The organism is Megamonas sp., assembly GCF_986095205.1.
Genome location: NZ_CFQVBI010000011.1, coordinates 1 through 57671, shown reverse-complemented (window position 1 = coordinate 57671; position 57671 = coordinate 1). Strand labels below are relative to the sequence as shown.

Below are 57671 nucleotides of genomic sequence, written 5' to 3'. Positions count from 1 at the left end.
TCATCAGTAACTTCCATACGAGAAAGTACATCTTTTGTAATTTCTACAGCAGAAATTTCTTTATTTACAAGCATATCATGTAATTCATGTGCTGTTTTTTCAAATAAATTCACGTAAAAGCCTCCTCAATTTAATCAAAGTAATTAAAATAAATTATTCTTCTAAAATTTTAGGTACACGGAAATAACCATCTTCTTGTTGTGGAGCATTAGATAATGCCAATTCACGATCAAGGGAAGGTTTTACTACATCTTCACGAAATACATTTTGTACAGGCAATACGTGTGCAGTAGGAGCTACATTTTCAGTATCTACTTGTTGTAATCTATCTACATATTCAAGAAAATCATTAAGCTCGCTTATATTTTTATCCATATCTTCATCTTTAATGCTAAGACGAGACAGAAGAGCTACATTTTCTACATCTTCTCTAGTAACTTTCATATCTTCACCCCATTTTCAAAATAAACTGTTTACATTTTATCATATTTTAGACAATGATTGAATAGTATTGTTACTTTTCCCCATAAAATATAGCTGACTTATTTTATCTTCTATGTTAAAATGTCTTAAAAATTAATAATAAAATAGGTGATTTCTTACATATGGACAAAACTAAACAAAAAATTGCATTTTCCTTTCTCATTGCAATATTTCTAGCTGCATTTGAAGGTGTTGTTGTATCTACTGCCGCACCTGTGATTGTTAAAAGTTTGCATAATTTCAAAATGATTAGCTGGATTTTTTCTATTTTTCTTTTGACCTCAGCAATTTCTACTCCTATTTACGGTAAATTGGCTGACCTTTATGGGCGAAAACGAATTTTTATGATTGGCATTTCCATTTTTCTTTTCGGTAGCTTATTAGCTGGATTATCTCAAACCATGCACCAATTAATTATTTTCCGTGGCATTCAAGGCATTGGTGCTGGTGCTATTTTTACCATTGGTTTTACTATGATTGGTGATATTTTTACCCTAGAAGAACGCTCTATTATTCAAGGAGCTATCAGTACTATTTGGGGAATAGCTGGTCTTGTAGGTCCATTACTTGGTGGATTTCTCATAGATTATCTTTCATGGCAATGGATATTTTTTATAAACATTCCCTTTGGTCTTTTATCAGTCTATATACTCGCTAAATTTGTACATGAACAAAAGCCTGCTACTAATCCTAAAATAGACTACCTTGGAACTATTTTACTTTCCATTGCCATTGGCAGTCTTTTATATGGTGTAATGAGTTTAGATGAAGATTTTTATTTAGGTGTAATTTTATTAGTTATCACTTTGATTTCTTCTATCCTTTTTTATCTCCAAGAAGCCAGAACTTCTGAGCCTATTGTTCCTTTATTTATCCTCAATAAATCTTCTATCATTGTAAATATCATAACTTTTATCAGCTCTTTCATATTGATTGCTTGTTCTGTTTATTTACCATTACATATTCAATCAATTATGGGTTACAGTGCTACTATCGCTGGTATTTCTTTGATAGGAACTTCTATTGCTTGGTTTATGAGTTCGATTTCCATTGCTAAATTAATGAAAAAATATCCTACAAATATAATTGTTATGTTTTCTTCATTAATTTTAATTTTCAGTTCTTGGTTATTAACACAATTAACTATAGATACACCACTTTGGCACTTATCTATTTATGTATTTTTCTTTGGCTTTGGTTTTTCAGGCACTTTAAATACACTAACTTTCATAGTCCAAGACTCTGTAAAATACAATCTACGTGGTGCCGCTGTTGGTTTAAATATGCTCACTCGTACACTTGCTCAAACAATTGGTGTTACCGTTCTCGGTGCTGTGTTAAATGTTTCTACAGCAGATTTTATCCAAGCTCATAATTTAATAAATATCACTATGCAAGATTTTTATGATAATACTGCTCCTCAATATCATGAACTTTTACGCCAGGCTTTATTTTATAGTCTAAATAATATTTACTATATTTTAGTTGGCAGTAGTGTACTTTGTTTAATCTTGTCTTATTTCGTACCTAAACATCAATCACAAAAATAATCCAAAATATTAGACTCATATCTTTATATAATTATAAAAACTATGCTATACTATTATTTATTTTATATCTAAAATTTAAATTTATTTACTATTTCGGAGGAATATAATGAAAGATCATTTAGTAAAAGCTGTCGCTGATGGTGTTCGCGTTCATGCTGCTATTACAACTAATCTTGTAAATGAAGCTGTATCTCGTCATGAATGTTATCCTGTAGCTGCTGCTGCTCTTGGTCGTACTATGACAGGTGCTTTACTAATGGCAGCAAACCTTAAAAATAAAGAATGTATCACTATAAAATTTAATGGTAACGGCCCATTAGGCTCTGTTGTTGCTGATGCTAATCCTGAAGGATTTGTACGTGGTTATATCGCCAATCCTCATGTTAATTTACCACTCAATGAAAAAGGTAAATTAGATGTAGGCGGTGGTGTCGGTCAAGGTATTTTATCCGTAACTCGTTTCACTGGTCTTAAAGACCCTATTACTAGTAGCTGTGAAATCGTTTCTGGAGAAATTGCTGAAGACCTCACAAATTATCTTTATACTTCTGAACAAACTCCTTCTAGTGTAGGCTTAGGTGTTCTTGTAAATCCTGATTTAAAAGTAGCTGCAGCTGGTGGTTTTATCCTTCAATTATTACCAGATGCTACAGAAGAAACACTTACAAAATTAGAAAATAACCTCGCTAAAATTCTCCCAGTTTCTACCATGGTAAAAGATGGTTTAGATGCTCGTGGTATTATTGCTGAACTATTGCAAGGTTTTGATAAAGTTGATTATTTAACTACTACAGATTTAGCATTTAAATGCCAATGCTCCAAAGAACGTATTGAAGATGTACTCATCAGCTTAAATGAACATGATTTAAAATCTCTAGTTGATGATGGTCATGCTGAAGTTTGCTGTCATTTCTGTGGTGAAAAATATCAATTCAATAAAGATGAACTCACTGCTATTTACAATGTATCTCAAAAATTAAAAGACAATAAAGCTAATAATTAAATAATATCAATAAAAAAGCATTTTAAAATGGAATTATTACTCAATCCATTTTAAAATGCTTTTCTTTTATAAATTAATTTTCTTTAATCATTGCTAAAAATTCTTGTTCAGTAATGATTTTTACACCTAAACTTTCAGCTTTTGTAAGTTTACTGCCTGCATTTGCCCCTGCAATTACATAAGATGTCTTTTTCGATACAGAACCAGAAGCTTTTCCGCCTAGAGATTGAATAATTTCACTAGCTTCACTTCTGCCCATGGTTTCTAATGTTCCTGTCAATACGAAAGTCAACCCTTGGAATTTATCAGATGTTTTTTCTGTCTTTTCCTCTGCCATATTGACATTTGCTTCTTTTAATTTATTTAATAAAGCAATATTTTCTTCATCATGGAAAAATTCATATACAAGTTTTGCACTTATTTCTCCAATATCCGCCACTTGTTTTATCTCTTCTTCTGTAGCTTTAGCTATATCATCAAAAGAATAAAAATGATTTATCAAGGAACGACTTGCTGATTTACCTATATTCAAAATGCCCAGTCCTGTAAGCAATCTCCATGGTGCATTTTGCTTACTTTTTTCAATTGCATTTAAAAGTTTATCAGTATTTTTTTCCTTACCAATCAAGCCTTTTGCTATTAATTCATCTCGATAATTGTGTAAATAATATATATCTGCTGGATCTTTTAAATATCCATTTTCAATCAAAGTTTTTATATACATCATGCCAAAACCTTTGATATCCATAGCATCTCGACCGACAAAATTTATTATCCAACGTTCAATCTGTGCTGGGCAATGTGGATTACTACAACGAATATCTGCTTTATCATCGCGAATAGTATGAGCATTACATACAGGGCAAGTATCGCCAATGATAAAAGGCTTGCTATCTTGAGGTCGTTTTTCTTTGATTACACAACGAACTTTCGGAATAATTTCCCCTGATTTATATACTTTTATCGTATCACCAATGCGTATATCTAAATCATCAATAAAATCTTGATTGTGCAATGTAGCTCTTTCTACTTTTGTTCCACAGAGCCAAACTGGTTCAAATACTGCTGTCGGCGTAATTCTTCCTGTACGACCTACGGATAATTCTATATTTAATAATTTAGTTTCCTTTTCTTCTGGTGGATATTTATAAGCTATTGCCCATTTAGGAACTTTAGATGTTGCTCCTAATTTTTCTCTTTGTGCAAAATCATTTATTTTTACAACAGCCCCATCAATATCATAATCTAAATCACCACGACGATTTCCAATTTCTTCTATAGCTTGTAAAACTTCTTTTTTAGTTTTACATACTTTATATGAATGTATAATCTTCATTCCTTGTTTGTGCATAAATTCATATGCCTGCGTATGCGATTTTAATTCTATACCTTCTACCTTTTGCAAATTAAAAATAAACATGGACAAATTGCGTTCTTTAGTGATTTTACTATCTAATTGGCGAAGTGTACCTGCTGCACAGTTTCGAGGATTAGCAAATAATCTTTTCCCCAATAATTCTTGTTTTTCATTCACTAAGGAAAAAGCTTCTCGCGTCATATATACTTCTCCACGAACTTCAAAATAAGGCAATTTTTCTTTTAGTTTTTTCTTAATATCTTTTATCTGCATAGCATTAGCTGTTACATCTTCACCCTGTACAACACCATCACCACGAGTAACAGCTAATTTCAATTCACCATCTACATAACGAAGTGCTAAAGACAAACCATCTATTTTTTCTTCTACTACAAATTCTGGATTATCTAATTCTTTTTGCATATTATCTACAAAAGTTTCCACTTCTTCAGCAGAAAATACATCTTGCAAGCTAAGCATTGGCACATCATGTTTTACGAGAACGCCAGCTTCACGCTTTGCCACTCCGCCTACTTTTTGCGTTGGTGAATCTTTTGTAATTAATTCTGGATTTTCAGCTTCCAATTTTTTTAATTGTCGCATCAATTCATCATATTGAGCATCTTCTATTTCTGGATTATCTTGATTGTAATATAAATCATTATGATATAAGATTTTTTTCTTTAAATCATCTATTTGTTTTTTTATATCTTCCATATTTTCACCTTTTCAAATATTAATTTTACTATCTCTACTATCTTAAATCTAATTTTTATATTTATCTTCTATATTTTATCTTTATCAAAATAATAAGTCAGCTATTACTATTTTATTGTTAATAGTAGCTGACTTATTTATATTATATCAAATTTTATTTTTAGATTAAATCTTATACTTTAATAATAGGAGCATATTTTTGCATCAAAGCTTTTATGCCCTGACCTGGAAAAGCTATTTTTAATTCTACTTCTTCACCAGTTCCTTTTACAGATACAATTGTACCAATTCCCCATTTATTATGTTTAGCCTTATCACCAACTTTCCATTTTATGGATAAATCTGGACGAATTACATTACCTGCTGGCTTAACTGTTTGAGCTTTTTGCGTAAAGCCTCCACCTAAAAGTGAATTTGGTCTGCCTGTAGAATTATTATTACCTAAAATACTTCTGCCAAAATTATTTCTACCACTTTGACTATATCCTGAGCCATAATTATTCATACTGCCCATGCCAAAGCCAAATTTATTTTTTGCTTCACGTTCTTCTAAATATTCCGCAGGAATTTCACTAATAAATCGTGAAGGTTCATAAGATAATGTTTTGCCATAAATCATACGAGCTTTTGCATTTGTAATATATAATTTTCGCTCAGCTCTAGTTATACCTACATAACAAGTACGACGTTCTTCTTCAATTTCAGTTTCATTCATCAAAGTTCTAGCATGTGGAAATAATCCTTCTTCCATGCCAGCTAAAAATACCACTGGAAATTCTAGCCCTTTAGCTGAATGCATAGTCATGAGTGTAACTCTCTCGTCTTCCATATCTGCATTATCAATATCAGAGACTAAAGACACTGTACTTAAAAAGTTTTCCAAAGTTGGTTCTTCATTTGTCTTTTCAAAATCTTTCGCTACACTCAATAATTCTTTGATATTTTCTAAACGAGTCTGATTTTCGACTGTATTTTCTTTTTCCAATTCAGCAATATATCCAGATTTATGCATCACTTGTTCAATTAAATCATGAACTGATAATACCACTGAATTATTCAACATTTCTAAAATAAATTCAGCAAAATTAGCCAAAGATTGTTTTGCTTTTGGTGTGATTGGTGCCGTTTCTGGAGCAGATATAGCATCAAATAAAGTCATATTGTACATATCAGCAAATTCAGCTAATTTATTCATAGTTACAGCACCCAATGAACGCTTAGGCACATTGATTATACGCATTAAACTTATTGTATCTTCTGGATTATAAATAACTCTCAAATAAGCTAAAATATCTTTAATTTCTTTTCTATCATAGAATTTCAATCCGCCAACCATAGTATAAGGAACGCCAGCTTTCATGAAACCTTCTTCTAATGCACGAGATTGAGCATTTGTACGATATAATACTGCCATATCTCCATAAGATACATTGAATAATGTTTTTTGTTTTACAGCTTCTTCTGTGATAAATCTAGCTTCATCACGTTCATCACTTGCCGTATAGTGAATTATTTTTTCACCTTGAGGATTATTCGTCCATAATTTTTTAGGTTTACGGTCAAGATTATGTTCAATAACCATATTAGCAGCATTTAAAATAGTTTTTGTCGAACGATAATTTTGTTCCAATTTTATAACTGTAGCTTCTGGATAATCTTTTTCAAAATCCATGATATTTCTGATATCAGCACCACGCCAACCATAAATAGATTGGTCTGCATCACCTACGACGCAAAGATTGCGATACATTCCAGCTAAAAGTGAAGTCAATTGATATTGTGCTCCATTTGTATCTTGATACTCATCAACTAAAATATATTGGAAACGCTGTTGATATTTCATTTTTATATCTTCATGTTCTTTTAAAACTTTAACTGCAAGCATTAATAAATCATCAAAATCTAAAGCATTATTTTCAATTAATTTTGCTTGATACATAGTGTAAATTTCTGCAATTTTTTTAGCAAAAAAATCACTTGCTGATTGTGTATACTCTTGTGGAGTTGTCATCATATTTTTAGCATTAGAAATAGCTGACTGTACTGCATATGGTGCATATTGTTTTTCATCAAGATTTAATTCTTTTAAACAATTTTTTATTAAAGTCAAAGCATCTTGTGTATCATAAATGACAAAATTTTTCTTATAAATGCCTAAAGCTTCGATTTCAAAACGCAAGAATTTCGCACAAAATGAATGAAATGTGCTGAGCCAAACATATTTTGCTTTCTCGCCAATCATTCTATCTACACGTTCACGCATTTCTGTTGCAGCTTTATTAGTAAATGTTATCGCTAAGATATTATATGGAGATACTCCTTTATCTAATAAATTAGCTATTCTACAAGTCAATACTTTCGTTTTTCCAGAACCAGCGCCTGCCATGATAAGAAGAGGCCCTTCTGTATGAGCTACAGCTTGAGCTTGTGCTGGATTTAAACCATCATATATATTCAAAAGAAAATCCTCCCAAACAAAAACAAAATAAAAAATTACTCATTCTATTATCTAAAATATTAGATTAGATGTCAAAATATATATTATTAGTTATAAAAAATTAAAATCTAAACAAAAAATTAGAAATTAATCAGATTTAAATCATATTTTTCTTTTTTTATTTATATTAAAATTTACATGAAATCTTATTATTTAAGGAGATTTTTATGTATATATTTGATTTTATTTTACAACTTTCATTTTCAATCACTCTTGGTTTTATAATTGGTCTTGAACGGCAATTAACAGGTCATTTAGCAGGTATTCGCACTAATATTTTAATCTGTTTTGGCAGTTGCTTATTCATACAACTACCTTCAATCATCAATTTAGTTTCAGAAACAGCTCGTATAGAAAGTTATATTATTTCTGGTGTGGGTTTTTTATGTAGTAGCGTTATTTTTAAAGAAAAAGGTAACGTAAAAGGATTAAATACAGGTGCTACTTTATGGTGCAGTGCTGCCATAGGTGTTTTTGTTGGCGCAAATGAACTTATACTCTCTACCATTGCCACCATTATTTTAGTTATTGCCAATATTATTTCTCGCTCTATAGCACCTAAAGTATATCCTTTAAATACTGTCTATACAGAAAATAGACATTCATTTTGCATAAATATCACTTGTAAGGAAAGTGAAGAATTTTCTATTCGTTCCTATCTAGTAAACGACACTAAACAAGAAAAATTCTATCTTATAAGTTTAAATAGTACAGATATATCTCATAATAATGTCCACATTAAAGCTGAATATTTATGTTTCAATAAACAACCAATTATTGCTGTAAAAAAATTAATATCTAATTGCTTAAAAAATGATAAAGTCATCGCTGCTAAATGGGAGTCTTTACAAAATTAAGTACTAATTAAATTCTATTCATAAAAAAAATGCTGAAATAAAAATATTATTTCAGCATTTTTAATATTATCATCTATAAAATTTTATCTATTAAAGTTTTTTTACAGCTTCAGAAAGTGGTGGAATAATCTGTTTTTTACGGGACATTACGCCTGGTAAATACATAACAGATTTACTTGCATCTTGTTTGAATGCTTCACCGATTAAGTTTTTAGGTTCGCCACTGAAGAGTAAATAGCTACCTTCGTTGATGATATCAGTAACGATAACGATAGACATTGCATAACCTTCTGCAGTGCATACACGAGCCATTTCAGCTAAGATTTCATCTTGCATAGCCATTACTTGGTCTGTATCCATAACGGATAACTGGCTGATGAGCATTGGATAGTTACCAATCTGGAATTCTTTGGAGTCATTTTTAACGATTTGAGCAGGAGTCATATCGCCGATATCTGCACCAGCTTTGAGCATTGCCATACCATATTCTTTATAATCTACACCAGTGATTTTTGCTAAATATTCTACAGCATCTTTATCTGTTTGTGTGCAAGTTGGGGATTTGAATAATACTGTATCAGAAATAATAGCGGACATTAAAAGACCTGCAATTTCTTTTGGAATTTCTACGCCATATTGTTGATACATATTAGTTACGATTGTACAAGTACAACCAACTGGGCGAACATTGATAAAAATAGGATCGCTTGTTTGTAATCCACCGAAACGATGATGGTCAACAACTTCGATAATTTTTCCAGATTCAATACCTTCAACAGCTTGAGCTAATTCATTGTGGTCTGTTAAAATAATCTGTTGTTTTTCAGGCATCATGAATTTATCTTTATTTACGATACCAACTAATTTACCATTTTCTACTACTGGATAATTGCGGTATTCATTTGCTTCTAATACACCTTTGATATCACTTAACATATCAGATGGTTTGAAAGAAATTACATCTGTAGTCATAATGCTAGAAATTGGGGCACATTGGCTGATAAGACGAGCTGTGCTATAAGTGTCAAATGCTGTAGATAAAATCATTACATTTTCAGCTTTTGCTTTAGTAACTACTTCATCAGAAATAGTTGTATTTCCTGTGATGATTACACAAGCAACTTTTAAATCAATGCATTTAATAAATGCAGATTCTGGTCTATTGCCGATGATTACTACATCGCCAGCTTTGATGCTTTCTGCAACTTTTTCCATGCAAGCAGCAGCTACTTTGATTTCGCCATTGATTTTGCCTTCGTTATTGCCAGCAACTAAAACATCAGCTTCAATAACATTAGCAATATCGTTGATGCAAGCACCAGAAGCAGATACACTATCTAATGTGATTTCTTGGAAATAAGCTTTTGCTAAATCACTAACGCTAGCCATACCAATTAATTTATTTTCATCATCAACTACAGGTATAGAACGAAGATTGCATTCTTTCATAGCCATACCTAAAGTACGAAGATTATCTGTTGCTTTTACAGATTTTTGTACTTTAACAGCAATATCTTTAACTCTTGGATAAATATCACTTACAAGCTGAGGAGCTTCTACACCGAAATATTCTAAAGCATATTTAGTTTCTTTGTTTACACTACCTGCACGAGCTGGTACAACATTTTCACAGCCCATATTGCGTTTTAAATTTGCATATGCTATTGCAGAACAGATGGAGTCTGTATCTGGATTTCTATGACCAATAGCATAAATTACTTTTTGTTCACTCATAGGTTGAAAAACCTCCATTACAAATTAATAGCTTTGTTTTCTATTATAACAATATTACATAAAATTTAAAAGCTATGATTGATAAAAGATATTATCTTTTGTATAATTCATTTATCCTACCTTTTATCTATTATTTATTTAAATAAGACAAACTAACTATTTATCAAATATTTATTATAAGAAAGGATTTTTTTATGCAACCCTTACCTAAAGAATATTTAAGTCGCATAATCCGTGCAGTTGTTGAATTTCAATTAATTGAAGATAATGATAAAATCCTAATCGGTCTATCTGGTGGCAAAGATAGCCTATTTATGGCATACGCTTTAACAGAATTAAAAAATACTTTAAAGAAAAATTTCACACTAGGAGCAATCACCATAAATCCTATGTTTACTAAAGATTTTTCTTGCAAAGCTATGCAAAAATTCTGCGATAAATTAAACATGCCTTACCATATTCATGAAGTAAATATCGCTGAAACTATCGCTAATCAAGATAATAAAAATGCTTGTTATTCCTGTGCTTTCTTTCGCCGTGGTGCAATCAATGGCTATGCCAAGGAACACGGTTATAATAAAATAGCCTATGCTCACAATCATGATGACGCAGTAGAAACTTTCTTCATGAATTTATTTTATTCTGGTCAATTAAAGACTTTCATGCCATCTACTTATTTAAGCCGTTCTGATGTAACTGTAATCAGACCACTGCTTTATTTCCGTGAAGAAGAAATAAGAAATGCCATCTCACTTCATGGTCAAGAACCTTGTGCTCCACCATGTCCATTCAATGGCAATACAATGCGTCAAAAAGCTAAAAATTTAATTGAAGAATTATCTAAAGAAAATCCTCTTTTATATGAACATTTAAGTGCTGCTATGCGTACAACAGCTATTGGCGATTTATGGCCACCTATCAAAAATCGCAAAGAAATGAAACCTTATTATTATCAATTCTTTAAAAATCAACAAAAATAAAAAAATCTCTATGTTTAAAAATGGAAAATTATCAACCAAATTTAAGCATAGAGATTTTTCTTTCCGGAGGCACTTTTTTATTTAAAGAACACTTATAAAAATTATGTTTAAAGATTTCTTTCATTTTATTTTGCATAGATTTTATCATAACCATTAAATTTTTAGACATCAAATCCATTGCAGCTAGTTTTCTTCCTTTAAACATAATATAATCCCTCACAATCATTATAAGTTTAAAAACTTAATACCACAAAATACTTATAAATTATTTTAACTAACTACATTATAAATAATCTTTGTGAAATTCAAATTTTAAAATTATAAAATTTAATTAAAAATCTCATCAAAAAAGGCTGTAATAATTTATCACATTCAATTATTACAGCCTTTATAAATTCATCTATTATTTTAAAATATCTAATAAACCACTGATATCTCTAATAATATATTTCGCACCAGCATCTTGATATACAGATACTACTTTTAAATCTATTTCATTTTTCTTATCTTCAGATAGTGCTTCATATTCTTCTTGACTTAAGCCCATCAAAGAACTGCCTTCGATGATACCTACAGTATCAATACCAGCATTAACGCCTTCTTTAATATCTGCAATAGTATCACCAACTTTTAATACTTTATCCACAGAAGTTAATTCTAAAACTTCCATATTGCGGAAAATCATATAAGGATATGGACGACCTTTACTATTTACCATATCAGGGCTAATCCAAAAATCTGGAGTATATCCTTGCTGTTTTGCTCTATCTGTTACGATTTTCATCATATCACTTGTATAACCTGTAGTAGAACCAATTTTTAAGCCTTTATTTCTAATTTCAATAATTGTTTCTAATACATGTGGTTTTATATCTGTATATTTATCTAAAACTTCAAAGATTTTACGTTCACTGATTTCATAGATTTTTTGTACGTCATCTTCTGTCCAATCTCGATTATATTTTTCTTTCCATAAATTATTAATGCGTTCCATTTGAAGCATTGTTCTTACATGGTCAATTTTTAACATTCCCATTGGTTTTCTGATTTCTTCCATTGTAGGTTCAATGCCAAAAGATTTAAAAGCTTCATCAAAAGCTCTCACTGGTGCCATACAACCATAATCTACTGTAGTACCTGCCCAATCAAAAATAATACCTTCGTATTTCATTAATAAAAATTCTCCTTACTTAATTAAATCTCCACTAAAATTAAAATCTCAACTACAATTATTTTTTACTATTAAGAAAATCTGTCATAATGCTAGATAATTTATACATATCTTCTGGATAAATTTCCCCAATAGTACCAATGCGGAAAGTCTGAATGTCTGTTACTTTACCTGGATAAATAGCATATCCTCTGTCTTTAATATATTGATACATTTCAGCAAAATCAAAATTACTATTTTCTGGATAATAGAATGTAGTAATGATTGGACCTTGATGAGTGCTTTCAATATATGGTTTTATACCAAGTTTTGCCATTTCTTCGATAAGAATGCGATTATTTTCGCTATAACGTTTATTTCTAGCTACAATACCGCCTTCTGCTTTTAATTCTTTAATAGCTTGAGCAAAAGCTAATACTACATGTGTAGGTGAAGTAAATCTCCATTTACCATCTTTGCTCATAGTTTCCCATTGTTCATATAAATCTAAAGAAAGACTTCTTGCTTTACCTTTAGATTGCATTAATTTTTCACGATTGCAAATGATAAAGGAAAAACCTGGCACACCCTGAATACATTTATTTGCACTACTGATGATAAAATCAATGCCTAATTTTTCAACTTCAATATCCACACCACCAAAGCTAGACATAGCATCAACTATTAAAGTTTTTCCATATGCTTTAACTACTTTTGCCACAGCTTCAATATCATTTAAAGTACCAGAAGTTGTTTCACTATGAACTATAGAAACATGTGTAATTTGTGGATTTTCCTGCAATAATTCTTCTACAACTTTTGCATCTGGAATTTTATCAAAATCTTGTAAATACATTTTATAAGTTATTTTGGCATGTTGAGCAATCTCTGCCATACGTTTACCATAAGCGCCATTTGCACAAATTAATAAACAATCATCTTCGCCAACAACAGAAGTAAGTACAGATTCTACACCAAAAGTTCCACTGCCCTGCATGAGAATTGCTGTATATTTTTCTTTATCTACATGTGCTAATTCTAATAAATCATCAATGATGGATAATGTAATTTTTTTGTAATCATCGTCCCATGTGCAATGGTCAAACATCATTTCTTTTTTCACTGTTTCAGTAGTAGTGAGTGGCCCTGGAGTTAATAATTTATAATTTTTCATTTTTATACACCTTTCTTTATAATCATGTTAACTAAAAATATCAAACTGTCCTCTACATTAAGAAATTTCCTAATACTAAAGATTTTCTCTTTGTATTAAGAAATTTCTTATTCTGCATATTAATTGTATTTAACTACATATACCCTAAAATAAATCATTAAAATTAAAGTTGTTTAGCTGCTTCAGATAAATCTTGATGTTTTTTCAATAAATCAACAGATAATTTTTCAACAAAAGTTTTTGGATATGCTGATTTATTTACAGAATCAGAAGCTTCACCTTCATAAATTGGATTTGGATAAGATTTTAATAAATCTACTCTAGCATTGTGAATAATACATTCTGCCATTTGCATTGCAAGTGGATTTGTTTTATCGCCCTTATCTACAACTGCAATAGATTCAGTCAAAGAGAAATTACCTTCTGTTGGATCTACAAAATCAATAGGTAAACCTTTTAATTTATCAGCAACAGCCTGCTGTCTTAAACCAAAACCGATAGCCACTTCACCAGCACGAACTTTTTTAAGTGGTGCAGAACCAGAATTTTCAATATGTGGACCTGCATTTTTATAAATGCCACCTAAAATATTTTTAGCTTCTTCATCACCGTAAGCAGAAACTAAACCTTGAATTAATAACCAAGCTGTAGATGATGCTTTTACATCTGTTACAGAAATTTGGTCTTTATAAATAGGATTTGCTAAATCTTTGATGCTTTTTGGCATTGGAAGATTTGCTTCTTTTAATTTTTCAGTATTTACAATGATAGTGCCTTCTTGAGAAGTGATTGGTGCATAGAAATTAACTTTTTCAGTTAATGGTTTATAATCAAAAGTTAAATCTGTGAACATTTTATTTTTTTCTTGTGCACTATCTAAGTAGAAAGAACTCATAGTTACTACATCAGCTTCAATATTTTTACCTTCTACCATTAATTTACCGCCAAGTTCAGAAGTACCGAAAGTCTGGAACATATATTTATCTTTAAAACCATTGTTATCTAATGCTTTTTTCATAGCATCTACTGCTTCATCATCTGCATTAGAATAAATAACTACTTTTCCATCATTTCCACTAGATGCACTATCGCTACCAGATGTACCACAACCACCAAATAGCATAGACGCACATAATGCCGTACCTGCTAATAACATTGATAAGATTTTTTTCTTTTTCATACTATAGCCTCTCCCTTTGTTATCATTTCTTTTTTCTCTTTTTTCACACTAATTTTCTTTTTAGCTAATACAGTCAATAGACCTTTTACAATTAAATTTGTAGCTAAAATCAGCATGGATAATACGAAGATTTCATTAAATTTACCAAAATACTGTAATTCTTTTATTTTGGCTGTAATAACCATAGTCTGAGCACCAGCTATAAAAATAACTGCACTAATAGTTACCATGGCATTGATAAAGTAATAACCTAATACTTCAAAAATAGTAGTTTTTATATTTGGTGTGATAATTCTATATAATGTTTTAAACCAACTATCGCCCATCAACAAAGCTGTATTTTCCCATGATTTATTTAATTTTTCTAAGGAATTTTTAAGCATTAAATATGGTGTGGAGAAGAAGTGAATTACATTACAAATGATGATTAAAGCAAAAGTATTTTGTAGTGTAGTTCCTGAAAAAAACATCATATAAGCAATACCAATTACCATACCTGGAATTGTATTTGTAATCAAAGCAATCGCTTCAATGGCAAATTTCTTTTCATTGATAAAATTACTTCTAGCAGTGATTAAAGCTGCACCATAAGATACAACAAGTCCCACTACAGCAGATAAAGTAGCCACTAATAAGGAATTTGTATATACATCAATAATGCTAGAATCATTTAAAATTTCTACAAGATGTGCTGTTGTAAATTGCATACGATATGGCCATTCATCAATAAATGGTATCATGAAGATTACAACGAACATGGATAAAATCATCACTAAAATAACAGTAGATAATCCGCCCCAAACAAAATCACGTACTTTGTTTACTTTCAATTCCACCTGAGAAATTTTGTTATAACGCACATTATAACGTTGTAGATAACATAATAAAGCAATACTGATAATTGATGGTAATAACATCACAATAGCTACTACAGCACCACGATTAAAATCAGGAATACTTCCCATCATTTCTTCATATAAAACTGTAGCAATTACCTGATATTTACCACCGACTGAAGCTGGAATACCATAATCTGTGAAACATAAGAAAAAGCATTGTATAAATGAAGCTGCAAGTGTTCCTAATAATGGTCTAATAAGTGTCTGTCTAAAAGTTTTAAATAAACTATCGCCCATGATTTTTGATACAATCATGAATTTCTTATCGATATATTTCATAGCATTATAAATGAGTAAAAATGCTATTGGCATGGTGTAGATTATATAACCTATCAACAAACCATTAAAACCATAAATATCAATTTGTATATTGAATACTTTTGTTAAAAAACCTTGTTTTCCTAAAGAATAAATTATTGCAAATCCATATGTAATTGTTGGCAAAAACATAGGTGCTATAGCCAATATTTGAATTAAACGCTTAGCTGTTTTATTTATATTTGTATAATGGATAGTATAGGCTAAAATAAATGCTAATAACGTACTTAAAATCGCACTAGTTGAAGCAATTGCTATACTATTGCCAAAAGCCGTAGCGAATTTATCTTCATCTAACATTGTGGCAAAGTGTTTTAAGCCTACACCATCACCTACTGCTATAGATTGATATAAAATTTCTATAAACGGTAGTAATAAAAATCCTGCAAAAATTATAATTACAGCTATAAAAATCATCTGTAATTCTTTTTGTTTAGTTTTTAAAATATTCATCATTAACCCACCTGAAGAATCTCTTTTCTATCTCTATTGTTACCATCCCAAAATAATTCTAAGATATTATTTCGTTTGATTTCTAGCTGACGTAAAATAAATTCACTAACAAAATCATTTGCAGGTTTTTTGATAATTTCCTCTGGTGTACCAAATTGAGAAATCTGACCTTCATTTACAATCAAAACTTTATCAGATAAAGTCAATGCTTCTTCTGGGTCATGTGTAACTATGATTGTAGTCAATTTAAAATCACGAGCTATTTCTTTAATTTTCTGTTTGATAGATTCTTTGATAACACCATCTAAAGCAGATAATGGCTCATCTAATAATAAAATTTTAGGTTTCATAACCAAAGTTCTAGCAAGTGCAGTTCTTTGTTTTTGCCCACCAGATAATTCTTCGATTTTCTTTGTTAAATGTTTGCCTAAACCTAATAAATTGATTAAGTCTTGAACTTCTTTTGTTGTAGAAATATTTGGCTTATTTTTTAATCCGTAAACAATATTTTCATATACATTTAAATTAGGGAATAACGCATAATCCTGAAATACGATATTAAAACCACGTTTTTCCATTGGCATCTGTGTTATATCTTCACCATCAAAAATAATTCTACCTTCACTCACTTGAGTAAGCCCTAAAATTAAATTTAATAAAGTAGTTTTACCACAACCAGATGGTCCCAAAATAGAAACGATTTCTCCTTTTTCTATTTTTAAATTAATATTTTTAAGAACTTCTATTCCTTCATATGATTTCCTAATCTTTTTTAACTCTAACATTTTTTACCCTCATTCAATTAATTTTTAATCTTAATAACATACTTAATTCAACATCATCTATTTAACCAAAATTTAACTTTTACCTCTATCATTATCTTGTAATAATTTTATGAAAATCTTGTAAATTTATATAAACTTTGTAAAAACAAGCAATATATATGCAAAAATAATGTAAAAACAGTAAAAAATCATACTATAAACAGCAAAAAAAAATCCCCAATACAGCAAAATGCCGTATTAGGGATTTTTCTATTATTTATCTTTTATTTTTTATTTCTGTATCATAATCCATACCATCAAAGATACGAGGTCTTTGTGCATTGAATTTATCATTTACAATGCTTCTTGTAGGGTCAAATTCAGCTGTTTTTATATCTGCTAAATCCATAACAGTATGAATCATATCATCTGTCATATAAGGTCTATCAGCAGCTTTTTTGATTTGCTCCCATTTTTCAGGATATTTTGCTCTGAATTTTTCTGATGCCCACATAATAACTGGTATTTCAATCATATGATGTGTAGGATTTTCTTCAATATGACCAGACATATCTTCGCCTTCATCATATACAGCTTCACCGTGGTCAGGAACATAAATAACTAAAGTTTCACTATCACGGAATTTATCAATAATACTGCTTACTATATAATCATTATAATAAAGCGCATTATCATATTGAGCTACGATTTCTTTTTTACCATCTGTAATTGGTAAATTGATATCATCTTTACTAAATTTACTAAAACTATAAGGGAAACGATTATAATATAATCCATGTCCGCCCATCAAATGAACTACATAGAAATTTTTATCTTCACTTCTATTTGCTATAGCATCATCAATAAGAGGGAATAATTCGCCATCAACGATACCATAATCTTCTCTTGAATCGCGAATACGAGTGAATGCACTCACATCACTATGAGCTGCATAAATCTGAGCTACATTGCCCCAAACACCTGAAGTTTCCTGATTAGATAACCAATATGTCTTATATCCTGCAGCATTCATTACATCAATTAAATTATTGTAATGATACCATTCTTGGTCTGATTCACGATTACAAAATGTAAATAACTTACTCAATACAGCAATTGTAGTAGAATGAGGACTTACTACATCGCGGAAAACACTGATTTCACCTTTTTCATTTAAAGCATCAAGATTTGGTGTATTCGGTAAATAATATCCATAAAGATGCATATGATTTCTATTTGTAGACTCACCTAAAATAAATACAATATTTTTTATTTCACTCTTATTTTCTGTGAGTTCTACCTTACTATTTACTTGAGAAGAAAGCTCTCTATACGCCTGCATATTTCTTACAGCGACAGAAGTAGAAGCATATACCCTTTGCACTGGTAAGACTTCATCGTCCCAAATAAAGTCTGTATATACAGTAAACATTCTTATAGTATAAAACACACTTAAAACCATCAAAGTACATACTATACCTGATTTTGTCTTTTGTTTTAAAGTGATTTTTTTCAGTGGATTATATTTATATAAACCTACAATTAAAGCAATTAAAACAATGACAGAAGCCACTCCTGAAAAACCTATATACATAGAGAAAAATTCTGTAGCTTCTCGCATATTTGTTTCAAGTGCAGAATTTATAATACCTGTGCCAATCAAAGCCTTATAGCAATACATTGTAAAAAATTCACCGATAAATATAAGCCCTATTGGTATGACCAATACCGTTTTTACAATTTTTTGCAAAAATCGTTTTGGCAATAAATCAATAAGACAAGTTATTATCAATGAACCTAGCCATACAGAAAAAATATATCCAATCGCCACGTCAATTTTATCTTCATCAAAAAGTGACCACGCTGTAGTTAAACTATTAATTATAAATAAAATCATGATAAACATAAAATGTTCATCAAAAATTCTTTGTAAATAACCTGTAAGTTTTCCTATAAAACCTTTATTTAACAACACAAAACGCCCTTTCTTAAGTCTATTTATTTTATATGTAAAATTTTTGTAAATAACTAAAATAAATATATACTATAAAAATTATTTTGGCAATAAAAAAGAATATTTTTATGACAAAAACCTCAAGAATTATTATATAACTCTTGAGGTTTTACTTATTTTTATATTATGCAATTAAAAATTATTTACCTACACCAGCACCATAGACAACAAATTGATTTTCTCCATCAAAACCGAGATTTTGATTTAAAACTTCATCATCAAAAGCACCTAATGCACATACTTTTATATGCATTGTCTGTGCTGCTAAATATAAGTTTTGGCAAACATGTCCAGCATCTAAATAAATATAGCGATATGCTCTTTCACCAAACATGCAATCCATTCTTTCATAAACAGCTGTCCATAAAAATACTACAGCTGCATTATTTGCTACACCTACTGTAGAGAATTGGCTACAGATTTTTTCTTCAATATCTTCTGCATCAGATACTAATAATAATTTATGCTCTAATGGTAAAAAGCGATATAAACCTGGTTTTATGCCTTCAACACGGCGAATATATAAAAACGTTTCTAATGCATTTCTACCGCCAGCAGATGGTACATTTCTAATAGTCTTTGTCTGCATTACCATTTTTACGCCCTGAGTACACCATAAAAGATATGATAATTCTTTATTAGATAACTCTTTCGTATCATCATATTGACGAAGTGTAGCACGAACTTCTATCATTTCCAAAAAATTCACCTGACTATCAGGTAAAATATCTGGATCTACAAGGTCAACTAATACAGCATCTTTTGCATATGGCAATTCAAATGGTGGCAATTTATCTATTTTTTTTGCAGTACCACGCTTCCATGCAGAATCTTTCATATAATCAAGCCTAGCTTGTCCCATTATTAATTCTCCTCATCAAGATTTATTTTTTTTGATTTCTTTTTTGCCAAATCTATGATATTCTCCACCATTTCTTCTGCTCATCAATTCAGCTAATAAATCATCTGGAGTAATATTATGATATGCCAATAAAACAAGACAATGATACCATAAATCGCTCATTTCATAAAGAATTTCTTCTTTATCCATATTTTTAGAAGCAATTATTGTTTCTGTACATTCTTCGCCTACTTTTTTCAGGATTTTATCTTGACCTTTTTCAAATAAATAATTAGTATATGAACCTTCTACTGGATTTACTTGACGGTCTTTAATTGTTGCATATAAATCATTTAAAACTTTAGCAATAGAAGTATTATCCTGTGGTTGAGCCATAGGTACTAAATCTTTACTATCTGGAAATAATCTGCGGTCAGTAAAGCAAGTATATGTGCCAGTATGACAAGCCATACCTGTTTGATGAACTTTTACCAACAAAGTATCACCATCACAATCATAATAAATTTCACTGACAGATTGTTTATTGCCAGAAGTTGCCCCTTTATTCCAAAGTTCTTGACGAGAACGACTATAAAACCATGTATATCCTGTTTCTATAGTTTTTTGTAGTGATTCTTTATTCATATATGCAAGCATCAAAACTTTACCATTAGCTTCCTGCACTACAGCTGGCACCAAGCCTTTTTCATCAAATTTTACTTTGTCGATATCTATCATTACAATCTAACCTCCACACCACGAAATTTTAAGTATTCTTTTACTTGGCGAATACTAAATTCTCCATAATGGAATACTGAAGCAGCAAGTACTGCATCAGCTTTTCCTTCTGTTAATACTTCGTAAAAATGTTCTAATTTTCCTGCTCCACCTGAAGCAATTACTGGTACATTTACAGCTTCTGAAACTGCACGCGTAAGTAGTATGTCATAACCATTTTTTGTACCATCAGCGTCCATACTTGTGAGCAAGATTTCACCGGCTCCCAAAGAAACTGCTTTTTTCACCCATTCTAAACAATCTATTCCCGTTGGTGTTCTACCACCATTTATATAAACTTCCCAAGAATTTTCGCCATTTCGTTTAGCATCTACAGCAAGCACGATACATTGATTGCCAAATTTTTCTGCTCCTTCTTTGATTATAGAAGGATCTTTTATCGCTGCTGTATTCATAGATACTTTATCTGCACCAGCCTTGAGCATTTTGCGCATGTCTTCTACAGTTCTAATTCCTCCACCAATGGTAAATGGAATGAAAACTTGACTTGCACAATCATTTGCTACTTTTACAATAGTATCACGTTGTTCATTAGAAGCTGTTATATCTAAAAAAACAAGTTCGTCAGCCATTTCTTTATCATATACAGAAGCAAGTTCTATAGGATCGCCTGCATCGCGCAAAGAAACGAAATTTGTTCCTTTAACAACTCGTCCTGCTTTTACATCAAGACAAGGGATTATTCTTTTTGTGTACATTATTTATCCCTCCTTAGCTATTTTTATAGCCTCTTGTAAAGATAAATTATCTGTATAAATAGCTTTACCTACGATTACACCTTCAATACCATCTTGTTCATAGCCTTTTAAAATTTTAATATCTTCAATAGAAGATACTCCGCCAGAAGCTACTACTTTTACTCCACTATAACTTGCAAGTTCTGCTGTCGCTTTTGCATTTACACCAGATAAAGTACCATCACGAGAAATATCTGTATAAATAATATGTTTTACACCAGCTTCAGCCATTTTTTTAGCCAATTCTTTCGCTTCCACATTGCCAGATACACCCCAGCCATCAACGGCTACAATGCCATCTTTAGCATCAATACCTACAACAATGCGTTCACTGCCATATTTTTTACAAGCCTCTTTTACTAATTGCGGATCTTTTACAGCTACAGAACCCAAAATAACACGACTAACACCCATATCTAAAACTTGTTTGATATTTTCCATAGTACGAATACCGCCACCAAGTTCTACAGGGATATTCACTGTTTTTAATATCATTTCTACAACATCTAAATTCTGTGATTTTCCCTTTAAAGCTCCATCTAAATCAACTAAATGAAGGTACTGACCGCCTTCATCTTCCCATTTTTTTGCCATGATTTCTGGACGTTCAGAAAATACTGTTTCCTGATTAAAATCACCTTTTACAAGGCGTACACACTTACCATTTCTAATATCTATCGCTGGAAAAATAATCAATCTTCATTCACCCTTCTACAAAATTTTTAATAATTTTTAAACCAATATCACCTGATTTTTCAGGGTGAAATTGTGTCGCTACTACATTATCTTTTCCTACAGCAGCTACCAATTCTTCGCCATAACTAGATTTAGCTAAAATTATGGATTTATCTTCTGGACAAGCCTGATAGCTATGTACAAAATAAACATATGGTTCTTCTTTCAATCCTGCAAATAAATTAATATTTACATTCTGATTATTTTCTTCATCTATAACAATAGAATTCCAACCCATATGCGGAATTTTTAGCCCAGGAGCATTTATTTTTTTTACCATGCCTTTAAAAATTCCTAAGCCTTTTACTTCTGGTGACTCTTCACTGCCTTCAAACATGATTTGTTCACCTACGCAAATTCCCATTACAGGTTTTCCTTGTTCAATAGCTTCTAAAACAGAATTTTTTAAGCCTGATTGCTCAAAATTTTTCATGCAATCACCAAAAGCACCTACACCAGGAAGTACAATTTTATCGGCTTTTTCTATTACTTTTGCATCACTTGTAAGCACTACATCTGGAGAAAATTTCAAAAATGCTTTCTCCACACTAAATAAATTGCCTACACCATAATCCACAATTGCAATCATTAGAATAACTCCTTTAACTAAAAATTTTTATCTTATTCTAATACTCCTTTTGTTGAAGGAATTTTATCTAATGCTCTCTGGTCAAATTCTACAGCTTGTCTTAAAGCATGACCTAAAGCTTTAAATACACCTTCTACTTTATGATGAGAATTTTTTCCATACATCACTTTTATATGCAATGTAATTCCAGCATTAAAGGCAAAAGCTCGCATAAATTCTTCGACAAGTTCTGTATCAAAATCGCCAATCATCGGAGCTAATTCACCCATATCACATACTAAATAAGGTCTACCACTTATATCTAAAGACACCAAAGCTAACGCTTCATCCATAGGAACATAAAAAGTTCCATAGCGATTTATACCACGTTTATCACCAATAGCTTCTTTAAATGCCTGCCCTAAGGCAATACCACAATCTTCTACACTATGATGACCATCAACTTCTATATCTCCATCACAGAAAATATCCATATCTATCAAGCTATGCGCTGATAATAAAGTCAACATATGGTCAAAAAAGCCTATTTTAGTCTTAATATTTGATTTTCCTGTGCCATCAAGATTTAATTTTATATCAATAGCTGTTTCTGCTGTAGTGCGTTTTATAGCACCACAGCGTTTTTTATTTAAATCCATACCATTCAATCCTTTTAATTTTGACTTTCTACAAAATCTTTTATAGCTTTATACACAACATCATTTTCTGGTCTAGTTCCCATAGAAATGCGCAAGCAATTTTCAAGTCTTGGAGCATTGCCAAAAGAACGCACACCAATACCGATATTTTCAAGATATTCATTTAAAGCTACAGCTTTATCATATTTTATCAAAATGAAATTTGTTGCAGATGGATAAACTGTTATTCCATCAATTTTGCTCAACTGTTCGCTCATGCGGTTTCTTTCTGCCACTGTCATTTGAATGCGTGGAATATATTCGTCTCTCATTTGATACACTATATCAGCAGTGATAGCAGATAATACATTTACATGATATGGCATACAAGCTTTGCCTACCATTTCAATGATTTTTTTATCAGCAATCAAATAACCAACTCTAGCACTAGCTAAACCATAAGCTTTAGAGAAAGTTCTTGCAATCATCAAATGTGGATAATCTTTTAAAAATCTCATTGCAGACTTGCCATCAAATTCTACATATGCTTCATCAATGACTAAAGCACAATTAATATTTTTAGCTACATATTCAATATCTGCCATAGGAATTTTTGTACCAGTAGGATTATTTGGGGAACAAATGACAGCAAGAGAAGCTTTATTTTCTTTTACAGCATTGACAAAATCACTTGCATTGAACGTATAATCATCATTTAAATCCACAGGTACACCAATGGAAGCGCTAAATTTGGCATAGATTTTATACATGGAAAAAGATGGTTGTGGATATACTATTTTTCTACCTCTACCGCCAAAAGCGAAGAATAATTTTTCCAAAATTTCACTTGAACCATTAGCGATTAAAATATTTTCTTTATCTAATCTAAAATTATCAGCAATCTGTTCTGCTAATAATTCAACTTGTTCATTAGGATAACGGTTAAAAGCTACAGAAGCTAATCGTGCCATCAATCTATCTTCAATTATTGGTGGCAAATTCATATTAGACTCATTTGCATTTACCTTTATATCCCAATCACGCTCCACTACATCATAGCTAGGCATATCTTTTAAACCAGTTCTATATTTTAATTTAATCAATTTTTTCACCTCTTAATTTTATTGCATTTGCATGAGCTTGTAATCCTTCTGCTTCAGCTAAACGAACGATATCAGAACTTACCTCTTGCAAAGCTTTTTGTGTATATGAAATTATGCTTGTACGTTTCATAAATGTTTCTGTATTCAATACAGAATAATAACGTGCTGTGCCACCTGTAGGAAGTACATGGTTTGGCCCTGCAAAATAATCTCCAAGTGGTTCAGGGGAATAAGCACCTAAAAATACTGCGCCTGCATGACGTACATATGGAAGTAAACTAAATGGATTTTCAGTCAAAATCTCCATATGTTCTGGTGCGGAGTAGTTCGCAAGTTCCATTGCCTGCATGAGATTTTCAGTCAAAATAATGCGACCGTTTCTTTCTAAAGATGCTTTGGCAATTTCTTTTCTAGGCAATTTAGCTAATTGTTTTTCTACTTCTGCCAAAACTTTATCTGCTAAGGTTTCATCATCAGTGAGTACAATACTAGAAGCGAGCATATCATGTTCTGCCTGACTTAACATATCTGCTGCTGTATATACTGGGTCTGCTGTTTTATCTGCTACAATCAAGATTTCACTTGGACCTGCTAGCATATCAATATCACAATGTCCATATACTGCTTTTTTGGCAAGAGTTACGAAAATATTACCAGGACCTGTGATTTTATCCACTTTCGGAATAGTTTCTGTACCAAAAGCCATAGCAGCTATAGCTTGAGCTCCACCTACTTTATAAATAGCATCAACACCTGCTTCTTTAGCAGCTATCAATACATATGGATTTAATTTTCCATCACGAGATGGTGGTGCCATCATGATGATTTCTTTAACACCTGCCACTTTTGCTGGCATTACATTCATCACTACAGAAGAAGGATAAGCTGCTGTCCCACCTGGAACATAAACGCCTACTCTATCTAATGGTATTACAGATTGCCCTAATATAGAGCCATGATTTCTATATGTAATCCATGAATTTGGTTTCTGTTCTTGGTGATATCTACGTACATTTTCAATAGCCTTACGCAAAGAATTTACGATATCTTCATCAGCTACTTCATATGCTTGAGCATATTCTTCTTGTGTTACTAAAAATTGTTCAGGTGTGAAATCTGCTCCATCTAATAATTTTGTATATTTGATTACAGCTTCATCACCATTATGGCGAACTTCATTTACAATGCGTTCTACAATCTGATTAGCTGTTAAATCTTCACCGTATAATTCTTTATTTTTTCCACGAATGCGAGGATTTAATTCCACTTCATCGAAAGCGGCTTTATCTAATTTTTTTTGTATTGCTTCTAAGCCTAATTCTTTTACTTTTAAAACTTCCATTTATTCATTAGCCCCTTCCAATTCCATTTCCAAAGCTTTTACTAATTTACTGATGCGGTCAAATTTTAATTTAAAACTTGCACGATTGGCAATCAATCTAGCACTAGCTTCAGCAATAAATGCTATTTCTTCTAAATTATTTTCACGAAGTGTAGTTCCTGTTTCCACTATATCGACGATACTTTCAGATAGACCTACGATTGGCCCTAATTCGATAGAACCATTCATTTTTATATATTCCATCTGCATACCTTTACTTGTGAAAAATTGTTTTGCCACATTAGGGAATTTAGTTGCTACACGTGTATGTGTATAATCTGTTAATTTTGCTCTTTTTTTATCTTTTGGCACAGCCATCATCAAATGACATCTGCCAAAACCTAAATCCAATAATTCATAAACATCTTTTTGAGCTTCCATCAACACGTCTTTACCAATAACACCTATATCTGCTGCTCCATGTTCTACATATGTAGGCACATCAGCCGTTTTAGCTATGATAAATTTCAATTTTAATTCTTCATTAGTTATGACTAATTTTCTTGATTTTTCTTCTAAATTGTCAGCTACAAAACCAACTTTAGCAAATAAATCTTTAGCTAAATAAAATAATTTGCCTTTTGGTAATGCTATCGTTAAATATTGCATATCGTCTTTTATCATAAAATCTAACCTCTTTTTATCAATTTAAACTATCCGCTAAACAAAGTATCTGTAGTTCACCACAAGCTTTACAGTCAACTTTTTCATGATGATATCTTATTATTTCAGCAATATCATTAAGACCTAATTCATTTAATTTTTCAGCGCCAAGTTGTGCATGATTGTAATAAATATACAAAGCATATCTTCTTTTTTGCCAAAAACTTTTTGATTTATTTAATTTTAGCTTTTCAGCTTCACTAGCCCATTGTTTACTCTTTTGTGGTAAAAATTTTCCTAAAAGTACACTTGTTACTTTATCCATTAAACAAATATCTTTAGCTGTTCTACCTACATCATGAAGTAAACAAGCTCTTATCAATAAATTGCAATCTATATTTTCATATTGATTTTGCTCTATAATTTTTTGTGCTGTATATGCCACATTCAATACATGACGTTGGTCATAGACTTGCATGGCAAAAAATAATTTTTGTTCTTCATCATTTAAATATTTATCAATAAATACTTTGTCTTCTACTGTCAATTTAGCTTTAATAGCTCGCCAAAATTGTCTTATACGCTTAATCATTATTCTAAATAAATTAATTCCTTAAATAATTTATTTTTGATATAAAGCTGTGCTTGCGCCTTAGTTTGATTTGTTAAAGCTAATTCCACAACTTTTCCTTCAGCACGCAATTCATTTACTAAAGCAATAGCATCATTTAATTTATCACTTGTATAGGCAACATATATATCCTTTTGATTTTCATCACTCGCAAATTCATCAATATTATTTTGTTTATCTAAAGCTAACATCAATCTTTCTATACCCATAGCAAAACCTGTAGCAGGGCAATCTGTGCCAAAATCAGATAACATTTTGTCATATCTACCGCCACCGCAAATTGGATAACCTATCATTGGTGCATATACTTCAAAAATCATACCTGTATAATAATCAAAATCACGAATAACACCTAAATCGAATTTTACAAAATCTGCTAAATTATATGCTTTCAATAAAGTGTAAATATCATGTAGATTGTCTAAAGCTTTTCTACTTTGCTCATTCAATGCCAAATTATTTGCAATCTCTAAAACTTCTTCTTTTCCCTGTAACATTGGAATAGATTTTAATGCTTCTTTTGCTTGTTTAGGCAATTTTGTATCTTCTACAGCATTAGTTAAATCCACTAAGTTTCTCTGTTCTAAAGCTTGTCTAATTTGTAATTGTTTTTCTTGAGATAATCCCATCTGTTGCATAATGCCATTGATAAAATCAACTTGACCTATACATACCTCAAAATTTTTCAAGCCAACTTTTTGTAAACTATCCACAGCTAAAGCAATTACCTCAGCATCACCTAAGGCTTCAGCTACCCCCATCAATTCTACGCCAGCTTGATAAAATTCACATTGACGACCTTCTTGTGTCTGTTCATAACGATATACATTACTAATATAAGAAAGTTTATATGGAAGAATATCATCACTCATTCTACTAGCTGCTACACGCGCAATTGGTGTTGTCATCTCATGACGAAGAGCTACTGTTTTATTATTTTTATCAAAAAATTTAAATAGATGAGTTTCTATGCCACTACGATTATTAATCGTTAAAGTATCTACATATTCAATTGTTGGTGTAACAATTTCATCATAACCCCAAAGACTAAAATTTTTTGCCAATTTAGATTCAATCTCACGTTTTACTTTTGCATCTTTTGGCAAAAAATCTCTTGTTCCATACGGTATTTCTAATAATAGACCTTTGTTCATAAAAAATATTCCTCCATTCATTGCCTTTGTTATTTTAAACGGTTCAATACCGTATCATAACCATCTGCTCCATAATTTAAGCATCGCTTTACTCGACTAATTGTCGCTGTACTCGCTCCTGTGCGTTCTACAACTTCTTCATAAGTATGACCAGCACGAAGCATTCTAGCTACTTCTAATCTTTGAGCCAAAGCTTTCAATTCACTTACTGTACAAATATCTTCAAAAAACTGATAACATTCTTCTGTATCCTTGAGTGTTAACATAGCCTTACATAACTGATCCGTTAAATTATCTCTTAATTTAGGATTTACCATTTTTATACTCCTTTTACTTTTTTACTTTATCACTTTAACTTACGAAAATTTTATATATATAATAATCCATCTATATCTAACTGTCAAGTATGAGCTAAATTACTATAAATTTAAACATTTAAGAAGAACTATCAGAAAATTCATATTTAAAATATTTTTTTTATTTTTGTGTTGACAATATGGGGGTATAAATGCTATTATATGGGTGTCGGAACAAATGAGATATATCATCACATATGTGATGATGCATGTTTAGACAGCTTAGTTTATAATAACTATAGATATTTAAACTTTAATATTTATATTTTGAAAAGAGGTCTTAACATGCAACCCGTATCTAGAAGAATTTTAGTCAAAGTCGCTCATATGTATTATGGAGCCGACATGAAACAAAGTGATATCGCTAAAAAATTAGGAATTGACCGCTCTACTGTTAGTAAATATCTAAAAAGAGCAAAAGAAACTGGTATTGTAAAAATCTTCATAGCTCAAGACAATTTTGAAACAATTGAATCTCAGTTAGAAGAAAAGTTTAATTTAAAAGAAGTCTATATCGTCCCATCTAGTGAAAATAAAGATGAAGTTTATTCCAATTTGGGTAAAGCCGGACTAAATCTATTAAAACGTCTAATCAAGGACAAAATGGTAATCGGCTTTAATTGGGGTCGTTCCATGGGGGCTATTGGCTATCAAGCAGCTATCGAAAATTTCCCAGCTGTTGATGCTGATTTCGTACCTTTGGTTGGTGGTTCTGAAAGCTTAGATGTTGACCTTCATGTAAATACAATTTGCTATAAGGTTGCAAATGCATTCCAAGCTAGAAGCCATTATCTTTATGCTCCAGCTATAACGAAAAATACAGAAACAAAAAAAGCAATTATAAATGATACTAATTATTTAAGAATTCAAGACTTATGGGATAAATTAGATGTAGCCTTTTTAGGTATTGGTTCTCCTACATCTGCTTCCAACGTAATTTGGACTGATGGACTAAAATCAGAATACATCACTTCTTCCTTTGGTAATCGTATCATCGGTGAAACTTGCACTCGTTTTTATGATAAAAATGGTAACGAAGTACCAACTGAAGTTGTAGATAGGACAATCTCCATACCTTTTTCTCAATTACATAAAGTCAAATATGTAATCGGAGTTGCAGCTTCTGACGAAAAAGTTCCAGCTATCTATAGTGCATTAAAAGGAAAATTAATCAATATTTTAATCACTGATGAAAGCACTGCAAAAAAATTACTTAATTTTAACAGTTGATAAATAAAAAGGAGGAAAGCTCTCATGTTCTGGACATTTATTGTATTAGGTATAGTAATGTGGCTTCTCCAAGGTTTATTGAATATTTACCAATTAAAAAAATTTAATAAGGAATTAAAAAATCTTCGTCAATCTGGCCGAGTCGCAATCGGCAAGGCCAGAGGCAGATTTAAAGCAGGTTGTCTGTTACTCTTATGTATAGATGATGACTGTAAAATCATCACCGGAAAAAAACTACAAGGTGTAACAAGTTTTGCTAGATTTAAAGATTTCAATGAATTAAATGGATATTACCTTCCAGAAATCACTGAAAAAGACTGCCAAAACTTTGACAAACAAACAAGCTCTGCCATCTTATCTGCCGTTGAAGAATATAAACAATATACAAAACAACAAAAAGAAGCGTCCACATGCATTGAAAATGCATCACAATAATCAAAAAATTCTAAATTAAAGGAGAGAATATTTATGGACACTTTAGTACTACTAGCTCAAGGTTTTATTGGTATGTTTAACAAAGGTGGCGAAACGTTCATCGGTCTTGTTTCTGGTATCGTTCCTACCCTCATCTGCTTATTGGTAGCAATGAATGCAATTATCCTCTTTGTCGGCACTGATAAAGTTGAAAAATTCGCTCATCTTTGTGCTGGTAATGTTATTTCTCGTTACATGATTTTACCTGTTATTGGTACATTCTTCTTCTGTAATCCAATGACTTTATCTCTTGGTAAATTCATGCCAGAAAGATACAAACCATCTTATTATGCAGCAGCTTCTCGTTCTTGCCATACATTAAATGGTTTGTTCCCACACGTAAATCCTGGTGAATTGTTCGTATTCTTAGGTGTTGCTAATGGTATTACTCAACTTGGTTTATCTACAGTAGACTTAGCTCTTCGCTATTTCTTAATCGGTATTTTAATCAACTTCATCGGAGGCGTTGTCACTGACTTCACTACTGCTTATGTATCTAAACAACAGGGCGTAGTTTTAAGTGATAAAGTAAAAACTACTCATTAATTTTTATCAAGCAAATTTAATTCGTATATAAAATAAAGGAGATATTTATCATGGCTCAATATAAAGATGTTATTGTTAATGCTGGTGCTGGCGGATTTGGCGGACCTCTTGTATTAAAACCAGATGATAAAAAGAATAAAGTTGTCAATATTACAGGTGGGGTTATTTCTCCTGTATCTCAAAAAATCGCAGAATTAACAGGTTGCGAACTTGTTGATGGTTTCAAAACTAGTGTTCCTGATGATGAAATTCTCTGCGTAATCATTGACTGTGGCGGTACACTTCGTTGCGGTATTTATCCTAAAAAACGCATCTACACAATCAACTTAAATCCAACTGGTGCAAGCGGCCCTATGGCTAAATATATCACAGAAGATATTTACGTATCCGCAGTAAAAGAAAATTGTATCTCTTATGCTTCCGCTGAAGATGCTGCTAATGCTCCAAAAGTTGCACAAGCACCTGCAGAAGAACCAAAAAAATCTACTTACGATACAAGCAAAAAAATCACTGAACAAACTGATGTAGGCTTTATGGCTAAAGTTGGTAAATTCATGGGATATATCACAGCTACTTTATATCAAGCTGGTCGTGATACTATTGAAACAATCTTAAAAACTATCTTACCTTTCATGGCATTCGTTTCCATGCTCATCGGGGTAATCTTAGCAAGCGGTATCGGTGATATCATCGCTCATGTACTTACACCTCTTGCAGGCTCTGTAATCGGTCTTGTTATCTTAGCATTAATTTGTTCCTTCCCATTCCTTTCTCCATTCCTCGGCCCTGGCGCTGTTATCGCTCAAGTTATCGGTGTATTAATCGGTGTTGAAATCGGTAAAGGCAATATTCCTCCTAGTCTTGCACTCCCTGCATTATTCGCTATCAACGCTCAGGCTGCTTGCGACTTTATCCCTGTTGGTTTAGGTCTTGCTGAAGCTGAACCTCAAACTGTTGAAGTTGGTGTTCCTTCTGTATTATATTCTCGTTTTATCACAGGTCCAATCAATGTTGTTTTAGCATGGCTCGCTAGCTTCGGTTTATACGAAAGCTAATTTATCAATAATCAATACAAGGAGATTATCTTATTATGAAAAAAATATATTCTACTATTGTTAAAGATTTAGGTCCTATGGCAGAAGATTTTATCGGTGAAAAAATGATTATTCTCTTCAACGAAAATGCTCCTGCTGAACTTGCTGAATTCTGCGTACTTCATACTGGTAATGAATTAACTGATACTGTAGAAGTTGGCGATATTTTAAAAATCAACGATACTGAATACAAAATTGTAGAAGTAGGCTGTGAAGTTCAAAAAAATCTTAAAGATTTAGGTCATATCGCTCTTCGTTTCAATAATAATGAAGAAGGCGAATCCTTAGAAGGTAGTCTCTATCTTGAAGATAAAGCAGTTAGCCTTCCTTCAGTTGGCTCTGAAATAGCTATCTTCAAAGCATAATAAATAATAATAACAAAATTATATAAATTGGAGTGATTTTATATGTCATGGTTAGCCCTTGAAGGTAAAACAGCTGTTGTTACTGGTGGTGCTTCTGGCATTGGTAAAGCTGTAGTTCAAGCATTCTTAGATAATGGTGCAAATGTTGTTGTTTGTGATATGAACCCACAAACTCCTGAATATGATTTACATGAAGGCAGTGGAGAATTCCTCTATGTTCCTACTGATGTTACTAAAGCTGATAGCGTAAAAGCTATGGTAGAAGCTGGTAAAGCAAAATTCGGTAAATTAGATATCCTCGTAAATAACGCTGGTATCAATATTCCTCGTCTTTTAGTAGATAAAGATGATCCATATGGTAAATATGAATTAGATGAAAATGTTTTTGATAAAGTTTCTGCTGTAAATATCAAAGGTGTTTACCTTTGCGCACAAGCTTTAGGACATGAATTCGTAAAAAATGGCGAAGGCGTTATCATCAATATGTCTTCTGAAAGTGGTCTTGAAGGTTCTGAAGGTCAGAGCATCTATGCTGCAACTAAAAATGCTGTTAACTCTTTCACTCGCTCTTGGGCTAAAGAATTAGGTAAACATCATGTTCGCGTTGTTGGCGTAGCTCCTGGTATCTTAGAAGCTACAGGTCTTAGAACATTAGCTTATGAAGAATCTTTAGCTTATACTCGTGGTATCACTGTAGAACAGTTACGTGCTGGATATACAAATACAAAAACAACTCCACTTGGACGTGATGGAAAATTAACAGAAGTTGCTGATATGGTTATGTTCTTAAGCAGTCATCGTGCTTCTTATGTTCATGGTGTAACATTCAACGTTGCTGGTGGTAAAACTAGAGGTTAATAATTATATTATTAAAACTATATAGATAGGACAGATACTTATGCTTAATATAAATAAAAAAGCCACCATGAAATTGCCGTTTCATAGTGACTTAAAGCCTAATCATTGCACAGACCTAGGCTAAGTAAAGCATATGATAAAGATTTTATCCTGTCAAGCAAAACTAATTTATCCCCATCTTAAAAACAGTCAATATTAATTGGCTGTTTTTTTTGCTCCTTTTGTAAACCATTCTAAAAAATAAGTTGACAATAATTTAAATATATGTTAATTTATATTTGTTCGTTTATATATTATTTATTGGAAGAAATTGTCACTCCATACTACTATTAAAAATTTACCTTATTGAAATATTCGAACCACAGTGACAATTTCTTTCAATAAGTTTATTCTCCTTTAAAGTTTCTACATATTTAATATTAAATATAAAAACAATACCAAACACTTCTCGTATTAACAGGCTTTTATAGTAACTGAAAATTACGAGAAGATTTTCTTTTATATACCAGAAATAAACTATAAACTCTTTTGAATTGGTGATTTTATGATATTAACAAAGAAAAAAGAAATTTTATCTACGAAAAGTATGATTTTATCATCTTTATTCGTAGCTTTAATCGCGATCGGTGCTTTTATTAAAGTACCAGTTCCTGTTTGTCCCTTTACTTTGCAATTATTATTTACTACTTTAGCTGGACTTCTTTTGGGCGCTAATCTTGGTTTTGTCAGTGTCTGTGTTTATATAATCATTGGCTTAATCGGTATTCCTATTTTCACTGAAGGCGGTGGCCCTGGATATATTTTTCAACCAACATTTGGTTATCTAATTGGTTTTGCCTTTGGTGCTTATGTCGCTGGCTATCTCACTCAAAATCGCACTAAATTATCTTTCATTTATCTACTATGCGTTAACTTCCTCAATCTTTTAATCGTTTATGCCTTTGGTATGGTCTATGTATATATCATTAACAATTTTTATTTAAACACTCCTATCGGTATTTGGCCTGTAGTTTTATATTGTTTCTTATTAGCTGTTCCTGGCGATATAGTTCTTTGCATTCTCGCTGCCATATTAGGTAAAAAACTCATACCTAATTTAAAACATTATAAATAAATTATTTAGAAAAGAGATGTCTTATCTTATGAGTAAAGGTCTTTTTATTACTGCAACTGGAACTGATATCGGTAAAACTTATGTTACTGCCCTATTAGTAAAAAAACTTCGCGAAGCTAATTTCAATGCTGGCTATTATAAAGCAGCCTTGAGTGGTGCTGATAATATCGCTGAAAGTGATGCTGGCTTTGTCAATCGCATTGCCAATATCCATCAAGATGAACAAACTTTACTATCTTATTTATATAAAAATGCTGTATCACCTCATCTAGCTGCTAAAATCGAAGGCAATCCTGTAGAAAAAGATACTGTAATTTCTGATTATGCTACTGTACAAAAAAATTATGATTATGTCACAGTTGAAGGCAGTGGTGGTATAATCTGTCCTATTCGCTATGATGATAAAGCTAAATATTTTCTCACAGATATTATAAAATGGCTACATCTGCCAACATTGATTATTGCAGATGCTGGTCTTGGCACGATAAATTCTGTAGTGTTAACAGTGGAATACTTAAAACATCAAAATATTAAAGTACAAGGAATTATTTTAAATAATTACACTGGTGGCATTATGCAAGAAGATAATATCAAAATGATTGAAGACTTAACTGATATTCCTGTCATAGCTTTAGTAAAACCAAATGATAAAGATATCGACATTGATGCTAAATTTTTAGCAAGTTTATATTTATAATTAAAAACTAAATATAATTGAATATTAAATTCAAAAGAAATGGATTGATTTTATGTGTAATATTAATTGGATAGATGAAGATTTAAAATATATCTGGCACCCTTGCTCACAGATGAAAGATTATGAAGAATTAAAACCTATCGTTATCGACCATGGAAAAGGTTCTTATCTTTATGATATCAATGGTAAAGAATATATCGACATCATCAGCTCATGGTGGTGCAATCTCTTAGGACATGCCAATCCTAAAATCAATGAAGCTATCAAAAATCAATTAGATAATCTAGAACATGTTATTTTTGCCAATCTTTCACATAAACCAGCTATCAAACTTTGTCAGGAATTGATTAAAGTCGTGCCTAAAGGTTTATGCAAATTCAATTTCAGTGATAATGGCTCTGCTTCTGTAGAATGTGCTTTAAAGATGGCTTTCCAATACCATTATCAGACAGGCAATCCGCAAAAACAGCGTTTTATGTGTTTATCCGAAGGTTATCACGGTGAAACAATCGGTGCTTTATCCGTAGGTAGCATGGATTTATATGCCAAAATCTACAAACCAATGCTCATGAATGCTGTACATACATCAGCGCCAGATTGTTATCGTTGCCCTTATCATCAAAATCGTGAAACTTGTAAATGTGAATGTTTCATTCACGCCGAAGAAGATTTCGCTAAATATGGCAATGAATTAGCAGCTGTCATCGTTGAACCACTCATTCAAGGTAGTGCTGGTATGCGAATTTATCCACCACTTTATTTAGAAAAACTTCGCAAACTCTGTGATGAATATAATGTATTATTAATCGCTGATGAAATCGCAACTGGCTTTGGTCGCACAGGTAAGATGTTTGCATTTGATTATACAAATGTTTCACCTGATATCATGACTATTTCCAAAGGTTTGACAGGTGGCTATATGCCAATGGCGATAACTATAACTACACAAAAAATCTATGATGCTTTTTATGCAGATTATAATGAAGGCAAAGCGTTTATGCACAGCCATACTTATAGTGGCAATCCATTAGGCTGTAGTGCTGCTTTAGCCGTACAAAAAATATTGCGTGAAGAAAATATTTTAGCCAAAGCTCAAGATACGGCAAAATATCTCCATGAAAAATTACAAGCAACTTTTGCTAATCATAAAAATGTCGGTGAAATCCGCCATTTAGGCTTGATAAATGCCATTGAACTTGTAAAAGATAAAAATACAAAAGAAGCTTTCGACAGCAAAAAACGTCTTGGCTATCAAATATATAAAAATGCCCTCCAAAAAGGTTTGTTACTTCGCCCTCTAGGTGATGTATTGTATTTCAATCCGCCATTAAATATCGATAAACAAACATTAGACAAAGCCATTTCCATTTGCCATACTTCCATAAATGAAGTTTTAAATTCCTAAAATTAAAGACTATATTTAGACTAAAAATTTCTCTTAGTTTAAATATAGTCTTTTTTTATATATCTTTCCCTATAATTCCTTGATAATCTAGTTCTAAAAATTATATACTATAAAAAAACACATTTTTAGGGTATCTATATGATTTTACGCAAACAACAAAAAAAATTTAAATTACGCTTTCGTGCCTTTAAACGAAAACCATTTTTATTTTTACGTCATTTTTTACTCATCATTATTTTTCGTTTTTTCGGTGTCATTATTTGTTTGTTTTTCACAGTCTTACCTTTACCACTCAGCAACTTCATTCAACATTTGATGAATTTAAATCTATCGCTTAATTCACTAAAAGATATCCTCTCATCTGTAAAACAACTCGCTACTAATTTTTATACTATAATCCCTTCGACCAATGATATTATGCGTTTTATCAAATCATTTTTGTTGAATTTTTCACCTAGCAATTTTTATAATATCTTACGCAGTTTGCCACATGACTTACGCCAATTATTTTTACAGATATTTGATTACTTACGTCAACGCTTAAAAGATATACGCTTATTTATCAGGTCTTTATTCCCCTTGCGACAAGCTTTCTCGCGATTTCATAAATTCATCATTACTCATGCTAGATTAGCTAGACGTCTATTTCGCAATCTATTAATGGTATTTTTTAACGTATTATTGATAAAAATATTATTCTTAATCATTATCCCATTACTTGGTATCAGTACTATTTATTTTATCGGTATAGACATCAGCTTGATTATCATTGCTACATTGAGTTTATTGACTTCACAGCTAGGTACTTTAATCGGTAAATTAGTTACTAATATTCTCATTCGTCTATATGATATAATCCAACAACGAACAACTAAAATGAATATATTTTTATTTCTTATCGCTTTGCTTTACAATAAAATATCTTTATTTATCAAAAAAATTCGCCTACGTTTAATTTTTCTTTTTAGTTGTCTTTTGCAAAAAATATGTCTATATTTTATTGCCCTTTATCTTTATTACAAAATCCAACGACAAAAATTCTAATTAAGGAGCATAACTTATGTATTCTAAAAAATCTCTTTCTCTTTTATTAGCACTTAGTGCATTTAGCTGTTTTATGCCCACTACATTTGCCAATGAAACACCTAATGCTCATAGCTTAGTTGAAAATAATAATCTCATTGCTTCACCTAATTACACTACAATTATCACTAAAGAACAAATACACGATAATCACTATAAAAATCTAGCAGAAGCTCTTTCTTATGCCAATGGTGTAACTGTAAATTCAGGCTCACTGAATACTTCTCATATGGTAGTGCGCATTGATGGAGATGATAGAGTAGCTATCTTCGTTGATGGTCGTCGCATGAATATGAATAAAGGTATCATGAGCGGTCGTGCATCTTATGATTTAGATTTATTGCCATCTATAATGAATGTAGAACGCATCGAAATTCTTCATGGTGCAGTTGGTTCTACATATTTAAATTATGATACTCCTGCTGGGGCTATCAATATCGTTACTAAAAAAGGCGATAAACGTGAAACAACTGTTGATTTAGCTGCTGGTGAACACGGCTCTTGGAAAGTTAAAGCCATAACAAGCGGTAGCTTAGATGATTGGTCATGGGTAGCTACTGGTGGCTTTGATAATGTCGATTATATGAAATATAAAGGCACAGATGACCACACTCATGAAATGCCAAATTCCGACAACAATCGCCGTGAAATGGCTTATCGCATTGATAAGAAATTGACCGACAACACTTCTTTAACTTTTGACTATGGTCATCTAAGCAACGATACAGGCACTTGGATATCCAAAAATTATCCACAGGATTATAATTATGAAAAATTAATCAATCATTTCGCACTCACTTATAATTATAAAGAAAATACTGAGACTCCAGCATTTTTAGCAATTTATCACTATTATACTCAAGGAGATAGCTATATCCCTACTGGTCTAAGTGAGCAAGAAAATGAAAAAACTTATAGTCGCTGGGAAAATACTACTCAAGGTATCGATTGGCATGATGCTTGGAAAATCAGTAAAGACCACACCATTTCTGCGGGACTTACTTATCGCAAAGATGAAGTCGATAATATCAACAACGATTACAATAATATTTTCAGTGGCAATTATAATAAATCTATGGATAATTTTTCCGTTTACCTACAAAGCACTCGCCGTTTTGATAAGTTAACACTGACTGGAACATCTGCTTACAATAATAACAGTGAATTCGGTGGAAAATATGTTTCTAATGGTGCTTTAGATTATAAACCTGATGAAAATACTGTTATCTACGCTTCTTTGAGTCAAATTTATGCTACGCCATTTTTAGATGATTTATATTTTAATAATGCTCATATTCAAGGAAATCCTAGTTTGCGACCAGAAACAGGTTATAAAGGCAGTCTAGGTGTACGCTATAAATTAAATCCTACAAGCAATATCAATTTCAATGCTTTCCTAGAAAATATAGATGATCCATTAGGCTGGCGATATGAAAATAATAAATTCCATGCTGTAAATTTTGAAAATCAGAAAAAACGCGGTTTCCAATTAGAATATAATAAAATTTTCAGTCCAAAATATGATATGTCGCTTGCTTATACTCGTACAATTGCACATACTGATTTTGCTGATGGTAACGGCAATCAAACTGATGTCAATGCAGTAGCTCCAAGTAGCTATAAACTTCGCTTTAGTTATCATGATGATACATGGCATAATAATATTTTACTAAATGCTGTATCTGGTAGAGATACAAATTATTATAGCGATAGCAATTATTATATACTTGACGCTAATCTCAATTATAAAATCAATGACCAATGGTCAACATATCTGAAATTAGCCAATATCACCAATGTATCTTATGAAACTATCGGCTCTTTCTTAGATGGAGATTGCCCTGCTCCTGGTAGAACTGTACTCATGGGTATGGAATATAATTTCTAAACTAAAATATAAATAAAAAACAAAAAGGTAGATTAATTTATATATAATCTACCTTTTATTTTTTGCTTATTTATTTTGCGATATTTAATTTTCAAATCATTTAATAATATTATTAAGTGTTTTTAGCAATGATAGCACCGATTACACCGCCAATTAATACTGCAGCTGTGATATCGCCTTTATCATAATCTTTGTCGTTATCATCATCGCGGTCATCTCTATCGTCACGGTCATGACGTGGAGGTCTATCTCTATCCCAATCATCGTCATCATCATCATGACGAGGTGGTGGTGGAGTCCAATCATCATCGTCTCTATCAGGACGAGGTGGTCGCTTATCATCTCTGTCATCATCGCGAGGTGGAGGTGGTTTTTTCCAATCCTTATCCTCATCAGAGCGACCTCTATTCCAATGATCATCTTTATCAAAGCCGACTGTATTGAATTGCTGTTCATAAGCAACATTTGTATTCAAAGCTGCTGCTGAAGCTTGATTCATACTATAAACATAACTCACTGGACTGCATAAGAAACAAGATAATGATACAGCTGTTATAATTTTTTTCGCTCGCTTAGAAAATAATTCTTTCATTTTGCTACCCTCCCTATCTAAAAGTTATATACATATTAAATTAAACATCAAGTATTTTTAGCAATTACTGCACCAATTACGCCACCGATTAACACGGCAGTTGTGATATCTCCTTTATCGTAATCATTATCATCATCTTTATCGTGTCTATCATGTTTTGGAGGAGGTGGTGGTGGATCATGTCTTTCTTCATGACGAGGAGCTGCACTTACTGTGGATAGTTGTACAGCATAACTCACAGGGCTACACAAAAAACATGCTAGGGCTATTATTCCTATAAAATTTTTCAAACGTCCTTTAATTAATTTTAACATATTTACACAACCTTTTATACATCTTTTTTTATTTATGTACATCTTATGTATTAAATATATCATGAGAAAATTAAATTATACTTAAAATATTATTTAAAATTAATTAAAATTTTCTAGCTTATCCTTGCCAATAAAAAAGCCATTATCTATAATGAAAAAATGTATTAAATATTTTTAAAGGAGTATCTTTTATTTATGATAAATTTAAACAATCTCTTAACTGAAAAACGCAATCCTTATACATTAAATATTGATAATGTATCCACTTTGGAAATGTGTATGCTTTTAAACGAAGAAGATAAACGCGTAGCTATTGCTATCCGTAATGTATTGCCACAGATTGCTATGGCTATTGATGAAATTACATCTCGCCTCAAAGACGGTGGTCGTTTATTTTATATCGGTGCTGGCACATCAGGTAGACTTGGCATCTTAGACGCTGTGGAATGTCCACCAACTTACAGCACTGACCCTGAAATGGTACAGGGAATTATCGCAGGTGGTTATAATGCAATCTTCAAAGCTCAAGAAGGTGCAGAAGATTCTTTGACTCTTGCTCAAGAAGATTTACAAGCAAAAAATTTATCTGCCAAAGACTGTGTTGTCGGTATCGCAGCCAGTGGTAGAACTCCTTATGTAATCGGTGGACTAGATTTTGCCAATAGCATAAATGCCTTGACTATCGCCATCAGTTGCACTAGTAATAGTGAAATCAGCTTCCATGCCAAAATCGCTATCGAAGCTTTGACTGGCCCAGAAGCCATCACAGGTAGCACACGTATGAAAGCAGGTACTGCCCAAAAAATGATTTTAAATATGCTCTCTACTTGCACCATGATAAAATTGGGTAAAGTCTATAGCAATTTAATGGTTGATGTAAAATCATCTAATAAAAAACTCGAAGAAAGAGCAAGACGTATATTAATGGAAGCTACTAATTGCGACCGACAAACTGCTATTGATACTTTAGCTATCACTCAAGGCAAAGTAAAACCTGCAATTTTAATGTTACTTGCCAATATTTCCTATGAAGAAGCACTCTCTAGCTTAAATAATAATGAAGGTTTTATCTCCAAATCATTAAATAGTATAAAAAAATAATTGCGAGGTTTCTATGAATTTACAACAAACAGCTTTTGCTATCTATGAACTTATGAAGTCATTTTCTATCTTAAAAATAACTAATTGTATGACTAGACTTCGCTTACAATTAAAAACAGAAGATATCACTAATTTACCGTTAAAAGAATTAAAAAATATTCCCAATGTCTTAGGCATAAACTTAAATGACAATGAACTACAAATCATCTTAGGCCCTGGAAAAATAAATGAAGTAACGACTGAATTCAAAAAATTATATGCAAATAAAAATCTTGAAGCTAATGCTCAAAATACAAATCAAGATACAAATAACAATCAAAAACAATTTGGCAATGCCGAAGAACTTCATCAACAAATCCGCAAAAAAAATGCTACACCTTTTAAATTATTATTGAAACGCATTTCTAATATCTTCATGCCACTTATACCTGCATTTATCGCTTGCGGTTTAATCACAGGATTATTAAATATTGCCTTCAAAATCGATCCTACACTTACAAACTACCCTGCAATCCAAATTTTACAAATAGCAGGAAATGCTGTATTTTTCGGTTTAAATATCTTTGTTGGCATCAACACCGCCAAAGAATTCCATGCTTCTCCTATGCTCGGCGGTACTATGGCAGCCATTATCACACACCCAATGCTCAACAATATCAGCCTATTTAATATAGATTTACTTGCAGGTCGTGGTGGTATCGTTGCCGTCTTATTAGTAGTAGCTTTTTCCTCATGGTTAGAAAACAAATTGCACAAAATCGTGCCGAAAATTTTAGATTTATTCTTAACGCCACTACTTGTAATTTTAATCGCCACCTTCCCTGCTCTATTCATCTTACAACCTATCGGCGGTATTATCGCTGAGACTATCGGCGTACTTGTAACATCTGCAATTAATTCCGGTGGTGCTATCACTGGCTTTATCATCGGCGGTATCTTCTTACCACTTGTTATGACTGGTCTTCATCAGGGACTCACACCTATTCATGCTGAACTGCTCAATCAATATGGTGTTACTATCCTTCTGCCTATCTTAGCCATGGCAGGAGCAGGGCAAGTCGGTGCTTCTATCGCTGTATATCTCAAAACTAAAAATAAAAAATTAAAACAAACCATAGCTTCTGCCCTTCCTGTCGGCTTCATGGGCATTGGCGAACCTTTGATTTACGGTGTAACCTTACCACTTGGCAAACCATTTATCTCCGCTTGTATCGGCGGTGCTTTCGGTGGTGCAGTCCAAGCATTTTTCCATGTAGGTGCTACCTCCATTGGCTTATCTGGTCTACCACTTACAGCAAGTACAGACAAAATGCTTTATTATCTAATCGGACTTTTCACAGCCTATATTTTCGGCTTTATCGCCACATTAATAATCGGCTTTAACGACCCTATTGAGGAGTGATATTTTGCAAAACGGCATTTCCATTTATCTTGGCTTAGACAATACATTAGAAGAAAATTTAAATTTAATTCATCTAGCCCATAAATATAATCTCAATCGCATTTTCACCTCATTTCACATACCCGAAACAGATATTTCCCATTTTCAACAAGATTTACAGACAATTTTAAAACTCACACAGAAATATAATATGGAAGTAATCTGTGATGTATCGCCAAATACTTTAGCCTTATTAAATTTAGATACATTAAATATCCAAGAATTAGCTACTCTTGGCATAACTACACTTCGCTTAGACTTTGGCTACAGTGCCGAGCAAATAGCCGAATTAAGTCATCAAAATATAAAATTACAATTCAACGCCTCAACTATCACTCAAGAATTTCTTGATGAATTAAATCATTACCAAACAGATTTCCAACATATTGATGCACTCCATAATTTTTATCCTCGTGAAGGTACAGGTCTAAACGTAAAAAAATTACAACAACAAAACGAATTACTTCATAAATATAATATTTCCGTAGGTGCTTTCATACCTAGCTATAACAAAGCTCGCTCACCAATCAAAAAAGGCTTGCCAACATTAGAAATGCACCGCTATCAAACAGCCAGTCTTGCCATGCGACATCTAAAATTACTAGGTATCGACTCCATTTTTATCGGCGATAGCCTACCTACAGAAAACGAAATCCAAGAATTAGCTAATTTAACTGATGAATATATCTTATTAAAAGCAAAAAAATTAACGCAAAATAAAGATATACTAAAAATTTTACAAGAAAACACCTTCACCGCTCGCCTAGATGAAGCAGACGGAGCCATTCGCACCCAAGAAAGTAGAGCATTATTCAAACAAATATATATCTGCCCTGAATATATCGCCCCTAGAGAAATAGGCTCTATTACCTTAGATAATGCCTTTTATGCACGCTACGCAGGAGAAATGCAAATCATCACCCATGCACAACAAAAAGATAATAAAATCAATACCATTGCTAAATTATTAGACAGCGAATTAATTTTATTACCTTATATAAAACCAAATAGCAAATTTAAAATAAAAGTTTAAATTAGTTTTAAAAATATAAGATTGGAGGTTGATATATTGAATATACCAAAATTAAGATTTAAAGATAATAACGGCAATGATTATCCACAATGGGAAAAGAAAAAATTAGAAGATATTAGTACTATTACTATGGGACAATCTCCAGATAGTAATTTTATCAATAATGAAGAAATCGGTATCGCATTTTTACAAGGTAATGCTGAATTTACTAATAAATATCCTATTGAAAAATACTGGTGTACTAAACCACAAAAAACCGCAAATCCTACAGATATTTTATTAAGCGTACGTGCTCCTGTTGGTGCTATAAATATTGCTAATAAAGAATTTTGCATTGGTCGCGGTTTATCCGCCATTTCTTTTAATTGTAATAAAATATTTGGTAAATATAATTTAGAATACAACTTATTTCAATTAATAAAAAAAAGTCAAGGAAGTACTTTTAGTTCTATTAATAAAAAAGATATTTCTGAAATAATATTATTTATACCTTCTTTCAAAGAACAAAAAAAAATTGCTAATTTCCTTTCTACAGTAGATAAAAAAATAGAAAACCTAGAAAATACTATCTCTAGCCTAGAAAATCAGAAAAAAGGATTGCTACAACAAATCTTTAGCCAAAAACTACGCTTTAAAGATAAAAACGGCAATAATTATCCTAATTGGGAAAAGAAAAAAATTGGATTAATTTGTTCAATTTCTACTGGTAAAAGTAATACTCAAGATAAAATAGATAATGGTAAATATCCTTTTTATGTTCGTTCTGCCACTATTGAAAGAAGTTCTAAATATTTATATGATGAAGAAGCTACTTTAACTGTTGGCGATGGTGTTGGTACTGGAAAAGTATTTCATTATGTAAATGGAAAATATGATTTACATCAAAGATGTTATCGTATGTTTAATTTTAAAAATACCCATGCTAAATATTTTTATTACTTTTTTTCTTCTCATTTTTATAATAGAGTTAAACGTATGAGTGCAAAAAATTCTGTTGATTCTGTTCGAATGAATATGATTTCTGATATGATTATTGATTTACCTTGTTTAGAAGAACAAACAAAAATAGCAGATTTCCTTTCAGCATTTGACCACAAACTCGAAAACCAAAAAGCCCAGCTAGAACACTGGCAACAAATAAAAAAAGGACTATTACAACAAATGTTTGTATAGTCCGATTGCTTTTCTTTCATGACCAAGAAAAACACCAAAAGAACAACTATAAATAATACCTAATTTTTCCCGCATTTTAAAATTTTAATGATAACGCCAGTTATTGAAAATCTTTAATAACACCTAACCATTTCCCGCATTTTAGCATCTTTGACAAAGTCAAAAGTGCGTGAGCGGGTGATTTCTTTGGTTCGTTTCTTTGTCACCAAAGAAATGAATAAATATATACTTAGTATAAGGAGTAATATATGTGTTATATTAAACAATTAAGAATTATTGGTTTCAAAAAATTTAAAGATTTAACTGTTACCTTTAATCCTAATAAAAATATTATTATTGGAGAAAATGAAGCAGGTAAAAGTACTATATTAGAAGCACTTAACATTGTTTTAAATCAACAATATAGAAATTCTGATAAATCTATATTACATGATTTAATGAATAAAGATAACATAAAAAATTTTGAAGATGACCCTTCTTTTGAAAATCTTCCTTCTATAAAAATAGAAATTATATTTGAATTAGATTCTACTGATCTTAAAAGCAGTGAATTTCATGGAGAAAACTCTTTAAATCCTAAAGAAGCATCTTATGGTATCTTATTTAAATGCGAATTTAATAAAGATTTATTTCCAGATAATATATTATCAAATACAATTAAAGAAATACCTTATGAATATTACGAAATGAGTTGGTCTACATTTCAAGGTAAAAAATATTCTATATTAAAACAACCATTAAAATCTATTTTAATTGATACAAGCTCTATAGACACCAACAATACTTTTAATTATTTTAATAAAACAATTTTTCATTCTAGATATTCTTTACAAGAACAAATACATGCTAAAAATTCTTTTAGAGCTAATTTATCTTTATTATTTAAAGAATTATCATTGCCAAAATTAAACAATAATAGAACTTTTGATATTAATTATAAAAAAATTATATTAGAAAACATCATTTCTATATTGGAAAATGATATTCCTTTGGAAAATAAAGGAAGCGGTATGGAAAACCTTATAAAAACACAAATTGCTCTTGATAAATCTAATAGTAAATTAGATGTTATTATGATTGAAGAACCTGAAAATCATTTATGTTACACAAATTTACAACAAATGTTATCTACAATAAATAGTTATTCTAAAGATTCTCAACTGATTATTACTACGCATAATAGTATGATTGCCAGTCGATTAGATTTACGAAATATTTTATGGATAGAAACAAATACTAATCAAACTTCAAAACTAGATAATATAGACGAAGAAACTGCCCAATTTTTTATAAAATTGGATAATAATAATTTACTTCATTTATTATTATCAAAAAAAGCTATCTTAGTAGAGGGTCCTACAGAATATTTATTACTTCCTTATTTCTATAAAAAAATATATAAAAGAACTTTAGCACAAGATGGTATTACTCTTATAACCTGTGGTGGCATCTCATATAAAAGATACTTTGATATAACAAAAAATACAAATATAAAAATAGCTGTAATTACAGATAATGATGAAAAAGATACCAACCTTTCTTACATGAAAGAACATAATTCCCAATCTATTTCTCAAAAAATTTTTATGGATAATGATTTAAAAAATTTCACTTGGGAAGTAGCTCTTTATAATTGTAATGAACAAAATCCAGATTTAGAAAAATGTGCAGGAAAAATTGATCCTACTGCTGATTATAAATTTAATAAAATTATTTATGGAAAAAATGGAGAAAATAAACCAATATTAGGAAAAATGCTTAATAATAAAGTTGATGTAGCTTATAAAATTTTACAATATGAAGCTGATTTACAAGTACCTAAATATGTAAAGGAAGCGTTTAAATGGATAAACGAATAATATTAGCTGTTGCTGGTGCAGGGAAAACATATACATTATGTAATTGTTTAAATCCTAATGAAAGAAATATGATTTTAGCTTTTACAAATAGAAATATTTACAATATCCAAAGAGAATTAATAAAAAATTATGGCACACTTCCTAAATATACCAAAATAATGACCTTTCATAGTTTCATTTATCAATTTTGTATACAACCATTTTTACCTAGTATTTTTAAAATTTTTCAAACTGAGCCTTTTAATATTGAGGGTGTTTCTATGAAAGACCCTCCGGAAAATAAAAAATTTAATCCTTACTATATAAAACAAGATTACTTAGGTCATTATATTGATAAAAATAATAAATTTTTCTGTGGTCGGCTTTCTGAACTAATTTTATATTTAAATAAAAAATCAAAAAAAAATGAAAAATTTATTCATAAAATAACATCTAGATTTCTAATATTTTTTGATAATATCCTTATAGATGAATTCCAAGATTTTAGAAAGAATGATTACAACTTTTTAATATTATTTTTAAAACAAATTAATAATGTAACACTTGTAGGAGATTACTACCAACATTCTGTTAATGGACAAAATAATTTTGGAAAACCCTTTACTGATAAAATAAATTCATATGAAAAATATATCCAATTATTACAAGACAACAAATTTTATACAGATACTTCTAGTCTAATAAATTCGCGTAGATGTTCTATTAATATTTGCGATTTTGTTAATTCTAAGTTAAATATTCCTATAAAATCCGCTGACATTAATACTGGAAATATTATTAAAGTTTCTGCTAAAAATATAGATGATATTTTATCAAACAATTCTATAAAAAAATTAATATTACAAAAGCCTTCTAATGGTAATTACTCTTTTAATTATATAAGTTGGGGAAATTCCAAAGGAGACACTTACGATAAGACCTGTGTTATTCTAACAGATAAAACAGATAATATTTTAGAAGATAACTTCGAAGTAAAAAATATTTCTCAAATTATTAGAAATAAATTATATGTAGCTCTTACTAGAAGTAAAGGAGATGTCTATATTATACAAAAAAAATTATTTGATTCTGTAAAAAATAACTATATCATTAAACAGTAATTTTAATTTATTATTTCTTTCATATTATAAAATTTTGAGCTCGTTTTCTTCATTACTAGAAAATAAAACAAACATACTTATTTATAAAAAATCCTCATAATATAAATACCTTATACTATGAGGATTTTTCAATAATACCAAACCTTTCCCCGCATTTTAGCATCTTTTTACGATAGCTATTAGCTATTGGCAAAGATAAAAATATAGCTACGTTTTTAGTTCTACTGTTTGATCGTAGCAAGTTTTAAGCATTGTATGAAATGATATTTTTTCAAAGCTAAAATTTTATCTGCGGTGATTTTAACATAGTTCTTAGTGCTTTAGCACTCTAGAAATATGTTATGCAACTTGTTGTGATTTGGTTCGTTTCTTTGTCACCAAAGAAATGAACATATCATTTTTTTATTTCATTTATTTTTTCAACGCTTAAGCCTGTTACATCAGCAATAAAATTAACATCACTGCCATTTTCTAACATTTTCAATGCAATTTCTATTGCTTTATCTTCTGCACCTTTTTTTAGACCTTCTTTTAACCCTTTTTCCAATCCTTCTTTTAGTCCCTCTTGGCGATTATATAAGATTGTAGAATTATAATCTCTTATTGCTTTTTCTTGTATTTCATATTGACGTCTTTTTATCTCATCTTGTGAAAATACCATCTCATAATTTAAAGCTTCTTTTATTACGGGATTATTCATAGCTATCGCCTCTCTTTGTTCATCTGTACATTTAGGTGAAAAATATGCTATCCAGTTTTCAGCTTGACGTAACTTACGTACATCACTTAATTTGAATTTATTCAATTCTATAAAATGCAATTCTAAATCATCTATTAATATATCCTGTGTTTTATCATTATAAACATGATATGAATTGTGACATGTTTCATATGGCAAATAATTAAAATTTAATAAATTAATTGTAATTGTCTGTTTTAATTCATCATAATTTTGACCTTTATTGAGTTGATAAGCATATAATCTTGACCAATAATATAACGAACGTTTGGAAAAATATTCTTGTTTCGTTACTTGTATTTCAACATTTATGAGTGTTCCATCATTTAATTTTGCTAGTATATCTAATTCTGGTACTTTTCCATCTTCTATATCTGGCAATCTTTCTTTATCTAAAAAATTTATATCCACAAAATAACTATCTTCATCTTTATTTAAAATTGAATTTAAAAAATTAAGTGTAAGATTTTTTCGTTCTTTACATCCATACCAGTTGGATAATATACACATGCTCTATATACACCATTGCGTGTATTAATCTCTTCTATCATTCCAGAAACTTTCACATCTTTTACGGATTTTTTATAATTATCCTTCATATCTTGTACTGCTTGCGGTACCTGCACAGCACTCGCCTCCCCTGTATTATTGCTTGTAATAAAAAAAGGAACTAATAATACACATATTGCAAACATAAATTTTAAACATTTTTTCATTTTCATTTATAATCTCCTTTCTTTTAATAAATATTATATATAAATTATAATAAACAAATATTCAGAAAACAAATTTTTATGCAAAAAAACTGCACCTTTAAAAATTATTATACGTCTAACTTTAAAAGTGCAGTTTAATTAACAATATTTCTTTATTGATTAATCATCCCAACGGTCATCGTCCCAATCATCGTCATCATCATGTTCGTAGCGGTCATCGTCCCGCCAATCATCATCATGTTCATATCTGTCATCGTCCCACCAATCATCATGTTCATATCGGTCATCATCTCGCCAGTCATCATCCCAATCATCATACATGATAATGGTTTTTTCTGTATTTAGTACATCTGTTTTTAATGGAAAAGCATTTGTACTAACGGGAAAAAACATCACTGCCACTAACAATAAGCACCATAAAAATTTTTTCATCTCCTTCTCCTCCGTTTCTTTTTAATTTACATATAATTATATCATTTAATTGTTAAAATTCTGTTAAATTTAAAATTTTTTTCATTATGAATAATATATCTATAAAACAGTAAATTATATTTTAATATTCATATAGTCTGAACAATTTATAAAAAAATAAATAGAACTGTACCTCACATTTGACATTTGAAGTACAGTTCTATTAAATAATTTTTTATGTTTTTATTAAAGTTTTAATTGAGTTTTGATGCGTTCTACAGCTTTTAATGTATTTTCACGGCTACCAAATGCAGTGAGACGGAAATAATTTTCGCCAGATGGGCCAAAACCCGAACCTGGAGTACCTACGATATTTGCTTCATGAAGAAGTTTATCAAAGAAATCCCAAGAAGTCATGCCTGCTGGAACTTTGAGCCATACATATGGGGAGTTTACACCACCGAAAACAGTAAGACCAAGGCTTGCTAAACCTTCACGGATAATTTTTGCATTTTCCATATAGTAGCCAACCATTTCTTTTACTTGTTTTTGTCCTTCTTCAGTAAGTACAGCTTCTGCACCACGCTGAATAATATAAGGTGTACCATTGAATTTAGTTGTATGACGGCGATTCCAAAGAGGATTTAAAGCTTGTTCTTTACCATCTTTTGTATAACCTTTAACAGCTTTTGGTAATACGATATAACCGCAACGAGTACCTGTGAAACCTGCTGTTTTAGAGAAGGAACGGAATTCAATAGCTACTTCTTTTGCACCTTCAATTTCATAGATTGTACGAGGTACATCATCTTCTGTAATATAATAAGCATATGCTGCATCATATAAAATGATAGATTTATTTTCTTTAGCATATTTAACCCATTTAGCCAATTCATCACGGGATAAAGTAGTACCAGTTGGGTTATTAGGGCTACATAAATAAATCATGTCTACATGCTGTTTTGGAAGTTCTGGAGTGAAGTTATTTTCAGCAGTACATGGCATATATACTACACCTTCAAAAGTTCCATCTTCTTTTACAAGACCTGTACGACCAGCCATGATATTTGTATCGAGATATACAGGATATACAGGGTCAGTAATAGCAATAGTATTATCTACGCCAAAAATTTCTTGGATATTACCGCAGTCAGATTTTGCACCATCGCTGACAAAAATTTCATCAGCTTCGATATCTACACCACGAGATTTATAAATTACATCACGAATTTTTTCACGTAAGAATGCATAACCTTGTTCAGGGCCATAACCGCGGAAAGTTTCTTTATTAGCCATTTCATCAACAGCTTTATGCATAGCTTCAATACTAACTTGTGGTAATGGTAATGTAACGTCACCGATACCTAAGCTAATAACTTCAGCTTCTGGATTTTCAGCTTTGAATTTCTGCACACGATGTGCAATTTCAGCAAAAAGGTAACTACCTTGTAATTTTAGATAATTTTCATTAACTAATGCCATTTATAATCCTCCTAAATACTTTTATTTATCTCTAAATAAAATTCATTCTTATTTATTATACAGTATTTGGCATATTTAAACAATGTATACTTGTTTAGTCAAATTCAAATAAATTTAAACTAACAAAAAAAGCTGTCTCTAATCTAGAATTAGAAACAGCTTTTATTTTTTATATTAGAGATTGCTTTTTGCAACTTCAACAAGTTTAGCAAATGCAGCTGCATCGTTGATAGCAACGTCAGCTAACATTTTACGGTTAACTTGAACACCAGCTTTTGTTAAACCGCAGATGAAACGGCTGTAGGACATACCGTTTGCACGAGTAGCAGCATTGATACGAGCGATCCAAAGTTTACGGAATTCACCTTTTTTCGCACGACGGTCTCTACGTGCATAGTAAAGAGCTTTCATAACGAGTTCGTTAGCTTTTTTGAACTGTTTGCTTCTAGCTCCTCTATAACCTTTAGCTAATTTTAAGATTTTTTTATGACGTGCATGAGCGGTTACGCCACTTTTTACTCTTGGCATTATTTACCCTCCTAAATTTCAACAATAAATGATTAATTAAGCGTATGGAAGCATTTTGCTTACACGTTTATGATCAGCAGCAGTGATGATAGCTGCTTTACGTAAATTACGTTTACGTTTTGGTGATTTCTTTTCTAAAATGTGGCTTTTGAAAGCTTTATTACGTTTGAATTCACCAGAACCAGTAGCTGTAAAACGTTTAGCTGCAGCTCTGCGAGTTTTAATTTTTGGCATTAGTGTTTCCTCCTTTAGTTTGCACTTTAGGTGCTAAAATCATAATCATATTTTTACCTTCAAGTTTAGGTTCGCGTTCAACAGTAACAGCATCTTTCATTGCTTCAGCGACCTTCAATAAAAGCTCTTTACCCATTTCAGGATGAGAAAGCTCACGGCCACGGAACATTATTGTAGCTTTTACTTTATTGCCTTCAGCAATAAAACGCATAGCATTTTTAACTTTGAAGTTAAAATCGTGTGTTTCAATACCAGGACGAAGTTTTACTTCTTTTACACTGATAACCTTCTGTTTTTTCTTCGCTTCTTTTTCACGTTTTTGTTGTTCATAGCGATATTTTCCGAAATCCATGATTCGGCAAACAGGTGGTTTCGCTTTTGGAGCAACTTCTACTAAGTCTAAATGAGCTTCTTCTGCTTTGCGAAGAGCATCTCTTGTAGACATAATACCAAGCTGTTCTCCCTGAGCATCTGTCACACGAACTTCTCTAGCGCGGATTTCGCCATTAATTCTTAAAGTTTCTTTACTAATAGAAAACACCTCATTATTTATATATTATTTTTATTATATACACAAAAAAGAGGATGACGCACGTCACCCTCTGATATTACAAATTAAAATATACGTTAAACGTTTTTGTTTTAATTAGTAACCCTAGTGACTAGCACGCCATAAGGTGAGAAGCGGTGACTTCTTCTTGTGCAATACGTTGCAATTCAAATACAACGTAACTTAATATATCACAAACTCTATATACTGTCAATAAAAATTTTTCAAATACAACTCTTATTTCTATTAATCCCTATATTTATTAGCATTTCTTTTTTTATTATAGCTTCTAAAATCTTGTTATTCAAGGATATAAAAAAATTTTACCAGGCGATTTATTTTTATTAGTTATATAAAAAATAGCCTATAAAGCTTATATTGCTTAGCTTTATAGACTATTTATTAAAAATTCACTTGGTAATTTTTTATTTAAGCTTGTAATGCTCCTACAAGTTCATTTACATCTTCAATATTATGTTTTTGCATATATTCAGCGATACCATCTGCAATTACTTTTAATGCTGATGGATCAATGAAGTTATGTGCTCCTACTGCGACTGCTGTTGCACCTGCAAGCAAGAATTCAATAGCATCTTCTGCACTTGCAATACCGCCCATACCAATGATTGGAATGTTTACAGCTTTTGCTACTTGCCATACCATACGAAGTGCTACAGGTTTTACAGCAGGGCCAGAAAGACCACCTGTGATATTGCCAAGTAATGGTTTTCTTGTATTGATATCTATTGCCATACCAGTCAATGTATTAATCATAGAAATAGCATCTGCACCAGCTTCTTCTACTGCTTTCGCCATCTGCACAATATCTGTTACATTTGGAGAAAGTTTTACAATTACAGTTTTTTTAGTATGAGTTTTTACTGCATGAGTTACTGCTGCTGCTGCTTTTGGGTCTGTACCAAAAACGATACCGCCTTCTTTTACATTTGGACAAGAAATATTTACTTCTACAGCATCTACACCGTCAATATCCAAACGCCATGCCATTTCAGCATATTCTTCTACAGAACCTGCGGAAATATTTACGATAACAACAGTATTATATTTTTTAATTTTTGGTAAGATATCATAAATAAAAGCATCTACCCCTGGATTTTCAAGACCGATACAGTTGAGCATACCAGAAGGAGTTTCTGCAATTCTAACACCTGGATTACCAGCACGAGGTTTTGGTGTAACGCCTTTAGTAACGATTGCACCGATTTCATTTACATCAAGAAAATCTTCATATTCTCTACCAAATCCGAATGTTCCTGAAGCTCCCATTACAGGATTTTTTAATTCAAGATTACCAATCTTTACAGATAAATTCATTAAAATACCTCCTTAGCTTCAAAAACTGGGCCTTCTGTGCAAACTTTACGACGTTTTTTAGTGAGTTTACCTTCAAAAGTACAACCAAGACATACGCCAATACCGCAAGCCATGCGTTTTTCTAATGATACTTGGCAATCAATATCATGTTCATAAGCGAGTTTTGCCACGCCTTCCATCATGATATTTGGGCCACAAGTATAAATAGCGTCAATATTATTTTCTTTTAAGATTTCAGGCATTAATTGAATAGTGAAACCTTTAAATCCTACAGAGCCATCATCTGTTGTGATATAAATTTTATCAGCATATTCTTTTAAATATTCTTCCCAGAATACTTCATCTTTATTTTTACCACCGATAAGTAAAATAGGTTTTTGATCTTTGAGCAAGCGAGATAAATAGATAAGTGGAGCAATACCTACACCACCGCCTACGAGCAATGGTCTACCTTCTTTTAATTTGAAGCCATTACCGATAGGGCCTAAAATACTAAATTCTTCGCCTTCTTTTAATCTAGAATATTCAGCTGTACCTTTACCGACAATACGATAAATTAAAGTGATTGTACCTTCGTTTTTATCTACATCTGCAATACTGAATGGACGACGCAAAAAGTTTTCACTATGCAAAGTCTTCACATGAACAAACTGACCAGATTCAGCAAGATTTGCAATTTCTGGAGCTTTGATAACCATGTGTTTTACATTTTCATTTACTGCTTTGTTGAGCAAAATTGTTCCTGTTACTACAAGCTTTTTCAAAAGAAACCCTCCTACTTTTTACACATTATACTTTATAATCATAATACTATATAACTAATTTTTTCGCAAAATTTCTCAGCTAAAAATAATTTTATTTTCATTAATCTATTTAAATTTATTTTACTTTTTCCAATTTAATTTTTCTAAAATTTGCTTTGTATGTGTTGTTATATATACACCTAATAAAATAACTACTGCGCCTAAACATTCTTCCATAGTAATTATTTCATTTAATGTTATTGAAGCTGTAACAATCCCCACAATAGGCATGATATTTAAAAATATGGAAGCTGTACTTGCACCTACATTTTTTACACCAATATTCCAAAATATCATTGCTCCTACACCACCGAGCCATACAATATATGCAAATGAAGCCATAGCTTTCATAGATAAATCTGGTATAAATAAACCACAAGTAAAATGACCATAGATTGCAATAAAAATCGCCCCAAATACTCCTGCCCATGCTGTAACGGATAATACAGACATTTTCTTCATCACACGAATACTGATTAAACAATAAATTGCCCAACTTAATTGAGCTACAAAAAATAATATATCTCCCAAATTAAATGAAATATGTAAAATAATATCTAAATTTCCATTGCTGATTAAATACAATGTTCCTGATATCGAAATTATAATTCCAATCCATTGCAATAAAGCCAATCTTTCACGCAAAAATACAAAAGCTAATAAAGATGTAACAGCAGGCGTCATAGCAGCAATCAAAGTGGCATTAGCTACTGTAGAATATTGTAGCCCTGTAAATTGTGAACCATTATTCAAACTAACGCCTGTTATCCCCATAATTATAAGTGGCAACCAACAATTTTTGGGCGGTATAAAATCTTTTTTATGTGTAATTTTCATCAATAAAAATAAAGTAGCACTAAGTAATAAATATCGGAAAGATACTAAAGTAGGTGGGTTCATCTCCGCTACAATGAATTTCACCACTACAGGCTGAAAACCCCATAAAATTCCAGCCAAAGACAACAACACATAAGCTTTATTTTTCAAAATAACATCTCCATTTAACTAAAACTTAAGTCATCATTATAACATATCCCTATAACGAGATTAAACATAAAATATATTCTAATACTTGCCACTATGCTATAATAAATTATTATTACTTTTCTTTTATACAAAAGAAAAACGAAGCAAAAATAAAAATCCTGCGATATTGATTCTACTTTGATAAATATAAAATAATATGTAATATTTATTTTCCACATTCTAAAATCTTATCTGTAATACTTTTAATATAGTTCTTAGGATTTTTAACACTTTAATTTGTTGTTATTTAATTTGTTTTTTATACAAAAGAAAAATGTATTTTATAATTCTTAGGAGGGATAATTTTTTTATGTATGATTTGGCTTTAAAAAATGGTTTTATTGTTAATGAAAATGAAATCTATCTAGGAAATATTTATATACAAGATGAAAAGATTGTTGAAATTTCTTTAGCGGATAAGCCTGCCACTGAGGTTTATGATGTTTCTGGTAAGTATCTTTTACCTGGCTGTATTGATACGCATTGTCATTTTCGTGACCCTGGAGCTACTGCTAAAGAAGATTTTACAACTGGCACACAAGCTGCTATTGCCGGTGGTGTAACTACTGTATTTGATATGCCCAATACAAATCCTTCTGTTTTAAATGAGCAAGATTTATTGCAAAAAGCAAATTATTTTGCTCCTAAAGCTTTTGCTGATTATGGTATTTGGGGTCTTTCTTTAGGTGAAATCAACCTTGGTGATTTACCTAGACTTTGTGAAGCTGGTGCTAGTGCTGTAAAATTCTTCTGGGGATATGCTATAAATGCCAAAACAAAAGCTTTAATTTATAATTACAATCCTAAAGATGAAGATATTATCCCACCTCTTGGCGATGGTGAAGTCTATGAAATTTTTGAACAAATGGCAAAAACAGGAAAAATAATCGCCATTCATGCTGAAAATATTGAATTAATTCAAACTTTAACTAAACGTCTTCAACAATCTGGTAAAAAAGATTACGAAGCTTTAATCCAATCTCGACCAGCTCTAGCAGAAGCTTTGACTATCCAAACAGCTAGTCTACTTGCTAAAGCCACTGGTGCTAGACTTCATATTCTTCATTTGACTTCTAAAATGGGAATGGAAGCAGTCGCTCAAGCAAAGGCTAATGGTGTAAATATAACTGCTGAAACTTGCCCACAATATCTATTTTTATCTGCTAAAGATTATGATAGTGTAGGGCCAATGATGAAAGTATATCCTGTCATCAAACATGAAGAAGATAGACTTGCACTTTGGCAAGGATTGAAAAATGGCACTATAGATTTTATCGCTTCTGACCATGCACCACATATCATCAGTGAAAAACAAGGTGATTTATTCTCCATTCCTGCTGGCATGTGCGGTGTAGAAACTATGCTTCCATTAATGCTCAATGAAGTAAATAATGGTCATATCACTTTGCCTTTCTTAGTGAAAGTCATGGCTAAAAATGTAGCTGATATCTATAATTTACCAAATAAAGGTAATTTAGAAATCGGTAAAGATGCCGATATTGTAGTTGTCGATATGAATAAAGTCGATACTATTGAAAATGAAAAACTTCACAGCAAACAACCACTAACTGCTTTTGCTGGTAGAAAAATCAAAGGTTGGCCTATCAAAACATTTTTACGTGGTCAATTAGTTGTAGATAATAATAAAATCTGCCAAGATAAAGCTTGTGGTAAATGGATAAAATAATTAAATTTTAAATAAAAAAGCTCTTAATAGCAAAATGATATGCACCCAAAATATTGGACATATTAATTAAGCTACTAATTGAGACTTAGTTCTGTATTCTACGGGACTAAGTCCTTTT

The 57671-nt window shown here is 31.4% G+C and carries 58 protein-coding genes (1 of these 58 running past the window's edge); 22 read left to right on the top strand and 36 right to left on the bottom strand.

Going from position 1 to position 57671, the window contains the following annotated elements; genetic code table 11:
• Positions 1-113 carry the 5' portion of an Asp-tRNA(Asn)/Glu-tRNA(Gln) amidotransferase subunit GatA gene (gene gatA / locus AC5LAX_RS01475; RefSeq protein WP_288909023.1) on the bottom strand. Its footprint begins 1351 nt before the window's first position, so only the first 113 of its 1464 coding nucleotides appear in the window; the start codon lies at positions 111-113; its stop codon lies beyond the left edge, outside the window.
• A gap of 40 nt (positions 114-153) precedes the next feature.
• Positions 154-444, bottom strand: a complete 291-nt coding sequence (gatC, locus tag AC5LAX_RS01470; RefSeq protein WP_015562581.1) for an Asp-tRNA(Asn)/Glu-tRNA(Gln) amidotransferase subunit GatC — start codon at positions 442-444, stop codon at positions 154-156.
• Between the two features lie 161 nt (positions 445-605).
• Here gatC and AC5LAX_RS01465 point away from each other — a divergent pair, with 161 nt between their 5' ends.
• Both AC5LAX_RS01465 and hslO read left to right on the top strand, forming a co-directional pair.
• On the top strand, positions 606-2033 hold the full coding sequence (locus AC5LAX_RS01465) for an MDR family MFS transporter (RefSeq protein ID WP_204922213.1): 1428 nt from the start codon (positions 606-608) through the stop codon (positions 2031-2033).
• A 106-nt stretch (positions 2034-2139) separates the two neighbouring features.
• Positions 2140-3036 carry an Hsp33 family molecular chaperone HslO gene (gene hslO, locus AC5LAX_RS01460; protein WP_288909024.1) on the top strand — a complete coding sequence of 299 codons (897 nt, stop codon included), beginning with the start codon at positions 2140-2142 and terminating at the stop codon, positions 3034-3036.
• Between the two features lie 73 nt (positions 3037-3109).
• Here hslO and ligA read toward each other — a convergent pair whose 3' ends face one another.
• Both ligA and pcrA read right to left on the bottom strand, forming a co-directional pair.
• Complete coding sequence (gene ligA, locus AC5LAX_RS01455; RefSeq protein ID WP_288909025.1) at positions 3110-5110, bottom strand: NAD-dependent DNA ligase LigA; 2001 nt, start codon at positions 5108-5110, stop codon at positions 3110-3112.
• A 172-nt stretch (positions 5111-5282) separates the two neighbouring features.
• Positions 5283-7568, bottom strand: coding sequence for a DNA helicase PcrA (gene pcrA, locus AC5LAX_RS01450; RefSeq protein WP_288909026.1), 2286 nt, complete (start codon positions 7566-7568; stop codon positions 5283-5285).
• Positions 7569-7774: 206 nt separating this feature from the next.
• Between pcrA and AC5LAX_RS01445 the strand changes: the two genes are divergently transcribed.
• The gene (locus tag AC5LAX_RS01445) at positions 7775-8464 is read left to right on the top strand and encodes an MgtC/SapB family protein (protein WP_018999223.1); all 690 of its coding nucleotides are present in this window, start codon (positions 7775-7777) and stop codon (positions 8462-8464) included.
• A gap of 90 nt (positions 8465-8554) precedes the next feature.
• Here AC5LAX_RS01445 and AC5LAX_RS01440 read toward each other — a convergent pair whose 3' ends face one another.
• Entirely contained in the window at positions 8555-10198 is a 1644-nt protein-coding gene (locus AC5LAX_RS01440; protein WP_288909028.1) for a putative manganese-dependent inorganic diphosphatase, read from the bottom strand.
• A gap of 194 nt (positions 10199-10392) precedes the next feature.
• On the opposite strand from AC5LAX_RS01440, the gene AC5LAX_RS01435 reads away from it, so the two are divergent.
• Positions 10393-11178 carry a tRNA lysidine(34) synthetase gene (locus tag AC5LAX_RS01435; protein ID WP_288909029.1) on the top strand — a complete coding sequence of 262 codons (786 nt, stop codon included), beginning with the start codon at positions 10393-10395 and terminating at the stop codon, positions 11176-11178.
• Positions 11179-11209: 31 nt separating this feature from the next.
• Here the strand turns inward: AC5LAX_RS01435 and AC5LAX_RS01430 are convergent, their stop codons facing one another.
• The 19 genes from AC5LAX_RS01430 to AC5LAX_RS01340 form a co-directional block, all read right to left on the bottom strand.
• On the bottom strand, positions 11210-11383 hold the full coding sequence (locus AC5LAX_RS01430) for a hypothetical protein (protein ID WP_288909030.1): 174 nt from the start codon (positions 11381-11383) through the stop codon (positions 11210-11212).
• Positions 11384-11581: 198 nt separating this feature from the next.
• Positions 11582-12349 (bottom strand): phosphonoacetaldehyde hydrolase, encoded by a 768-nt coding sequence (gene phnX / locus AC5LAX_RS01425; protein ID WP_288909032.1) that lies wholly within the window; start codon positions 12347-12349, stop codon positions 11582-11584.
• A gap of 58 nt (positions 12350-12407) precedes the next feature.
• Positions 12408-13502: a 2-aminoethylphosphonate--pyruvate transaminase gene (gene phnW / locus AC5LAX_RS01420; RefSeq protein ID WP_288909033.1), complete on the bottom strand. Its 1095-nt coding sequence runs from the start codon at positions 13500-13502 to the stop codon at positions 12408-12410.
• Positions 13503-13665: 163 nt separating this feature from the next.
• Entirely contained in the window at positions 13666-14682 is a 1017-nt protein-coding gene (locus AC5LAX_RS01415; protein WP_288909035.1) for an extracellular solute-binding protein, read from the bottom strand.
• Positions 14679-16352 (bottom strand): ABC transporter permease subunit, encoded by a 1674-nt coding sequence (locus tag AC5LAX_RS01410; protein WP_117463629.1) that lies wholly within the window; start codon positions 16350-16352, stop codon positions 14679-14681. Before AC5LAX_RS01410 ends, AC5LAX_RS01415 begins: the two co-directional genes overlap by 4 nt.
• Positions 16353-16354: 2 nt before the next feature.
• Complete coding sequence (locus AC5LAX_RS01405; protein ID WP_008538413.1) at positions 16355-17137, bottom strand: ABC transporter ATP-binding protein; 783 nt, start codon at positions 17135-17137, stop codon at positions 16355-16357.
• Between the two features lie 256 nt (positions 17138-17393).
• Complete coding sequence (locus AC5LAX_RS01400; protein ID WP_118036038.1) at positions 17394-19091, bottom strand: phosphoethanolamine transferase; 1698 nt, start codon at positions 19089-19091, stop codon at positions 17394-17396.
• A gap of 178 nt (positions 19092-19269) precedes the next feature.
• Complete coding sequence (locus tag AC5LAX_RS01395) at positions 19270-19992, bottom strand: SagB/ThcOx family dehydrogenase (RefSeq protein ID WP_288909036.1); 723 nt, start codon at positions 19990-19992, stop codon at positions 19270-19272.
• A 15-nt stretch (positions 19993-20007) separates the two neighbouring features.
• Positions 20008-20709 (bottom strand): bifunctional phosphoribosyl-AMP cyclohydrolase/phosphoribosyl-ATP diphosphatase HisIE, encoded by a 702-nt coding sequence (gene hisIE, locus AC5LAX_RS01390; protein ID WP_008538427.1) that lies wholly within the window; start codon positions 20707-20709, stop codon positions 20008-20010.
• A complete protein-coding gene (gene hisF / locus AC5LAX_RS01385; protein ID WP_288909038.1) occupies positions 20709-21467 on the bottom strand; it encodes an imidazole glycerol phosphate synthase subunit HisF in 759 nt (252 codons plus the stop codon). Before hisF ends, hisIE begins: the two co-directional genes overlap by 1 nt.
• A 3-nt stretch (positions 21468-21470) precedes the next feature.
• On the bottom strand, positions 21471-22202 hold the full coding sequence (gene hisA / locus AC5LAX_RS01380) for a 1-(5-phosphoribosyl)-5-[(5-phosphoribosylamino)methylideneamino]imidazole-4-carboxamide isomerase (protein ID WP_288909039.1): 732 nt from the start codon (positions 22200-22202) through the stop codon (positions 21471-21473).
• Between the two features lie 7 nt (positions 22203-22209).
• A complete protein-coding gene (gene hisH, locus AC5LAX_RS01375) occupies positions 22210-22830 on the bottom strand; it encodes an imidazole glycerol phosphate synthase subunit HisH (protein ID WP_008538431.1) in 621 nt (206 codons plus the stop codon).
• 32 nt (positions 22831-22862) lie between these two features.
• On the bottom strand, positions 22863-23468 hold the full coding sequence (hisB, locus tag AC5LAX_RS01370) for an imidazoleglycerol-phosphate dehydratase HisB (RefSeq protein ID WP_224169691.1): 606 nt from the start codon (positions 23466-23468) through the stop codon (positions 22863-22865).
• 14 nt (positions 23469-23482) lie between these two features.
• Positions 23483-24550 (bottom strand): histidinol-phosphate transaminase, encoded by a 1068-nt coding sequence (gene hisC, locus AC5LAX_RS01365; RefSeq protein WP_288909041.1) that lies wholly within the window; start codon positions 24548-24550, stop codon positions 23483-23485.
• Positions 24543-25892 carry a histidinol dehydrogenase gene (gene hisD, locus AC5LAX_RS01360; RefSeq protein WP_288909042.1) on the bottom strand — a complete coding sequence of 450 codons (1350 nt, stop codon included), beginning with the start codon at positions 25890-25892 and terminating at the stop codon, positions 24543-24545. Before hisD ends, hisC begins: the two co-directional genes overlap by 8 nt.
• On the bottom strand, positions 25893-26555 hold the full coding sequence (gene hisG / locus AC5LAX_RS01355) for an ATP phosphoribosyltransferase (protein WP_018999238.1): 663 nt from the start codon (positions 26553-26555) through the stop codon (positions 25893-25895).
• Between the two features lie 19 nt (positions 26556-26574).
• Entirely contained in the window at positions 26575-27126 is a 552-nt protein-coding gene (locus AC5LAX_RS01350; protein WP_288909044.1) for an HD domain-containing protein, read from the bottom strand.
• Positions 27126-28319, bottom strand: coding sequence for an ATP phosphoribosyltransferase regulatory subunit (gene hisZ / locus AC5LAX_RS01345; protein WP_022228548.1), 1194 nt, complete (start codon positions 28317-28319; stop codon positions 27126-27128). The genes AC5LAX_RS01350 and hisZ overlap by 1 nt, the downstream gene beginning before the upstream one ends.
• Positions 28320-28348: 29 nt before the next feature.
• Positions 28349-28636 (bottom strand): YerC/YecD family TrpR-related protein, encoded by a 288-nt coding sequence (locus tag AC5LAX_RS01340; protein ID WP_008538438.1) that lies wholly within the window; start codon positions 28634-28636, stop codon positions 28349-28351.
• A gap of 324 nt (positions 28637-28960) precedes the next feature.
• On the opposite strand from AC5LAX_RS01340, the gene AC5LAX_RS01335 reads away from it, so the two are divergent.
• The 11 genes from AC5LAX_RS01335 to AC5LAX_RS01285 all read left to right on the top strand — a co-directional run bounded on the left by AC5LAX_RS01335 (position 28961) and on the right by AC5LAX_RS01285 (position 39429).
• The gene (locus AC5LAX_RS01335; protein WP_018999241.1) at positions 28961-29905 is read left to right on the top strand and encodes a sugar-binding transcriptional regulator; all 945 of its coding nucleotides are present in this window, start codon (positions 28961-28963) and stop codon (positions 29903-29905) included.
• Between the two features lie 24 nt (positions 29906-29929).
• Positions 29930-30340: a transcriptional regulator GutM gene (locus AC5LAX_RS01330; protein ID WP_022228549.1), complete on the top strand. Its 411-nt coding sequence runs from the start codon at positions 29930-29932 to the stop codon at positions 30338-30340.
• Positions 30341-30373: 33 nt separating this feature from the next.
• A complete protein-coding gene (srlA, locus tag AC5LAX_RS01325) occupies positions 30374-30925 on the top strand; it encodes a PTS glucitol/sorbitol transporter subunit IIC (protein ID WP_018999243.1) in 552 nt (183 codons plus the stop codon).
• Between the two features lie 50 nt (positions 30926-30975).
• On the top strand, positions 30976-31980 hold the full coding sequence (srlE, locus tag AC5LAX_RS01320; protein WP_018999244.1) for a PTS glucitol/sorbitol transporter subunit IIB: 1005 nt from the start codon (positions 30976-30978) through the stop codon (positions 31978-31980).
• A 35-nt stretch (positions 31981-32015) separates the two neighbouring features.
• Positions 32016-32384, top strand: coding sequence for a PTS glucitol/sorbitol transporter subunit IIA (locus tag AC5LAX_RS01315; protein ID WP_015562625.1), 369 nt, complete (start codon positions 32016-32018; stop codon positions 32382-32384).
• Positions 32385-32426: 42 nt separating this feature from the next.
• Positions 32427-33242 carry an SDR family oxidoreductase gene (locus tag AC5LAX_RS01310; RefSeq protein WP_008538445.1) on the top strand — a complete coding sequence of 272 codons (816 nt, stop codon included), beginning with the start codon at positions 32427-32429 and terminating at the stop codon, positions 33240-33242.
• A 544-nt stretch (positions 33243-33786) separates the two neighbouring features.
• Positions 33787-34356, top strand: coding sequence for a biotin transporter BioY (locus tag AC5LAX_RS01305; RefSeq protein ID WP_288909048.1), 570 nt, complete (start codon positions 33787-33789; stop codon positions 34354-34356).
• A gap of 28 nt (positions 34357-34384) precedes the next feature.
• A complete protein-coding gene (bioD, locus tag AC5LAX_RS01300) occupies positions 34385-35053 on the top strand; it encodes a dethiobiotin synthase (protein ID WP_117463588.1) in 669 nt (222 codons plus the stop codon).
• A 52-nt stretch (positions 35054-35105) separates the two neighbouring features.
• Positions 35106-36458, top strand: coding sequence for an adenosylmethionine--8-amino-7-oxononanoate transaminase (gene bioA, locus AC5LAX_RS01295; protein WP_288909050.1), 1353 nt, complete (start codon positions 35106-35108; stop codon positions 36456-36458).
• 138 nt (positions 36459-36596) lie between these two features.
• Positions 36597-37502, top strand: coding sequence for a hypothetical protein (locus AC5LAX_RS01290; protein ID WP_288909052.1), 906 nt, complete (start codon positions 36597-36599; stop codon positions 37500-37502).
• A 16-nt stretch (positions 37503-37518) separates the two neighbouring features.
• Positions 37519-39429 carry a TonB-dependent receptor plug domain-containing protein gene (locus AC5LAX_RS01285; RefSeq protein WP_288909053.1) on the top strand — a complete coding sequence of 637 codons (1911 nt, stop codon included), beginning with the start codon at positions 37519-37521 and terminating at the stop codon, positions 39427-39429.
• 112 nt (positions 39430-39541) lie between these two features.
• Here the strand turns inward: AC5LAX_RS01285 and AC5LAX_RS01280 are convergent, their stop codons facing one another.
• Together AC5LAX_RS01280 and AC5LAX_RS01275 are read right to left on the bottom strand one after the other, a co-directional pair.
• Positions 39542-40021, bottom strand: a complete 480-nt coding sequence (locus tag AC5LAX_RS01280) for a hypothetical protein (RefSeq protein WP_118036052.1) — start codon at positions 40019-40021, stop codon at positions 39542-39544.
• Between the two features lie 47 nt (positions 40022-40068).
• Positions 40069-40335, bottom strand: coding sequence for a hypothetical protein (locus AC5LAX_RS01275; protein ID WP_008538452.1), 267 nt, complete (start codon positions 40333-40335; stop codon positions 40069-40071).
• Between the two features lie 195 nt (positions 40336-40530).
• Here AC5LAX_RS01275 and murQ point away from each other — a divergent pair, with 195 nt between their 5' ends.
• From murQ to AC5LAX_RS01245, 6 genes are all read left to right on the top strand, one after another.
• Positions 40531-41436 (top strand): N-acetylmuramic acid 6-phosphate etherase, encoded by a 906-nt coding sequence (gene murQ / locus AC5LAX_RS01270; RefSeq protein ID WP_288909054.1) that lies wholly within the window; start codon positions 40531-40533, stop codon positions 41434-41436.
• Positions 41437-41449: 13 nt separating this feature from the next.
• Positions 41450-42838 (top strand): PTS transporter subunit EIIC, encoded by a 1389-nt coding sequence (locus AC5LAX_RS01265; RefSeq protein WP_288909055.1) that lies wholly within the window; start codon positions 41450-41452, stop codon positions 42836-42838.
• Positions 42839-42842: 4 nt separating this feature from the next.
• Entirely contained in the window at positions 42843-43910 is a 1068-nt protein-coding gene (locus AC5LAX_RS01260) for a DUF871 domain-containing protein (RefSeq protein ID WP_288909056.1), read from the top strand.
• A gap of 36 nt (positions 43911-43946) precedes the next feature.
• Positions 43947-45083, top strand: a complete 1137-nt coding sequence (locus AC5LAX_RS01255) for a restriction endonuclease subunit S (protein WP_288909058.1) — start codon at positions 43947-43949, stop codon at positions 45081-45083.
• Between the two features lie 248 nt (positions 45084-45331).
• Positions 45332-46942 (top strand): ATP-dependent nuclease, encoded by a 1611-nt coding sequence (locus tag AC5LAX_RS01250; protein WP_288909059.1) that lies wholly within the window; start codon positions 45332-45334, stop codon positions 46940-46942.
• Positions 46927-48042 carry a UvrD-helicase domain-containing protein gene (locus AC5LAX_RS01245; RefSeq protein ID WP_091693440.1) on the top strand — a complete coding sequence of 372 codons (1116 nt, stop codon included), beginning with the start codon at positions 46927-46929 and terminating at the stop codon, positions 48040-48042. Before AC5LAX_RS01250 ends, AC5LAX_RS01245 begins: the two co-directional genes overlap by 16 nt.
• 394 nt (positions 48043-48436) lie before the next feature.
• Here AC5LAX_RS01245 and AC5LAX_RS01240 read toward each other — a convergent pair whose 3' ends face one another.
• The 10 genes from AC5LAX_RS01240 to AC5LAX_RS01195 form a co-directional block, all read right to left on the bottom strand.
• Positions 48437-49291 (bottom strand): Rpn family recombination-promoting nuclease/putative transposase, encoded by an 855-nt coding sequence (locus AC5LAX_RS01240; RefSeq protein ID WP_288909061.1) that lies wholly within the window; start codon positions 49289-49291, stop codon positions 48437-48439.
• Positions 49228-49407 (bottom strand): hypothetical protein, encoded by a 180-nt coding sequence (locus tag AC5LAX_RS01235; RefSeq protein ID WP_288909063.1) that lies wholly within the window; start codon positions 49405-49407, stop codon positions 49228-49230. Before AC5LAX_RS01235 ends, AC5LAX_RS01240 begins: the two co-directional genes overlap by 64 nt.
• A gap of 249 nt (positions 49408-49656) precedes the next feature.
• Entirely contained in the window at positions 49657-49929 is a 273-nt protein-coding gene (locus AC5LAX_RS01230; protein WP_115151209.1) for a hypothetical protein, read from the bottom strand.
• A gap of 225 nt (positions 49930-50154) precedes the next feature.
• Positions 50155-51390 (bottom strand): LL-diaminopimelate aminotransferase, encoded by a 1236-nt coding sequence (locus tag AC5LAX_RS01225; RefSeq protein WP_115151208.1) that lies wholly within the window; start codon positions 51388-51390, stop codon positions 50155-50157.
• Positions 51391-51564: 174 nt separating this feature from the next.
• Positions 51565-51918, bottom strand: a complete 354-nt coding sequence (gene rplT / locus AC5LAX_RS01220) for a 50S ribosomal protein L20 (RefSeq protein WP_008538460.1) — start codon at positions 51916-51918, stop codon at positions 51565-51567.
• A 36-nt stretch (positions 51919-51954) separates the two neighbouring features.
• Positions 51955-52152: a 50S ribosomal protein L35 gene (rpmI, locus tag AC5LAX_RS01215; RefSeq protein ID WP_008538462.1), complete on the bottom strand. Its 198-nt coding sequence runs from the start codon at positions 52150-52152 to the stop codon at positions 51955-51957.
• Positions 52139-52693 (bottom strand): translation initiation factor IF-3, encoded by a 555-nt coding sequence (gene infC, locus AC5LAX_RS01210; RefSeq protein WP_115151207.1) that lies wholly within the window; start codon positions 52691-52693, stop codon positions 52139-52141. Before infC ends, rpmI begins: the two co-directional genes overlap by 14 nt.
• A 438-nt stretch (positions 52694-53131) precedes the next feature.
• The gene (locus AC5LAX_RS01205; protein ID WP_288909064.1) at positions 53132-54037 is read right to left on the bottom strand and encodes a dihydroorotate dehydrogenase; all 906 of its coding nucleotides are present in this window, start codon (positions 54035-54037) and stop codon (positions 53132-53134) included.
• Positions 54037-54801 (bottom strand): dihydroorotate dehydrogenase electron transfer subunit, encoded by a 765-nt coding sequence (locus AC5LAX_RS01200; protein ID WP_288909066.1) that lies wholly within the window; start codon positions 54799-54801, stop codon positions 54037-54039. Before AC5LAX_RS01200 ends, AC5LAX_RS01205 begins: the two co-directional genes overlap by 1 nt.
• A 120-nt stretch (positions 54802-54921) precedes the next feature.
• Positions 54922-55827 carry a DMT family transporter gene (locus AC5LAX_RS01195; protein WP_167624732.1) on the bottom strand — a complete coding sequence of 302 codons (906 nt, stop codon included), beginning with the start codon at positions 55825-55827 and terminating at the stop codon, positions 54922-54924.
• 349 nt (positions 55828-56176) lie between these two features.
• On the opposite strand from AC5LAX_RS01195, the gene allB reads away from it, so the two are divergent.
• Entirely contained in the window at positions 56177-57553 is a 1377-nt protein-coding gene (gene allB / locus AC5LAX_RS01190) for an allantoinase AllB (protein WP_167624733.1), read from the top strand.
• The last annotated feature ends 118 nt before the right edge of the window (positions 57554-57671 follow it).

Bases quoted from the DNA above. Each gene is read 5' to 3' on its own strand.
- gatC (WP_015562581.1), bottom strand. From the start codon at position 444: ATGAAAGTTACTAGAGAAGATGTAGAAAATGTAGCTCTTCTGTCTCGT.
- AC5LAX_RS01465 (WP_204922213.1), top strand. From the start codon at position 606: ATGGACAAAACTAAACAAAAAATTGCATTTTCCTTTCTCATTGCAATA.
- hslO (WP_288909024.1), top strand. From the start codon at position 2,140: ATGAAAGATCATTTAGTAAAAGCTGTCGCTGATGGTGTTCGCGTTCAT.
- ligA (WP_288909025.1), bottom strand. From the start codon at position 5,110: ATGGAAGATATAAAAAAACAAATAGATGATTTAAAGAAAAAAATCTTA.
- AC5LAX_RS01445 (WP_018999223.1), top strand. From the start codon at position 7,775: ATGTATATATTTGATTTTATTTTACAACTTTCATTTTCAATCACTCTT.
- AC5LAX_RS01440 (WP_288909028.1), bottom strand. From the start codon at position 10,198: ATGAGTGAACAAAAAGTAATTTATGCTATTGGTCATAGAAATCCAGAT.
- AC5LAX_RS01435 (WP_288909029.1), top strand. From the start codon at position 10,393: ATGCAACCCTTACCTAAAGAATATTTAAGTCGCATAATCCGTGCAGTT.
- AC5LAX_RS01430 (WP_288909030.1), bottom strand. From the start codon at position 11,383: ATGTTTAAAGGAAGAAAACTAGCTGCAATGGATTTGATGTCTAAAAAT.
- phnX (WP_288909032.1), bottom strand. From the start codon at position 12,349: ATGAAATACGAAGGTATTATTTTTGATTGGGCAGGTACTACAGTAGAT.
- phnW (WP_288909033.1), bottom strand. From the start codon at position 13,502: ATGAAAAATTATAAATTATTAACTCCAGGGCCACTCACTACTACTGAA.
- AC5LAX_RS01415 (WP_288909035.1), bottom strand. From the start codon at position 14,682: ATGAAAAAGAAAAAAATCTTATCAATGTTATTAGCAGGTACGGCATTA.
- AC5LAX_RS01410 (WP_117463629.1), bottom strand. From the start codon at position 16,352: ATGAATATTTTAAAAACTAAACAAAAAGAATTACAGATGATTTTTATA.
- AC5LAX_RS01405 (WP_008538413.1), bottom strand. From the start codon at position 17,137: ATGTTAGAGTTAAAAAAGATTAGGAAATCATATGAAGGAATAGAAGTT.
- AC5LAX_RS01395 (WP_288909036.1), bottom strand. From the start codon at position 19,992: ATGGGACAAGCTAGGCTTGATTATATGAAAGATTCTGCATGGAAGCGT.
- hisIE (WP_008538427.1), bottom strand. From the start codon at position 20,709: ATGATAGATATCGACAAAGTAAAATTTGATGAAAAAGGCTTGGTGCCA.
- hisF (WP_288909038.1), bottom strand. From the start codon at position 21,467: ATGTACACAAAAAGAATAATCCCTTGTCTTGATGTAAAAGCAGGACGA.
- hisH (WP_008538431.1), bottom strand. From the start codon at position 22,830: ATGATTGCAATTGTGGATTATGGTGTAGGCAATTTATTTAGTGTGGAG.
- hisB (WP_224169691.1), bottom strand. From the start codon at position 23,468: ATGGATTTAAATAAAAAACGCTGTGGTGCTATAAAACGCACTACAGCA.
- hisD (WP_288909042.1), bottom strand. From the start codon at position 25,892: ATGGAAGTTTTAAAAGTAAAAGAATTAGGCTTAGAAGCAATACAAAAA.
- hisG (WP_018999238.1), bottom strand. From the start codon at position 26,555: ATGATAAAAGACGATATGCAATATTTAACGATAGCATTACCAAAAGGC.
- AC5LAX_RS01350 (WP_288909044.1), bottom strand. From the start codon at position 27,126: ATGATTAAGCGTATAAGACAATTTTGGCGAGCTATTAAAGCTAAATTG.
- hisZ (WP_022228548.1), bottom strand. From the start codon at position 28,319: ATGAACAAAGGTCTATTATTAGAAATACCGTATGGAACAAGAGATTTT.
- AC5LAX_RS01340 (WP_008538438.1), bottom strand. From the start codon at position 28,636: ATGGTAAATCCTAAATTAAGAGATAATTTAACGGATCAGTTATGTAAG.
- AC5LAX_RS01335 (WP_018999241.1), top strand. From the start codon at position 28,961: ATGCAACCCGTATCTAGAAGAATTTTAGTCAAAGTCGCTCATATGTAT.
- AC5LAX_RS01330 (WP_022228549.1), top strand. From the start codon at position 29,930: ATGTTCTGGACATTTATTGTATTAGGTATAGTAATGTGGCTTCTCCAA.
- srlA (WP_018999243.1), top strand. From the start codon at position 30,374: ATGGACACTTTAGTACTACTAGCTCAAGGTTTTATTGGTATGTTTAAC.
- srlE (WP_018999244.1), top strand. From the start codon at position 30,976: ATGGCTCAATATAAAGATGTTATTGTTAATGCTGGTGCTGGCGGATTT.
- AC5LAX_RS01315 (WP_015562625.1), top strand. From the start codon at position 32,016: ATGAAAAAAATATATTCTACTATTGTTAAAGATTTAGGTCCTATGGCA.
- AC5LAX_RS01310 (WP_008538445.1), top strand. From the start codon at position 32,427: ATGTCATGGTTAGCCCTTGAAGGTAAAACAGCTGTTGTTACTGGTGGT.
- AC5LAX_RS01305 (WP_288909048.1), top strand. From the start codon at position 33,787: ATGATATTAACAAAGAAAAAAGAAATTTTATCTACGAAAAGTATGATT.
- bioD (WP_117463588.1), top strand. From the start codon at position 34,385: ATGAGTAAAGGTCTTTTTATTACTGCAACTGGAACTGATATCGGTAAA.
- bioA (WP_288909050.1), top strand. From the start codon at position 35,106: ATGTGTAATATTAATTGGATAGATGAAGATTTAAAATATATCTGGCAC.
- AC5LAX_RS01290 (WP_288909052.1), top strand. From the start codon at position 36,597: ATGATTTTACGCAAACAACAAAAAAAATTTAAATTACGCTTTCGTGCC.
- AC5LAX_RS01285 (WP_288909053.1), top strand. From the start codon at position 37,519: ATGTATTCTAAAAAATCTCTTTCTCTTTTATTAGCACTTAGTGCATTT.
- AC5LAX_RS01280 (WP_118036052.1), bottom strand. From the start codon at position 40,021: ATGAAAGAATTATTTTCTAAGCGAGCGAAAAAAATTATAACAGCTGTA.
- AC5LAX_RS01275 (WP_008538452.1), bottom strand. From the start codon at position 40,335: ATGTTAAAATTAATTAAAGGACGTTTGAAAAATTTTATAGGAATAATA.
- murQ (WP_288909054.1), top strand. From the start codon at position 40,531: ATGATAAATTTAAACAATCTCTTAACTGAAAAACGCAATCCTTATACA.
- AC5LAX_RS01265 (WP_288909055.1), top strand. From the start codon at position 41,450: ATGAATTTACAACAAACAGCTTTTGCTATCTATGAACTTATGAAGTCA.
- AC5LAX_RS01250 (WP_288909059.1), top strand. From the start codon at position 45,332: ATGTGTTATATTAAACAATTAAGAATTATTGGTTTCAAAAAATTTAAA.
- AC5LAX_RS01245 (WP_091693440.1), top strand. From the start codon at position 46,927: ATGGATAAACGAATAATATTAGCTGTTGCTGGTGCAGGGAAAACATAT.
- AC5LAX_RS01240 (WP_288909061.1), bottom strand. From the start codon at position 49,291: ATGTGTATATTATCCAACTGGTATGGATGTAAAGAACGAAAAAATCTT.
- AC5LAX_RS01230 (WP_115151209.1), bottom strand. From the start codon at position 49,929: ATGAAAAAATTTTTATGGTGCTTATTGTTAGTGGCAGTGATGTTTTTT.
- AC5LAX_RS01225 (WP_115151208.1), bottom strand. From the start codon at position 51,390: ATGGCATTAGTTAATGAAAATTATCTAAAATTACAAGGTAGTTACCTT.
- rplT (WP_008538460.1), bottom strand. From the start codon at position 51,918: ATGCCAAGAGTAAAAAGTGGCGTAACCGCTCATGCACGTCATAAAAAA.
- rpmI (WP_008538462.1), bottom strand. From the start codon at position 52,152: ATGCCAAAAATTAAAACTCGCAGAGCTGCAGCTAAACGTTTTACAGCT.
- AC5LAX_RS01205 (WP_288909064.1), bottom strand. From the start codon at position 54,037: ATGAATTTATCTGTAAAGATTGGTAATCTTGAATTAAAAAATCCTGTA.
- allB (WP_167624733.1), top strand. From the start codon at position 56,177: ATGTATGATTTGGCTTTAAAAAATGGTTTTATTGTTAATGAAAATGAA.